The 42,955-nt window shown below is 66.1% G+C and carries 34 protein-coding genes (1 of these 34 cut by a window edge); 24 read left to right on the forward strand and 10 right to left on the reverse strand.

Annotated features, from left to right (window positions below; translation table 11 throughout):
* Window positions 1-593, reverse strand: the beginning of a protein-coding gene (locus QX108_RS19680) for an ActS/PrrB/RegB family redox-sensitive histidine kinase (protein WP_315787296.1). It extends 757 nt beyond the left edge of the window; 593 of the gene's 1,350 nt are visible here — the first part of the coding sequence; the start codon lies at window positions 591-593; the stop codon falls past the left edge of the window.
* Between the two features lie 97 nt (window positions 594-690).
* On the opposite strand from QX108_RS19680, the gene QX108_RS19685 reads away from it, so the two are divergent.
* From QX108_RS19685 to QX108_RS19705, 5 genes are all read left to right on the forward strand, one after another.
* The gene (locus tag QX108_RS19685) at window positions 691-1,482 is read left to right on the forward strand and encodes an ABC transporter ATP-binding protein (protein ID WP_315787298.1); all 792 of its coding nucleotides are present in this window, start codon (window positions 691-693) and stop codon (window positions 1,480-1,482) included.
* A complete protein-coding gene (locus QX108_RS19690) occupies window positions 1,479-2,291 on the forward strand; it encodes an ABC transporter permease (RefSeq protein WP_315787300.1) in 813 nt (270 codons plus the stop codon). Before QX108_RS19685 ends, QX108_RS19690 begins: the two co-directional genes overlap by 4 nt.
* A 124-nt stretch (window positions 2,292-2,415) precedes the next feature.
* Complete coding sequence (locus QX108_RS19695) at window positions 2,416-3,744, forward strand: polyhydroxyalkanoate depolymerase (RefSeq protein ID WP_172115142.1); 1,329 nt, start codon at window positions 2,416-2,418, stop codon at window positions 3,742-3,744.
* 208 nt (window positions 3,745-3,952) lie between these two features.
* Window positions 3,953-4,792 (forward strand): M48 family metallopeptidase, encoded by an 840-nt coding sequence (locus QX108_RS19700; protein WP_172134679.1) that lies wholly within the window; start codon window positions 3,953-3,955, stop codon window positions 4,790-4,792.
* Between the two features lie 301 nt (window positions 4,793-5,093).
* Entirely contained in the window at window positions 5,094-7,766 is a 2,673-nt protein-coding gene (locus QX108_RS19705; RefSeq protein WP_315723818.1) for an EAL domain-containing protein, read from the forward strand.
* 263 nt (window positions 7,767-8,029) lie between these two features.
* Here the strand turns inward: QX108_RS19705 and QX108_RS19710 are convergent, their stop codons facing one another.
* A complete protein-coding gene (locus QX108_RS19710) occupies window positions 8,030-10,252 on the reverse strand; it encodes a penicillin-binding protein 1A (protein ID WP_315787304.1) in 2,223 nt (740 codons plus the stop codon).
* 147 nt (window positions 10,253-10,399) lie between these two features.
* On the opposite strand from QX108_RS19710, the gene QX108_RS19715 reads away from it, so the two are divergent.
* The 4 genes from QX108_RS19715 to QX108_RS19730 all read left to right on the forward strand — a co-directional run bounded on the left by QX108_RS19715 (window position 10,400) and on the right by QX108_RS19730 (window position 12,387).
* Entirely contained in the window at window positions 10,400-10,825 is a 426-nt protein-coding gene (locus QX108_RS19715; RefSeq protein WP_315787306.1) for a DUF1330 domain-containing protein, read from the forward strand.
* A 236-nt stretch (window positions 10,826-11,061) separates the two neighbouring features.
* Window positions 11,062-11,376, forward strand: a complete 315-nt coding sequence (locus tag QX108_RS19720) for a metalloregulator ArsR/SmtB family transcription factor (protein ID WP_315787562.1) — start codon at window positions 11,062-11,064, stop codon at window positions 11,374-11,376.
* Entirely contained in the window at window positions 11,373-11,732 is a 360-nt protein-coding gene (locus QX108_RS19725; protein ID WP_315723824.1) for an SRPBCC domain-containing protein, read from the forward strand. Before QX108_RS19720 ends, QX108_RS19725 begins: the two co-directional genes overlap by 4 nt.
* Window positions 11,733-11,769: 37 nt before the next feature.
* Window positions 11,770-12,387: an ATP-dependent Clp protease proteolytic subunit gene (locus QX108_RS19730; RefSeq protein WP_315723826.1), complete on the forward strand. Its 618-nt coding sequence runs from the start codon at window positions 11,770-11,772 to the stop codon at window positions 12,385-12,387.
* A gap of 166 nt (window positions 12,388-12,553) precedes the next feature.
* On the opposite strand, the gene QX108_RS19735 is transcribed toward QX108_RS19730, so the two are convergent.
* The 4 genes from QX108_RS19735 to QX108_RS19750 all read right to left on the reverse strand — a co-directional run bounded on the left by QX108_RS19735 (window position 12,554) and on the right by QX108_RS19750 (window position 18,937).
* Window positions 12,554-13,801 (reverse strand): ABC transporter substrate-binding protein, encoded by a 1,248-nt coding sequence (locus tag QX108_RS19735; protein ID WP_315723828.1) that lies wholly within the window; start codon window positions 13,799-13,801, stop codon window positions 12,554-12,556.
* Window positions 13,802-14,081: 280 nt separating this feature from the next.
* Window positions 14,082-15,308, reverse strand: coding sequence for an ABC transporter substrate-binding protein (locus tag QX108_RS19740; protein ID WP_315723830.1), 1,227 nt, complete (start codon window positions 15,306-15,308; stop codon window positions 14,082-14,084).
* A gap of 380 nt (window positions 15,309-15,688) precedes the next feature.
* Entirely contained in the window at window positions 15,689-16,054 is a 366-nt protein-coding gene (locus tag QX108_RS19745; RefSeq protein WP_315787565.1) for a DUF1304 domain-containing protein, read from the reverse strand.
* Between the two features lie 87 nt (window positions 16,055-16,141).
* Complete coding sequence (locus QX108_RS19750) at window positions 16,142-18,937, reverse strand: [protein-PII] uridylyltransferase (RefSeq protein ID WP_315723832.1); 2,796 nt, start codon at window positions 18,935-18,937, stop codon at window positions 16,142-16,144.
* A gap of 195 nt (window positions 18,938-19,132) precedes the next feature.
* Between QX108_RS19750 and QX108_RS19755 the strand changes: the two genes are divergently transcribed.
* The 5 genes from QX108_RS19755 (at window position 19,133) to QX108_RS19775 (ending at window position 23,693) form a co-directional block, all read left to right on the forward strand.
* Window positions 19,133-20,107, forward strand: coding sequence for an aliphatic sulfonate ABC transporter substrate-binding protein (locus tag QX108_RS19755; RefSeq protein WP_315787568.1), 975 nt, complete (start codon window positions 19,133-19,135; stop codon window positions 20,105-20,107).
* 333 nt (window positions 20,108-20,440) lie between these two features.
* Window positions 20,441-21,289 carry an ABC transporter permease gene (locus QX108_RS19760; RefSeq protein ID WP_315787570.1) on the forward strand — a complete coding sequence of 283 codons (849 nt, stop codon included), beginning with the start codon at window positions 20,441-20,443 and terminating at the stop codon, window positions 21,287-21,289.
* Window positions 21,289-22,074, forward strand: coding sequence for an ABC transporter ATP-binding protein (locus QX108_RS19765; protein ID WP_315787572.1), 786 nt, complete (start codon window positions 21,289-21,291; stop codon window positions 22,072-22,074). The genes QX108_RS19760 and QX108_RS19765 overlap by 1 nt, the downstream gene beginning before the upstream one ends.
* A gap of 56 nt (window positions 22,075-22,130) precedes the next feature.
* The gene (locus QX108_RS19770) at window positions 22,131-22,646 is read left to right on the forward strand and encodes an OsmC family protein (protein ID WP_315787574.1); all 516 of its coding nucleotides are present in this window, start codon (window positions 22,131-22,133) and stop codon (window positions 22,644-22,646) included.
* A 246-nt stretch (window positions 22,647-22,892) separates the two neighbouring features.
* Entirely contained in the window at window positions 22,893-23,693 is an 801-nt protein-coding gene (locus tag QX108_RS19775) for a hypothetical protein (protein ID WP_315787575.1), read from the forward strand.
* A gap of 234 nt (window positions 23,694-23,927) precedes the next feature.
* On the opposite strand, the gene mutS is transcribed toward QX108_RS19775, so the two are convergent.
* Complete coding sequence (gene mutS / locus QX108_RS19780; protein WP_315787576.1) at window positions 23,928-26,672, reverse strand: DNA mismatch repair protein MutS; 2,745 nt, start codon at window positions 26,670-26,672, stop codon at window positions 23,928-23,930.
* A 628-nt stretch (window positions 26,673-27,300) separates the two neighbouring features.
* On the opposite strand from mutS, the gene pcaF reads away from it, so the two are divergent.
* The 6 genes from pcaF (at window position 27,301) to QX108_RS19810 (ending at window position 34,875) form a co-directional block, all read left to right on the forward strand.
* Window positions 27,301-28,509 carry a 3-oxoadipyl-CoA thiolase gene (gene pcaF / locus QX108_RS19785; RefSeq protein ID WP_315787577.1) on the forward strand — a complete coding sequence of 403 codons (1,209 nt, stop codon included), beginning with the start codon at window positions 27,301-27,303 and terminating at the stop codon, window positions 28,507-28,509.
* 342 nt (window positions 28,510-28,851) lie between these two features.
* The gene (locus QX108_RS19790) at window positions 28,852-29,745 is read left to right on the forward strand and encodes a dioxygenase (protein WP_315787578.1); all 894 of its coding nucleotides are present in this window, start codon (window positions 28,852-28,854) and stop codon (window positions 29,743-29,745) included.
* 59 nt (window positions 29,746-29,804) lie between these two features.
* A complete protein-coding gene (locus QX108_RS19795) occupies window positions 29,805-30,869 on the forward strand; it encodes a phosphotransferase (RefSeq protein WP_315787579.1) in 1,065 nt (354 codons plus the stop codon).
* Window positions 30,870-31,317: 448 nt separating this feature from the next.
* Window positions 31,318-32,487, forward strand: coding sequence for a PspA/IM30 family protein (locus QX108_RS19800; protein ID WP_315787581.1), 1,170 nt, complete (start codon window positions 31,318-31,320; stop codon window positions 32,485-32,487).
* A gap of 22 nt (window positions 32,488-32,509) precedes the next feature.
* Window positions 32,510-33,175 (forward strand): OB-fold-containig protein, encoded by a 666-nt coding sequence (locus tag QX108_RS19805; RefSeq protein ID WP_315723850.1) that lies wholly within the window; start codon window positions 32,510-32,512, stop codon window positions 33,173-33,175.
* 8 nt (window positions 33,176-33,183) lie between these two features.
* Window positions 33,184-34,875: a flotillin family protein gene (locus QX108_RS19810; protein WP_315787584.1), complete on the forward strand. Its 1,692-nt coding sequence runs from the start codon at window positions 33,184-33,186 to the stop codon at window positions 34,873-34,875.
* 260 nt (window positions 34,876-35,135) lie between these two features.
* On the opposite strand, the gene QX108_RS19815 is transcribed toward QX108_RS19810, so the two are convergent.
* From QX108_RS19815 to QX108_RS19825, 3 genes are read right to left on the reverse strand one after another with little or no spacing between them, the layout of a single operon-like run.
* Window positions 35,136-36,692, reverse strand: a complete 1,557-nt coding sequence (locus tag QX108_RS19815; protein WP_315787586.1) for a DHA2 family efflux MFS transporter permease subunit — start codon at window positions 36,690-36,692, stop codon at window positions 35,136-35,138.
* Window positions 36,693-36,698: 6 nt separating this feature from the next.
* A complete protein-coding gene (locus tag QX108_RS19820) occupies window positions 36,699-37,859 on the reverse strand; it encodes an HlyD family secretion protein (RefSeq protein WP_315787588.1) in 1,161 nt (386 codons plus the stop codon).
* On the reverse strand, window positions 37,852-38,331 hold the full coding sequence (locus QX108_RS19825) for a MarR family winged helix-turn-helix transcriptional regulator (protein WP_172114439.1): 480 nt from the start codon (window positions 38,329-38,331) through the stop codon (window positions 37,852-37,854). Before QX108_RS19825 ends, QX108_RS19820 begins: the two co-directional genes overlap by 8 nt.
* A 174-nt stretch (window positions 38,332-38,505) precedes the next feature.
* Between QX108_RS19825 and QX108_RS19830 the strand changes: the two genes are divergently transcribed.
* The 4 genes from QX108_RS19830 (at window position 38,506) to QX108_RS19845 (ending at window position 42,605) form a co-directional block, all read left to right on the forward strand.
* Window positions 38,506-38,997 carry a Fur family transcriptional regulator gene (locus tag QX108_RS19830; protein WP_172114440.1) on the forward strand — a complete coding sequence of 164 codons (492 nt, stop codon included), beginning with the start codon at window positions 38,506-38,508 and terminating at the stop codon, window positions 38,995-38,997.
* 320 nt (window positions 38,998-39,317) lie between these two features.
* The gene (locus tag QX108_RS19835) at window positions 39,318-40,271 is read left to right on the forward strand and encodes a DMT family transporter (RefSeq protein ID WP_315787593.1); all 954 of its coding nucleotides are present in this window, start codon (window positions 39,318-39,320) and stop codon (window positions 40,269-40,271) included.
* 13 nt (window positions 40,272-40,284) lie between these two features.
* Window positions 40,285-41,574 (forward strand): flavodoxin-dependent (E)-4-hydroxy-3-methylbut-2-enyl-diphosphate synthase, encoded by a 1,290-nt coding sequence (gene ispG, locus QX108_RS19840; protein ID WP_315787591.1) that lies wholly within the window; start codon window positions 40,285-40,287, stop codon window positions 41,572-41,574.
* Between the two features lie 518 nt (window positions 41,575-42,092).
* Window positions 42,093-42,605, forward strand: a complete 513-nt coding sequence (locus QX108_RS19845; protein ID WP_315723863.1) for a GNAT family protein — start codon at window positions 42,093-42,095, stop codon at window positions 42,603-42,605.
* Window positions 42,606-42,955: the final 350 nt, after the last annotated feature.

The raw sequence follows: 42,955 nt of genomic DNA on the forward strand, positions 1-42,955 counted from the left end.
GCGTCCGACAGCTTGCGCGCCTCCTCGGTGACCTGGAATGCATAGAGGCTGGTGACACCGATCGCGAGCGCGATCGAAAGCCAGACGCCGAACAGGTAGATCGGCGGGAAGATCAGCGGCTCCTCGCCCTCCCAGGGCAGCGGCAGATGCATGAAGAACAGCGCGGTGGCGCAGGCGACCGCGAGCAGTCCGAGCATGATCGTCATGCGCACGGGCAGGGCGGTCGCCGCGATCAGCACCGGCGCCAGGAACATGTAGGAGAACGGGTTCTCCAGCCCGCCGGTGAGATAAAGCAGCACGGTCAGCTCAACGATGTTGAGCGCGAGCAGGCCGCCGGCATGGTGCGGCTCGAGCAGCTGCATCGGGTTGAAGGCGATCTGCAGGCCGAGATTGAGCAGCGCGGAGATGCTGATCACGGCAAGGCAGGGCACGACCGGCAGATCGAACTCCAGTCCCTGCACGACGATGAAGATCGCGCTGAGCTGTCCGAGCGCCGCCAGCCAGCGCAGTCGCAGGATGGTGTCGAGCCGGACGCGCTGGCGCGGATGGCGATAGTCGGTGTCGGGCGTGTCGATGATCAGGGCGTCGGTCATGGCTCGGAACTTAATGCCGTCGGGGCGTGGCGACAAATCGGGCCGACCTTTGGTGGCCTGTTGCGGTTTGCGGCACAATGCCTCAATGACGTGACCCATGACGCATGATGACGCAGCGCCGATCGCCTCCCTCGACGCCGGTTCAGGCTCGGCTGCGATCGCCGTGGCGCGCTTGACCAAGATCTACAAGACGGCAACCGCCGTCGACGGCATCTCGTTCGCGATCCGACGTGGCAGCATCACCGGGCTGCTCGGCGGCAACGGCGCCGGCAAGACCACGACGATCGCGATGATCATGGGCCTGGTGGAGCCGACCTCGGGCACCGTCGAGGTGCTCGGCCACAAGATGCCGGACGAGGCCGCCGCCGTGCTCGGACGGATGAATTTCGAGAGCCCCTATGTCGACATGCCGATGCGGCTCACGGTGCGGCAGAACCTCACCATCTTCGGCCGGCTCTATGCGGTCGATCATCTCAAGGAGCGGATCGCCGAGCTCGCCGCGCAACTCGACCTGACCGATTTCATCGATCGCGCCAGCGGCAAGCTGTCAGCCGGCCAGAAGACGCGCGTGGCGCTGGCCAAGGCGCTGATCAACGATCCCGAGCTGCTGCTGCTGGACGAGCCGACGGCGTCGCTCGATCCCGACACCGCCGACTGGGTGCGCGGCCACCTCGAGCGCTATCGCCGGCGCCGCGGCGCCACCATCCTGCTCGCCTCGCACAACATGCTCGAGGTCGAGCGCCTGTGCGACCGGGTCATCATCATGAAGCGCGGCCGGATCGAGGACGACGACAGCCCCGCGCAGATCATGGCGCGCTACAACCGTGCGACCCTGGAGGAGGTGTTCCTCGATGTCGCCCGCGGCCGCGACCGGGAGGCGGCACAATGAACGACCTGTCTCTGCGCATCGCCCCGCATCGGATCGGCGCGATGGTCCTGCGCTACTGGTATCTCCTGCTCTCGTCCTGGCCGCGGCTGCTGGAGCTGATGTACTGGCCGACCTTGCAGATCATCACCTGGGGCTTCCTGCAGACCTACATCGCCTCCAATGCCGGGTTCTTCGCCCGCGCCGGCGGCACGCTGATCGGCGCCGTGATCCTGTGGGACATCCTGTTCCGCGGCCAGCTCGGCTTCTCGATCTCGTTCCTGGAGGAGATGTGGGCGCGCAACATCGGCAACCTGATGATGAGCCCGCTGACCCCGATCGAATTCCTGCTGGCGCTGATGACGATGAGCCTGGTCCGGCTCGCCATCGGCATCATCCCGATGACCCTGATCGCGGTGTGGTTCTTCGACTTCAACTTTTACAGCCTCGGCCTGCCGCTGATCGCGTTCTTCTGCAACCTGATCTTCACCTCCTGGGCGGTCGGCATCTTCGTGTCGGGGCTGGTGCTGCGCAACGGGCTGGGTGCCGAGAGCATCGTCTGGACCCTGATGTTCGCGCTGATGCCGCTGGCCTGCGTGTATTATCCGGTGCAGGTGCTGCCGCACTGGCTGCAGCTGATCGCCTGGTCGCTGCCGCCGACTTACGTGTTCGAGGGCATGCGCGCGCTCCTGAGCGATCACGTCTTTCGGACCGACCTGATGCTGACCGCGGTCGGGCTCAATGCCGCCCTGCTATTGGCGTCGTTTGCGGCATTCATTGCCCTGTTGCGCAGCGCGCGCCGTGCCGGCTCGCTGCTGTCATCGGGTGAATAATTGCGTTTTCCCGTGGATTTTCGGGCTCATTTCGTAGCTTTGAGGCACCAACTCGTAACACACCGCATTGACGCTTAATTGCGCATTCGGCAGTATGCTGCGTTGCAGAGAGGGTTGAACGAGAATGCCGATAGGTGAGTTTGGCGGTGCACCGCCCCTGGCGTCGGAAGGCAGTCCGGTCCTGACGACGCCGATGTACTGGATGTACGAAATGGCGCATGCCTCGCTCAATCCGGCGCGCGCTGTCACCGACGCCACCAAGATCCTGTTTCAGAACCCGCTCAATCCGTGGGCGCACACCGAGATGGGCAAGTCGATCGCGGCAGCCTGCGAGCTGTTCGAGCGCACCACGCGCCGCTACGGCAAGCCCGAATGGGGTCTCGACGAAACCGAGGTCAACGGCATCCGGACCCCGGTCGAGGTCCGCGCGATCTGGGAAAAGCCGTTCTGCCGCCTGCTGTATTTCGACCGCAAGCTGACCCGCCCGCTGCGTGCGCCGCAGCCGCGGCTGCTGATCGTGGCGCCGATGTCCGGCCATTACGCGACCTTGCTTCGCGGCACGGTCGAGGCGTTCCTGCCGACCCACGAGGTCTACATCACCGACTGGGCCGATGCCCGCATGGTGCCGCTGGCCGAGGGCCGCTTCGATCTGGATGATTATATCGACTACGTCATCGAGATGCTGCGCTTCCTCGGCACCAACATGCACGTGATGGCGGTGTGCCAGCCGGCGGTGCCGGTGCTGGCCGCAGTGTCGGTGATGGAGGCCGAGCGCGATCCGTTCGCACCGATTTCGATGACCCTGATGGGCGGTCCGATCGATACGCGGCGTAACCCGACCGGCGTGAACAACCTTGCCCAGGAGCGCGGCATCGATTGGTTCCGCAACCACGTCATCACCAAGGTGCCGTTCCCGCATCCCGGCGTCATGCGCGACGTCTATCCGGGCTTCCTGCAGCTGAACGGCTTCATCAGCATGAACCTGGACCGCCACGTCGACGCCCACAAGGCGCTGTTCGCAAACCTGGTGAAGGGCGACGGCGATCAGGTCGACAAGCATCGCGACTTCTACGACGAGTATCTCGCGGTCATGGATCTGGCTGCGGAATATTATTTGCAGACGGTCGAGACGGTGTTCATCCGTCACGCGCTGCCGAAGGGCGAGATGACCCATCGCGGCGTGCTGGTCGATCCGTCGAAGGTCACGCGCGTCGCGCTCATGACAGTCGAAGGCGAGAAGGACGACATCTCCGGTCTTGGCCAGACCGAAGCGACGCATGGTTTGTGCTCGTCGATCCCGGATCATCGCCGGGTTCACTACGTGCAACCGGGTGTCGGACATTACGGCGTGTTCAACGGCTCGCGATTCAAGTCGGAGATCGTGCCGCGCATCAACGACTTCATGTTGTCCGCGGCCGATCCGAAGTCGCTGCTCGCGATTGCTGCTGAATAGCGTCGAGGGAGGAATTTCGCGCAGTCGAATCCGACTGCGCGTTAACTCTTTGAAGAGACTTCGAAAACCTGAAATCCGGAGTGACTCAAGCAGTGAATGTGGCGTCGCTTCTTGAGCGACGCTTCTGAATCTGAATTCACTCTATGGGCGACCTCAGAGGCCCAATCTCTGGGGTGCGGAACCCGCCGAGCCCCTGTATGTTGGGCAAATGATTTGTTTTTGCGCCGAGCGCTTTCCCTGGCGGTGGATATGGCAAAATCCGGGCGAGTTCTTCCCTCCCGGACTGACAGAAATGGCCACTCGCGCGCTACTCTATCGGCGGCCCGCCGAACCCTCGCGTCTTCTCGTCAAGCACGGCTCGCAAATCTACTCGATTAGATTGCGGCGTCACCGTCGTGCGCGACGTTATACCCTGAGAATTCATCCGTCGGATCGCGAAGCGATCCTCACGATGCCTCCGCGCGGCACGATCATCGAGGCGAAGGACTTCGCGCAGCGTCACGGCGCGTGGATCGCGGCGCGTCTCGGCCGTCTGCCGAAGGCAGCACCTTTCCTGCCGGGCACCTTGGTGCCGCTGCGCGGGGTGCCGCACAAGATCGTGCACCGCGCCGGCGAGCGCGGCACGGTTTGGACCGAGACTCGAGACAGTGGCGAGAAGATCCTCTGCGTGGCCGGCGGGATCGAGCACACCGAGCGTCGCGTGCTCGACTTCCTCAAGCGCGAAGCGCGGCGCGACCTGCAGAAGGCGTCGGACGCCTATGCCGATCAGCTCGGCGTCAAGGTGAAGCGGCTGTCGATCCGCGACCAGTCGAGCCGCTGGGGCTCGTGCACCTCGGCTGGCTCGCTGTCGTTCTCGTGGCGCCTGATCCTGGCGCCGCCTTTCGTGCTCGACTATCTCGCGGCGCACGAGGTCGCGCATCTGATCGAGATGAACCACTCGCCGCGGTTCTGGAAGGTGTGCGGCAAGATCTGCTCCTCGGTCGAGCGCGCCAAGAAGTGGCTCGACACCTGCGGCAATGATCTGCATCGCTACGGCGTCGAGGACTGAGCTAACGGACGATCGGCGGTCGAAGACGACAATGGCCCGGCCTCCTGGTCCCGGGCCATTGTTTTGAGTTCCGCGATCGTCGCAGAAGCAGTCCGCCAGCTATCGATTTCTTAAGCCTCCTCGCTTGCAACCGGAGGATATCGCCCGATTCGGCAGCGCTTTAACGTGGCTGTAACGACGACGTCGCCAGATTCGACCTTGATCAACCCCCAAGGTGACGTCCCAGCAGCAGCCGGGTCGTTCGCTGCAACCCAGCGCTGATCGTTTCTCTCGAAACGTGCAGTGCGCCTTGAATCGAACGATGCTTGCAAGCGAGTTCCAACCGGCCGCGTCTGTGCCACTGCTCTCGGCCGCGCTCGATCGTGCCTCCGAAGCGATGCTCTTTCTCGACATGCACGGCCGTGTCCACCGCGCCAACAAGGCTGCCGCCGCGCTGCTGCGGCGCGACCTCGCCGGCCTGGTCGGTGCTGAGTTCACGAATCTCGGCTTGCCCGAGCAGGTCATGCCCGCACCGTCGCCGGACGACGCGACGGGCGATGCAGCGGCGGAGATCCAGGCCGCACACGACGAGCCCGATTTTGCCTGCGAGCTGACGATCCGCCATCCGGACGGCTCGCGCAGCCGCATCCAGCTGCACCGCTACGACCTCTCGTCCGATCTCGCGCCGGCGCGCGCGCTGCTGCTGATGCGTGATGTCACCACCGAGCTCCGATTGCGCGAACGCGACGCGCTGATGTCGTCGGTGGCCGACCGCAGCAACCGTGCCGTGGTCGTGGCCGACCACAACCTGAATATCCTCTACACCAACGCCGCCTTCGCCGGCATCTTCGGCTATTCCGCCGAGGAGGCGCTGGGGCAGGAGGTCGAAAAGCTCCTGGTCGGCCCTTGCACCGACCCCGCGATCGTCGAGCGCCTGAAACAGTGCATTCTCGACGACCAGGGCGTCGAGGAAGACCTACTGATCTACGACAAGGCCGGCCACGAGATCTGGACGACGGCCCATGTCAAGGCGCACCGGAACCGTCAGGGCAAGGTCAAATATCTGGTCGGCCTGCTCAGCGATATCCGGGAGACCAAGCAGCTCCGCTCGCTGCAGCAGCTGATCATGTCGTCGCTGGCGTCCGACGTGTCGATCACAACCATCGCCGACGAGCTGTGCCGCCAGGTCGAGAAGCTCGCCCCCGATGTGGTCTGCTCGATCCTGCATGTCGATTCCGACGGCCGCGTGCATCCGCTCGGCGGCCCCAGCCTGCCGCCGGCCTATTCCGCCAGTCTCGACGGCGTTGCGATCGGCCCCGAGGTCGGCTCCTGCGGCACCGCCGCCTATCTGTGTCAGCCGGTGCTGGCGCGTGACATCGACGCCGACCCGCGCTGGCAGCCCTACAAGGCCGGCCCGCTCGGTGCCGGCCTGCATGCGTGCTGGTCGACCCCGATCCAGGGCAAGGATGGCCGCGTCATCGGCACCTTCGCGTTCTATTTCCGCGAATGCCGCGGTCCGAGCCCATGGCACGAGCAGATCGTGCAGGCCTGCGTCCAGCTGGGCTCGCTCGCCATCGAGCGCCAGGAGGTCCGCTCGACGATCTCGCAGGTCGCCTATCACGACATGCTGACGGGCCTGCCCAACCGTGCCCGGATTCCCTCGATGATCGCCGAGGCGATCAAGGCCTGCCCGGAGGGCAGCCATCTCGCGGTCGCGTTCCTCGACGCCGACAATTTCAAGGACGTCAACGACACGCTGGGCCATGCCGCCGGCGACGAGTTCCTGGTGGGCTTTGCCAACCGGCTGCGGGCGCAGATCCGCCCCGGCGACATGCTGGGCCGCCTCGGCGGCGACGAGTTCGTCATCGTGCTCCAGAACCGCGATCCCCTCGAAGCATCGCTGGCGGCGGCGCGCATCACGGCCGCGCTGGCGATGCCACTCACGATCGGCAAGCGGCAGGTGCCGATGTCGGCGAGCATGGGGCTCAGCCTCTATCCTGACAATGCCAAGGACATCGAGACCCTGATCAAGCAGGCCGATCAGGCGATGTACAAGGCCAAGCGCGGCGGTCGCGCCACCTATCGCTTCTTCAGCGCCGATATCGACAAGCTTGCCGAAGAGCGGCTGATGCATTCGACCGCGCTGCGCGAGGCGATCGCCAGCGAAGCCCTGACCCTGCACTATCAGCCGCAGATCCGTACCCGCGATGGCGCGATCCACGGCGTGGAGGCGCTGGCGCGCTGGCACGATCCGGTGCTGGGCGAGGTCTCGCCCGCCAAGTTCATCCCGCTCGCCGAGGAATGCGGCCTGATCGAGCAGATCGGCGTGTGGTCGATCAAGACGGCCTGCCAGCAGATGGCGTCGTGGCGCCGCGCCGGTCTCGACATCCCCTGCATCTCGGTGAACCTGTCGCCGATCAACTTCCAGAACGTCAACCTGGCGGCGATGGTGGCGCAGATCCTGGCCGCCAACGATCTGCCGGCAAAGATGCTGATGCTGGAGATCACCGAGGGCGTCATCCTCAACGAGCGCGCCACCGTCATCGCCACCATGAACGAGCTGCGCAACATGGGCGTCGGGCTGTCGCTCGACGATTTCGGCACCGGCTATTCCAGCCTCAGCCGGCTGGCGCAGCTGCCGATCGACGAGCTCAAGATCGACCGCAGCTTCATGCGCGATTTCGAAAACGACAGCGGCACCCGGGCGATCGTGACCGCGGTGGTGCGGGTCGGCCAGAGCCTCGACGTCGCCGTCGTCGCCGAGGGCGTCGAAACCGAGCCGCAGCGCAAGCTGCTCGCCGAGCTCGGCTGCGACGCGATGCAGGGTTTCCTGTTCGCGCGCCCGATGGCCGCCAGCGCCTTCAGCCGCTGGCTTCTGGACTACAGCGCCCACCGGGCGAGCCTGATGTTGCGGCAGGTCGGACGGGCGCTTGCGCAGGCCGCGGGGACCGCTGCGGCTGAAACCGCGAAGCGGCCGGCTGCCGCGGCGGGCTGATCGGCCCGGTTTCATTCTGTCCGCGGGCGCGCAACCCGCGTTGCGTTCGAAGCGCCAGACATCCCGCCTCGACCGTCATTCCGGGGCAATCGGCAACGCGCGCGAGCGCGTTGGCGATTGAGTCCGGAATCCCGAGCTTGTTAAAAAAGAACGCCAGCCAATCTCGAGATTTCGGGTTCAAGGCCTGCGGCCTTGCCCCGGAATGACGGTGTGGCGCGGTCAGCTCCGCTCAACTCGCTCGGCTGAGCTCAAGTCCGATCAGCTCACCGCTGCCCGCCAAACAGGCGATCCACCAGCCAGCCGTCGAGCCCGGCGGCAGGCTCCGGGCGCACATTGCTGCGGGCCGGGCTCGGCGCCGCCGTTCGCGGTGCATAGGCGGCATTGGGGGCAGGGGCGGTCGGCGCCGTAATCTGCGAGGCGATCTGCGCCAGGGTCGGGACCAGGCCCGAGCCCTGTGCGTTCGGCAGCGACGCGACGGGCACGCCCTGGTGTGCTGCGCGCATGAACCGGGTCCAGACCTCGACCGGCAGGCCGCCGCCGGTGGCCTTCTTGGTCGGCGAGTTGTCGTCATTGCCGAGCCAGACGCCGGTGACGAGATGCGCCGTGTAGCCGATGAACCAGGCGTCGCGGAAATCCTGGCTGGTGCCGGTCTTGCCGGCGGCGACCCAGCCCGGGATCTCCGCCTTCTTGGCGGTGCCCGAGATCAGCGTCTCCTGCATCATCTGGTTCATCATCGCCGCGTTGCGCGGCTCGATCACCTGCGCCGGCTGCTCGGTCTGGCGCATGTAGAGCAGCTTGCCGTCGAGCGTCCTGATCCGCGTCACCACATGCGGCGACACGCTCAATCCGCCATTGGAGAAGGGGGCATAGGCGCCGACCAGCTCGATCATCGACACCTCGGAGGTGCCGAGCGCGATCGACGGGTTCGGATCGAGCTTGGATGCGATGCCCAGGCGATGCGCGGTGCGCACCACGTTTTTCGGCCCGACCTCGAGACCGACCCTGACAGCGACCGTGTTGAGCGACATCGCCAGCGCCTGGGTCAGGGTCACCGGGCCGAAATATTCGCGCGTGTAGTTCTCCGGCCGCCAGCCCTTGAGGTCGAGCGGCGCGTCCTGCCGGATCGTATCCGGAGTCAGGCCCTGCTCGATCCCAGTCAGATAGACGAACGGTTTGAACGCCGAGCCGGGCTGACGCCTCGCAGTCACGGCGCGGTTGAATTGGCTGTCTGAGTAGTTCCGCCCGCCGACCATGGCGCGCACCGCTCCGTCGGGCGTCATCGCCACCAGCGCGCCCTGGCTGACGTTGAACTTCACGCTCTTGGCCGCGAGCTCGTCGATGATGGCGGCCTCCGCCACGCTCTGCAGCTTCGGATCGATCGTGGTCTCCACCACGATCGACTCCTCGACCTGGCCGACGAGATCGTCGAGCACCTCGCCGATCCAGTCGGCGACGTAGTTGACGGTGCCGGCGCCAGCGGGCTTCACCGCAACGGAGGGATGTGCGATCTGGGCCTGCGCCTGGGCCTCCGTGATGAACCTGGCCTCGGCCATCGCCGCGAGCACCGTCTGGGCACGCTTGGCGGCCCCCTCCGGATTGCGGTTCGGCGCCAGCCGCGACGGCGACTTGACGAGGCCTGCCAACATCGCGGCCTCGCCGACCGTCACCTGTCGCGCCGACTTGCCGAAATAGCGCTGCGCCGCGGCTTCGACGCCATAGGCGCCGGACCCGAAATAGACCCGGTTGAGATACAGCTCCAGGATCTCGCGCTTGGAGTACTTGCGCTCGAGCCACAGCGCCAGCTCCGCCTCCTGCAGCTTGCGGGCGAGCGTGCGCTCCTGGGTCAGGAACAGGTTCTTGGCGAGCTGCTGCGTCAGGGTCGAGCCGCCCTGCGACACGCCGCGATGCAGGATGTTGGCAACGACCGCGCGGGCGATGCCGATCGGATCGATGCCGAAATGCTGGTAGAAGCGGCGGTCCTCGATGGCGATGAACGCCTTCGGCAGATAGGGCGGCAGGTCCTTCAGCGCGACATTGGCGCCGGCCATCTCGCCGCGCTGCGCCAGCATTGTGCCGTCATAGCCCACGATCTCGATGGTCGGCGGGCGCTTCGGAATCTCCAGCGACTGGATCGGCGGCAGATGCGCGCCCGCCCAGATCACGACGCCGATCAGCGCGATCACGCCCCACAAGCCGCAGACCACGCTCCAATACGCCAGACGTCCGATCGAGAAACCCCAGCGCGACTTGCCGCCGCTCGCCTTCGGCTTGGCCGGCGCAGCCTTGGCCGAGCGGGCCTTCGGCTCGCGCACCGGCTCGTCGTCATCCGGCTCGACCGGCTTCTTCTTCGCAGCGGATTTTTTCGGGGCGTCCGCGCTGGCTGGAATACGGTCCTTGGGGTCGAGGCGCAGATCGGCCATCGCCGCCGCAAGGCCGAATCGCGGCTCCTTGCGTCCGCCGCCGCCCTGTTTCCGTCCCCGCGCCATACGCAACCCGAGCCCTGTCGTCCGACCACGGTAATGTCCGGAGTTTAAGGGGCAGTTAGGAAGAGCTTAACGCGCGATTAGGAGTTCCCCGCCTTCAACGCCGCGTTATGGTTAACCCAAGGTAAACAACGAAAAGCGAGGAAGCTGATGGGCCATATCGATCCCACCAAGGAGGTGTTCGCGCAGTTTCGCGACAACGATCGGCCCGGGCCGATCCACATGCTGAATCTGGTGCGGCTGCGCAAGGAGGCGGCCTATCCGGACGGCCGCAAGGTCAGCGGCGCGGAAGCCTATGCCGCCTATGGCCGCGAAAGCGGCGCGGTGTTCGAGCGCCTCGGCGGCCGCATCGTCTGGCAGGGCCGCTTCGAGCTGATGCTGATCGGCCCGCAAACGGAGCGCTGGGACCACTGCTTCATCGCGGAATATCCGAGCGTGCAGGCCTTCGTCGAGATGATCCGCGATCCGGTCTACCGCGAGGCGGTGAAGCATAGGCAGGCGGCGGTGGAGGATTCGCGGCTGATCCGTCACGCGGTGCTGCCGATCGGGAAGAACTTTGGCGAGGTGCCGGTGTAGTTCGTTGTCGTCGTGTAGACCGCCGATGCTGGCCGCCCGAACGGTACGTTCCCTCCCCCCTTGTGGGGGAGGGCTAGGGAGGGGGGTAGCCACGAAGACGGTCGCCCGGAGCACCCCCCTCCCCGACCCTCCCCCACAAGGGGGGAGGGAGCACAGCGGCGGGTGGCGATCGTGAGTGCCTACCATCAACGCTTCCAGCGCTTGCGCATCACATAAGTCTATGCTTATGTCTCGCCATGATCGAGAGTGACATCTTCAAAGCTCTGGCCGATCCGACGCGCTACGTGATCTTCGAGAAGCTCGCGGCTGGCCGCATGAATGCGAGCGCGCTGCGCGAGGGCATGACGATCAGCCAGCCGGCGATGTCGCAGCATCTGGCTGTGCTTCGCAACGCCGGCCTGGTGCGCGAACAGCGCCAGGGCCGCTTCGTCAACTACGAGGTCGATCCCGACGGCCTGGCGCTGATCGCGCGCTGGCTGGCGAAGTATCGCGCCTACTGGCCGTCACGCGTCGATGCGCTGAAAACCTTGCTGAAGGACATGGACCAATGACCCAGACCAAGGCTGATCCGCAGGGCGACGAACTCGTTCTCGACTACGATCTCGACGCGCCGCCGGAGAAGGTCTGGCGCGCCATCAGCATCCCGGCGCTGCGCGATAGCTGGTTGCCGTCAGGCGACCTGGCCGACGCCGCGCCGATCTCCTCGACGCCGGGCGAAGAGGTCCGCTACCGCATGCGCGACGACGAGCCGCCCTTCCTGGAAAGCATCGTGACGTTCCAGGTCATGCCCAGGGACGACGGCGGCACGCGGCTCCGGATCATCCACGGGCTGCCCGCGACGATGCTGCTGCTGCGGATGCCTCCGGCGGCCAACAGCAATGCGCGCTGCCTGATGCGCGCGGCCTGACGCTTCACTCCACCACTCACCGAACGGGAGCTCGCGCATGCGCGACACGATGCAACTCGTCCCCATGGTCATCGAGCAGTCGAGCAGGGGAGAGCGATCCTTCGACATCTATTCGCGGCTGCTACGCGAGCGAATCGTGTTCCTCAACGGCGAGGTCAACGACACCGTGTCCGCGCTGGTCTGCGCGCAGCTCCTGTTTCTCGAAGCGGAGAACCCCAAGCGGCCGATCCATCTCTACATCAATTCGCCCGGTGGCGTGGTCACCAGCGGGCTCGCGATGTACGACACGATGCAGTTCGTCAGGGCGCCGGTGCACACGCTGTGCATGGGAACGGCGCGGTCGATGGGCTCGTTCCTGCTGATGGCCGGCGAGCCGGGCGAGCGCACGGCGCTGCCCAATGCCAGCCTTCACGTCCACCAGCCGCTCGGCGGCTTTCAGGGCCAGGCCTCCGACATCATGATCCACGCCAGGGAGATGGAGCAGACCAAGCGCCGTATGATCCGGCTCTATGCCGAGCATTGCGGACGCAGCTATGAGGATGTCGAGCGCACGCTCGACCGCGATCACTTCATGACGGCGGACGAGGGGCTGGACTGGGGGCTGATCGACCGGGTCGTGAAACAGCGAGATCTGACGAGCCTCGGCAGCGACTGATACGCCCGTGCGAGGCGATGGCGATTGCCATCGCAACAGGTGTCGTCACCCGCGAAGGCGGGTGACCCAGTATTCCAGAGGCGGTTGTGATCACCCGAGAGGCCGCGGCGTACTGGATGCCCCGCCTGCGCGGGGCATGACAGTGTGGATGCGGAAGCAGAGTGGCCTACCCAGCCGCCCCCGTATCCTCGATGATCGGGCCGAACAGCTCCCAGCGCTCGCCGTTGAAGCGCATCATCTGCATCTGCTTGTTGATGCGGAAGTCGGTCGGCGAGGTGTTGATCGACAGTCCGGGCAGAGCAAGGCTCGGGACGTAGCCCTTGATGCTGGCGGCCTGCCGCATCACGTTTTCCCGCGTGAGGTCGTCACCGCACTGGCGCAGGATCTGCACCAGCAGCTCCGCCGTCGAATAGCCGTAGGTGTTGACCGTGTTGAGCTTGTCGCCTTCCGGATAATACTTGTCCATGAACTCGAAATAGGCCTTCACGCCCGGGTCGTCCTTCCACTGCGGGTCGGCAGGGTCCTTGCCGTAATTGGTGCTGATGATGTCCTTGGAGATGTCGAGCCCAGCCGGCTTCAAGGTCGCCGACACCGGGCTCGCATTGATGTCGAGGATGTGCACCGGCTTCCAGGCGAGATCGGCCAGCTTCTTGATCGCCTGCGCCGCGAATTTCGGCGTCGAGGCGTTGTAGAGCAGGTCGGCGCCGGATGCCTTCAGCTTGACGATCTGCGAGTCCACGGTCGGGTCGGACAGCTCGTAGGACGCTTCCGAGACGATCATCGTGTCGGCCTTGGCGCCGAGACCGCTTCTGAGCCCGGCGATGTAGTCGCGGCCGAGGTCGTCGTTCTGGTAGAGGACGCCGATCTTGGCGTTGGGATGGTTGGCGAGAATGTACTTCGCGTAGATCCGCCCCTCCGACTGGTAGTTCGGATTGTAGGCGATGGTCCACGGGAAGTTCTGCGGATCGGTGAAGCGCGAGGCGCCGGTCGAGGCCAGCAGCTGCGGCACCTTCTTGGCGTTGAGATATTTCTGCACGGCCGCGTTCGACGGCGTGCCGATGATCTGGAAGGTGAACAGCACCTCGTCGCCTTCGACCAGCTTGCGCACCTGCTCGACCGCCTTGGGCGGCGAATAGGCGTCGTCATACTGGATGAGATTGAGCTTGCGGCCGTTGATGCCGCCCTTCTCGTTGATCATCCGGAGGTAGGCGGCCTGGGTCTTGCCGATGCCGGCATAGGCCGAGGCGGGACCGGAGAACGGCACGGTCTGGCCGATCTTGATCTCGGCGTCGGTGGCGCCGGTGTCGTATTTCTTCTGGGCGTAGGCCGCCGTGGGAAGCGCGATGGCAAGCGACGCAGTGAATGCGATGGCGCGCGCTTTGGCGCCGACGAGACCGAGCAGTGACGTTCTCATGAAGTCCTCCCTCCCGTGATGTCTGCGATGATCCTTGTTGGTTGTTATCTCGCCATCGCTGCACGCGAGTGTGAAGGAAGCAAGTCGACAAGGCAACGCCTGTTGGAGCGACCAACCGGCGCAAGCTGTGTCGCAACGCAAAAGGGCTGCGCGGTTGCGCAGCCCTTTACCGGTGATGTTGTTGCCGCGTCATTCCGGGGCGCTGCGCAGCAGCGAACCCGGAATCTCGAGGCTCCGGGTTCGTCGCTGGCGCGACGCCCCGGTGCGACGAGGAGTGGTGCTAACCCGCCGCGCCCTTGTCCTCCAGGATCGGGCCGAACAGCTCCCAGCGCTCGCCGTTGAACTTCATCATCTGCAGCTGCTTGTTGACGCGGTAGTCGGTCGGCGAGGTGTTGATCTTCATGCCCGGCAGCGACAGGTCGCCGACGACGTCCTTCAGCGACGTCGCCTGCTTCATGACGTTCTCGCGGGTGAGGTTGTCGCCGCACATCCGCAGGATGGTCACCAGCAGCTCCGCATTGCCGTAGCCATAGGTGTTGAAGTTCGAGTTCTTGTCGCCTTCAGGGTAATACTTGGCCATGAACTCGAAATAGCGCTTCATGCCCGGATCGTCCTTCCACTGCGGGTCGAGCGGATCCTTGCCGTAATTGACCGAGATCACGCCCTTGGACGCCTCCAGCCCGGCGGGCTGCAGCACCGCGCCTACCGACGTCGCGTTGATGTCGACGATGTGCACGGGGTGCCAGTCGAGCTCGTGCAGCTTCTTGATCGCCTGCGCCGCCTGCTTCGGCGTTGCGGCCGAGAACAGCAGGTCGGCGCCGGCCGCCTTCAGCTTGAGAAGCTGGGAGTCGATGGTGGGATCGGAGACTTCGTAGGAGGCTTCTGACACGATCATCGTCGAGGCCTTGTCGGCCAGGCCCGCCTTGATGCCGTTGAGATAGTCCTTGCCGAGATCGTCGTTCTGATAGAGCACGCCGATCTTGGCGTTGGGATGCTCCTTCAGAATGTACTGGCCGTAGATGCGCCCTTCCGTGAAGTAGTTGGGATTGTATCCCATGGTCCAGGGGAAGTTCTTCGGATCGGTAAACTTCGTCGCGCCGGTCGCCGCGAACAGCTGCGGCACCTTCTTGGCGTTGAGGTATTTCTGGACGGCGGCATTGGACGGCGTGCCGATGATCTGGAAGGTCAGCAGCACCTCGTCGTCCTCGACCAGCTTGCGCACCTGCTCGACGGCCTTGGGCGGCGAATAGGCGTCGTCATACTGGATGAGCTTGATCTTGCGGCCGTTGATGCCGCCCTGCTCGTTGATCATGTTGAAATAGGCGGCCTGCGTCTTGCCGATCGAGGCATAGGCCGAGGCGGGACCCGAGAACGGAACGGTCTGGCCGATCTTGATCTCGGAGTCGGAGGCGCCGGGATCGTATTTCTTCTGGGCCTGGGCTGACGTGACGGAGAGGGTGACGGCCAGAGCGGCCGCACCGGCAAAACGGAAAATTCCCTGTCGCATGGGGTCTATCGTTCCTCCTGATTGTTATGCGGCTGGTCTGCCCGAGGGGCGCCATCGCTGGGCGGGAGTGTGGAGGAACGGGATGGCCAGCGCAAGGCGAGGGGAGGGGGCAGGTGCGGCTGTTCCGCCGAGACGCGCTGTTGCGGGCCCAGCCGGCTGAACAACCCCGGTGTCGTCCCGGCCCAGCCCTGGCGTCGCGCAGCGACGGCTGGGCGCCGAGCCGGGATCCATAGCCACAGGCGGTCGTGAGGCGAGGACTCGGAGTGGCGATCGTGCCTCGAACGCTGACCGGGGTTATGGGTCCCGGATCGGCGCCGCGACGCGCGGATGCGCGTCACGGCTTGTCCGGGACGACACCGGTTATTGAGATGCGGCCCGCCTCAGCCTGCGAGCCAGACCAGGATGAGGCCGATCGTGGCAGGCACGCTCTGGATGAACAGGATCTTGCGGCTCGCGGTCGCCGCGCCATAGAGCCCCGCGACCAGCACGCAGAGCAGGAAGAACACCTTGATCTGGAAGCCGAACGCCGGTGTCGGGTGCGCCAGGCCCCAGAACAGGCCGGCGGCAAGGAAGCCGTTATACAGGCCCTGATTGGCGCCGAGCACCTTGGTCTGCTCCGCGCGCTCCGGCGTGTTGTTGAAGGCTCTCAAGCCCGCCGGCTTGGTCCAGAGAAACATCTCGAGCACGAGAATGTAGACGTGCAGCAGGCCGATCAGCCCGACGACAATGTTTGCAATCAGTCCCATGGTTCGGCTCCCCCAAGCCTGCAGGGACCAGCGGCGGTGCCGGTCCCTCGATCATCTCCGAGCGGCTGAATGCCGCTCGACATCCCCTCACGCCGCCGGCTGCGCCGCCGTGTCTTCGCCCGCCAACAAATGCAGCAGGGCGCTCTTGATCGCCGCCTGCCGGGTCGGCGCGTTGATCTGCGCGCCCAAGAGATCGGTGACGTAGAACACGTCGCGGGCGCGCTCGCCGAAGGTGGCGACATGGGCCGAGGCGATGTTCAGGTTCAGCTTCGAGATCGCCGTGGTCAACTCATAGAGCAGGCCGGGGCGGTCGAGGCCGGAGACCTCGATGACGGTGTAGAGCTCGGACCATTGATTGTTGATGGAGACCTCCGGCTCGACCGAGAACGCCTTGTGCTGCTTGCCCCTGGTCGTGCGCCGCGCCACGGCGTCCGGCAGCCGCAGCTTGCCCTCCAGCACCTGCTCGATGGTCTCGCCGATGCGGGTGGCGCGGCGGCCCTCGTCCTCGTCGCGCTCATATTCCCTTGATATCGCGATGGTGTCGAGCGCACGGCCATCGGTGGTGGTGTAGATCTGGGCGTCGACGATGTTGGCGCCGGCCGACGCACAGGCCCCGGCGATGATCGACAGCAGCCAGGGATGGTCCATGGCGAAGATGGTGAGCTCGGTGACGCCGCGCGCCGGATCGAAGCCGACATTGATTGCGAGCTTGTGGCCGGCATCCTCGCTCGATCGCACGAAGCGGGCATGGCGGATCTTGCGCGGCAGCTCGACCTTGAGCCAGTAGGCCGGATAGTGCCGGCCGATATAGGTATTGAGCTCGTCCTCGGGCCAGTCGGTGAAGGCGTTGCGGAATTCGGCCTGCGCCGCGGTGATGCGCTTGGCGCGGTTGACCTCGGAGAAGCCGCCGGTCAGCACCGGCTCGGTCTCGTAGTACAGCGTGCGCAGCAGCTGCGCCTTCCAGCCGTTCCAGACGCCCGGGCCGACGCCGCGGATGTCGGCGGTGGTCAGGATGGTCAGCAGCTTCATCTGCTCGACCGATTGCACCACGGCGGCGAAGTTCTCGATCGTCTTGCGATCCGACAGGTCGCGCGACTGCGCCACCGTCGACATCGTCAGATGCTCCTCGATCAGCCAGGCGATCAGCTCGGTGTCGGCATTGTTGAAGCCGAGCCGCGGGCATAGCCGGCGCGCGATCCTGGCGCCGGCGACCGAATGATCCTCGGGGCGGCCCTTGGCGACGTCGTGCAGCAGCACGGTGATGTAGATGACGGCGCGGTGCTCCGGCCTGATCTTGCGCATCAGGTCGGAGGCCAGCGTGAACTCGTCGATGCCGCCGCGCTCGATCTCCTGCAGGAAGCCGATGCAGCGGATCAGGTGCTCGTCGACCGTGTAGTGATGATACATGTTGAACTGCATCATGGAGACGATGCGGCCGAAGGCGCTGATGAAGTGGCCGAGCACGCCGGTCTCGTTCATCCGCCGCAGCACGGTCTCGGCGTCGTTGGAGGTCAGGATCTCCATGAACAGCCGGTTGGCCTCGGGATCGTCGCGCAGCTCGGTGTTGATCAGGTTCAGCGAGCGCGTCACCGCGCGCATCGCATCCGGGTGGAAGGCGAGGTTGTTCTTCTGCGCGAGGCGGAAGATGCGGATCAGGTTGACCGGATCGTGCTTGAAGACGTCGGGCGCGGCGAGGTTGATGCGGTTGTTGTCGACGATGAAGTCGTCGCTCTCCGGCACGCGCCGCCAGGTCGAGCCGGTGGTCAGGCGCGAGATCATCCGGCTCAGCACCGGCGCCGCCTTGGCCTGCTGGTCCTCCAGCTTGGCGCACAGGATCGCGGTCAGGTTGCCGACCTGCTTGGCGACCAGGAAGTAGTGCTTCATGAAGCGCTCGACGTCCTGCATGCCCGGATGGCTGGTGTAGCCGAGCCGGACCGCGATCTCGCGCTGCAGGTCGAACGACAGCCGCTCCTCGGGACGGCCGCTGACGAAATGCAGGTTGCAGCGCACCGACCACAGGAAGTCCGAGCAGCGCCGGAAGGTGCGGTACTCATGGGCGTCGAACACGCCGCGCTCGACCAGCTCGGCGGTCTCGCGCACGCGGTAGACGTATTTGGCGATCCAGAACAGGGTGTGCAGGTCGCGCAGGCCGCCCTTGCCGTCCTTGACGTTGGGCTCGACCAGATAGCGCGACTGGCCGCCGCGCCGATGCCGCTCCTCGCGCTCGGCGAGCTTGGCGGCGACGAATTCGGCCGCGGTGCCCTGGACAACCTCGCTATCGAAGCGCTGCACCAGCTCGTCATAGAGCGGCCGGTTGCCGGCGAGATAGCGCGTCTCCAGGATCGCGGTGCGAATGGTCATGTCGCCGCGCGCCTGGCGGATCGATTCATCCACCGAGCGGGTGGCGTGGCCGACCTTCAGGCCCATGTCCCACAGCGAATAGAGAATGGCTTCGGCGACCTGCTCGCCCCAGGCGGTCTGCTTGTAGGGCAGGATGAACAGCAGGTCGATGTCGGACTCCGGCGCCATCAGGCCGCGGCCATAACCGCCGGTCGCGACGACCGCCATGCGCTCGGCGCCGCTCGGCACGTCCGAGCGGTAAAGATGCTCGGTCGCCGCCGCATAGAGGATGCGGATGATCTCGTCCTGTACGAAGCACAGCCGCTCGGCGCAGCGTCGGCCGTGGCGGTCCTTCAATAATTCTGCCTGGGCTGCGGCGCGCGCCTTGACCAGCTCCGCTTTCAGGAACTGCACCACGGCGGCGCGGAACATGTCCTCGCGGCCGGAGTGCTGCTTGGCCAGCGCATCAACCGCGGCCGCGATGCCGGCGCTGTCGAAATCGTCTGACGTGAAGGCTTTGGAATCTGTGGCGACGCTGTCCATGGATGCAACCGGATATCGAACAAGGCCCGTGCTGTCACGAAACTTCCAATGCAGCAATCGATCCATGCTGTCACCGGTTCGGCGTGGATGATGATCGTGCTTCGGCGCGCCCTGCAAAGGAAAAACAATTCTCGTTGAGCCCTGGCATAACACCTTGAAACAACACCAATGTTTTTAGGCTTCAGGAGGTTGACGATGGGTGGATGGACGAGGCGGGGACTGGCCGGGCTCGCGGCCGTGTTTCTACTGGGATGCGGCGTTGCAGCAGCCGCGGAGCAGCCCAAGGAAATCCGCATCGACTGGGCGACCTACAATCCGGTGTCGCTGGTGCTGAAGCAGAAGGGCCTGCTGGAGAAGGAATTCGCCAGGGACGGCATCAGCATCACCTGGGTGCAATCGGCCGGCTCCAACAAGGCGCTCGAGTTCCTCAATGCCGGCTCGCTCGATTTCGGCTCGACCGCTGGCTCTGCCGCGCTGGTCGCCAAGATCAACGGCAATCCGATCAAGTCGATCTATGTCTATTCCCGCCCCGAATGGACGGCGCTGGTGACGGCCAAGGACTCCAAGATCGCCTCGGTCGCCGATCTCAAGGGCAAGCGCGTCGCGGTGACCCGCGGCACCGACCCGCACATCTTCCTGGTGCGCGCGCTGCTCGGTGCCGGCCTCACCGACAAGGACATCACCCCGGTGCTGCTGCAGCACGCCGACGGCAAGGCCGCGCTGCTCCGCGGCGACGTCGACGCCTGGGCCGGGCTCGACCCGATGATGGCGCAGGCCGAGGTCGAGGAGGGCGCCAAGCTATTCTACCGCAAGGCCGACGCCAATACCTGGGGCATCCTCAATGTCCGCGAGCAGTTCTTGAAGGACAATCCGGAGATCGTCCGCCGTGTGCTGGCAACCTATGAGGTCGCGCGCAAGGACGCGCTCGCCAATTACGACGACCTGAAGAAGACATTCATTGCGGTCACCAAGCTCCCGGAGACGGTCGTCGATAAGCAGCTCAAGGAGCGCACCGAGCTGACCCACAGCCGCATCGGCGCGCCGCAGCGGGAGTCGATTCTGGCGGCGGGATTGGCCTTGCAGCAGGCCGGCGTGGTGGATGCGAAGGTGGATGTGAAGGCGACGCTGGATGCGCTGATCGACGACCAGGTGCCGCTGCCGACGAACTAGGGCCTACCCAAGCTCGCTCTTGCCGCAAAGTGAGCGCGACAAAAGCCGGTGGCGCGACGAAAACCGGTGTCGTCCCGGACAAGCTCGACAACGCGACAGCGTTGTCGAGCGCCGATCCGGGACCCATACTCCGTGAAGGTGTTTGAGGCACGCTGGCGCGGCATCTCGCCTCCCCACGACGGCCGCGGAGTATGGGTCCCGGCGCAAGGCCGGGACGACACCGAAATTGGGGCGCCGCCGTTGGCTCACCCCTGAGAGGCGCGCGCTCACATCCGCAAGCGACAAGCGCCCCCCATCCCGCCTTGCATTCCCACCCGGGACGCTGTTCTCACTATGACCATGACCGTCGAACTGCAGGCCCCCGCCGCGGCGGCCCCACCGCAAACCGCCCGCCAGCCCTGGGCCGCGCGCTTGGCCCGGCCGCTGCTCGGGCTACTGTTGCCGCTGTCCCTCGCGCTCGCCTGGGAGCTCGCGGTCTGGGCCGGCTGGTCCAACGGCCGGCTGGTGCCGCCGCCCTCAAAAGTCTTCACCACCATCGCCGAGCTCGCGCGCTCCGGCGAGCTGACCCGCCACATCACGATGACCTTGACCCGCGTCGGCATCGGCTTCGGCCTCGGCGTCGCCGCCGGCACGCTGCTCGGCGGCATCTGCGGCTATTGGAGCCTCGCCCGCCGGCTGGCCGATCCGACCATCCAGGCGCTGCGCGCGATTCCGTCGATCGCCTGGGTGCCGCTGTTCATCCTGTGGCTCGGCATCTTCGAGACCTCGAAAGTCGCGCTGATCGCGGTCGGCGTGTTCTTCCCGGTCTATCTCGGCGTCACCGGCGCGATCCTGTCGGTCGACCGCAAGATCGTCGAGGTCGGCCGCGTCTTCCGCCTCTCCGGCCCGGCGATGATCCGCCGCATCCTCTTGCCGGCCGTGCTGCCGGCCTATGTCGTGGCGCTGCGCGTCGGATTGGGCCTTGGGTGGATGTTCGTCGTCGCCGCCGAGTTCATGGGCGCCTCCGAGGGCCTCGGCTACCTCCTGATCGACGGCCAGCAGCTCGGCAAGCCCGCGCAGATCGTCGCCGCCATCGTCATCTTCGCCATCATCGGCAAGGCGACCGATTGGCTCTTGGAGATCGCGACCGCGCCGCTGCTGCGCTGGCAGGACAGTTTTGCGCGCCAGGGCGGAGCCGCATGATGCTGCAGCTTGCCTCCGTCACCAAGGTCTATCCCAACGGCGTGCATGCGCTGGAGCGGTTCTCGTCCGAGATCCAGCTCGGCGAGATCATCGCCATCATCGGCGGCTCCGGCTGCGGCAAGTCGACGCTGCTGCGCGCCATCGCCGGCCTCGACCGCGCCAGCGCCGGCACCGTGACGCTCGACGGCGAGGCGATCACGGCGCCGCATGCCAAGGTCGGCATCATCTTCCAGGAGGCGCGGCTGCTGCCCTGGCTCAGCGTCGCCGACAATATCGGCTTCGGCCTGTCGGAGCTGCCGGCCGCCGAACGCCGTGAGCGTGTGGCGAAGGCGTTGGCGCGCGTCGGGCTGGCCGACAAGGCCAAGGTCTGGCCGCGCGAACTCTCCGGCGGCCAGGCGCAGCGCGTCGCGATCGCCCGCGCGCTGGTGGCGCAGCCGGAGGTGCTCTTGCTCGACGAGCCGTTCTCGGCGCTCGACGCCTTCACGCGAAAAGACCTGCAGGATCATCTGCTCGACCTCTGGGCCGACACCCGACCCACGCTCGTGCTGGTCACGCACGACGTCGAGGAGGCGGTGGTGCTGGCGGACCGCGTGCTGGTGATGCGGCCGCATCCCGGCCGGCTGTTCGAGGAGATCACCATCAATTTGTCGCGGCCGCGCGACCGCAACGCGCCGCTGTTCGAGCAGTTCAAGCGCCATGTTCTGACGGCGCTGGACCGCTCGCTCGACCGGACGGTGCCTGACACGCAGGGCAGGCGTGACGCTGGCGGCGGGCTGTGGTGGTGACAGCCGCGGCGCGGCCCGGTACATCTGTCCCGAAATGAATCCGGGAGAGAACGACAATGGATGCTGCCGAGCTGCGCGCCATGCAGGCGCCGATCAAGGAACGCTACAAGGCTGACCCCTCCGCCGCCGTGATCACGCTGAAGGCGAAGGGCGAGGTCGGCGGCGACGGCCTGACCTGCAAGCTCGAGACCGGGCGCGCCATGGCCGTGGCAGGTCTGCATCCGGGGACCGGCGGCTCCGGCCTCGAGCTGTGCTCCGGCGACATGCTGCTGGAGGCGCTGGTCGCCTGCGCCGGTGTCACGCTGAAATCGGTCGCGACCGCGGTCGAGGTCCCGCTCAGAAGCGGCCTCGTGCTGGCCGAAGGCGATCTCGATTTCCGCGGCACGCTCGGCGTCGACAAGGAGGCCCCGGTCGGCTTCCAGGAAATCCGTCTGCGCTTCGAGGTCGACACCGACGCCCCGCAGGACAAGCTCGACCTCCTGCTCAAGCTCACCGAGCGTTATTGCGTGGTCTATCAGACCATCAAGAACGGTCCGAAGGTGTCGGTGAGCCTGAAGCGGGTGGCGGCGTAGCCTCTCTCAGCGGGGGAGCGTCGCTGGCGCTATCGCGCCGAGTAACCCTGTTGGTAAGTTACTCCGTCATGCCCGGGCTCCGTCCCGGGCATCCACGTCGTTCTCAGTATTCCGGACGACGTGGATGGCCGGGACAAGCCCGGCCATGACGATGTGGCGACAGACGCGCGCAAAACTCCGATTTCCATACGCGATCGCTCTCCCCGCAGATTGGCGAGCAGATCATCGCCGCGGCCGCATGAGCTGATGTCCTTCGATCCGTCCTTCCTGCTCGTCCTCGGCCTGCGCATGGCGATCGCGGCGTCGTTCGTCGTATCGGCCTCGATGATCGCCGAGCGCACCGGCCCCGTAATCGGCGCGCTGGTCGCGACGCTTCCCATCTCGGCCGGGCCGACCTACGTGTTCCTGGCGCTCGATCATGATGCGTCGTTCATCGCCCAAGGAGCCCTGACCAGCCTGCCGATCAACGCCGCGACCATCTTCCTCAGCCTCGCTTATGCCGTGCTGGCGCAGCGCCACAGCGTGTGGGTGGCGAGCGCTACCGCAGTCGCCGTGTGGCTCGGGCTTGCATCGCTGATCAAGAGCGTGCAGTGGACGCTGCCAATGGGCATTGTCGTCAACATCATCACCTTCGCGATCTGCCTGCCGCTGTTGCAGCGTTATCGCTACGCCAGGATGCCGCTGATCACGCGGCGCTGGTACGACGTCCCCCTGCGTGCCTCCCTCGTCGCAACGCTGGTCGCCACCGTCACCTCGGTCTCCGGCTGGGCCGGCCCCAGCGTCTCCGGCATCCTCGCCTTGTTTCCGATCGTCTTCACCTCGATGATGCTGATCCTGCAGCCCCGCATCGGCGGCCCCGCAACCGCCGCGGTGATGGCCAACGGCGCCTGGGGCCTGATCGGCTTCTCGCTCGCGGTCATCGTGCTGCATCTCGGCAGCCTGCATCTGGGCGCGGTGGCGGGTCTTAGCGGCGCGCTGGCGACGTGCGTCGGGTGGAATCTCGGCCTGTGGTCGCTGGGACGAAGAAAAGCGGCCGTAGCCCGTTAGCTCTCTCCACGTCATTGCGAGCGCAGCGACGCAATCCAGGGGCTCGGGTGGGATTCTGGATTGCTTCGGCGCAAGGGCGCCTCGCAATGACGGCAAGTGTGGGCCGAGCTGCTTCCCCAACCCCGCTGTCATTCCGGGGCGCGCGAAGCGCGAGCCCGGAATCCATTGGGCAGCATGTGTCGACGAGAGATGGATTCCGGGCTCGCGCTGACGCGCGCCCCGGAATGACGCCGACTATTTGTTCGGCAGCTTGGCCTTCAGCCGATACAGCGCATCCAGCGCCTCGCGCGGCGTCATCTCATCGGGATGCAGCGCCGTCACCGCGGCGATCAGCTCCTCCGTCTCCTTCGACATCGTGGGCTCCACCGCCGCGCGCGAGGGCACCGCGAACAGCGGGAGATCGTCGACCAGCGCGCGGGCATTCTGACCGCGGTCGGCGGCCTCCAGTTTCGCCAGCACCGACTTGGCGCGGCTGATCACCGCCGGCGGGAGACCTGCAAGCTTCGCCACCTGGATGCCGTAGGAGCGGTCGGCGGAGCCGGGCAGCACCTCGTGCAGGAACACGACGTCGCCCTGCCATTCCTTGACGCGCACCGTGGCGTTGAACAGCCGCGGCAGCCTGGCGGCGAGCGCGGTGAGCTCGTGATAGTGCGTCGCGAACAGCGTGCGGCAGCGGTTGCTCTCGTGCAGATGCTCGATCGCGGCCCAGGCGATCGAGAGGCCGTCGAAGGTCGCGGTGCCGCGCCCAATTTCATCCAGGATCACCAGCGCGCGCTCGCCGGCCTGGTTCAGGATCGCCGCGGTCTCGACCATCTCGACCATGAAGGTCGAGCGCCCGCGCGCGAGATCGTCGGCGGCGCCGACGCGCGAGAACAGCCGGTCGACGATGCCGATGCGGGCGCGGCTCGCCGGCACGAACGAGCCGATCTGCGCCAATAAGGCAATCAGCGCGTTCTGCCGCAGGAAGGTCGACTTACCCGCCATGTTCGGACCGGTCAGCAGCCACAGCTGTCCGCTTTTGTGCCCCGGCGTCGGCGACAGATCGCAGGAATTGGCGATGAACGGTTGGCCCTCGCGCTTCAGCGATTGCTCCACCACCGGATGGCGGCCGCCCTCGATGGCGAAGCCGAGCGAGCCGTCGACCTCGGGTCGGACGTAGTTGTCGTCGACCGCGAGCTTGGCGAGCGCGGTCGCGACATCCAGCATCGCAAAGCCATGCGCCGCGGCGCGCAGGTCGTCGCCGATCGCGAGCGCCTGCGCGCAGAGACGGTCGAAGATCTCAAGCTCGAGATTGAGCGCGCGCTCGCCGGCATTGGCAATCTTGGCCTCGATCTCGCCGAGCTCGGAGGTGGTGAAACGCACCTGGCCCGCCAGCGTCTGGCGATGGATGAAGGTCGCATTCAACGGCGCCGACATCAGCTTGTCGCCGTGCTGCGCGGTGACCTCGACGAAATAGCCGAGCACGTTGTTGTGCCGGATCTTGAGCGCCTTGATTCCGGTCTGGTCGGCGTAGCGCGCCTGCATCGACGCGACGACGAGGCGGGAGGCGTCGCGCAGATTGCGCGTCTCGTCGAGCGTCGCGTCATAGCCGGAGCGCACGAAGCCGCCGTCGCGCTTGATCAGCGGCAGCTGCTCGTCGAGCGCGCGGGCGAATTCGTCGGCGAGCGCGCGCGCCGGCCGCGCCAGCGCAGACATGATTGCCGCGACCTCCTGCGGCGGCTGGTCGAGCACGGAGAGCCGCGCCAGCGCCTGGTCGGCGGCGAGGATGCCGTCGCGCAGGCTTGCCAGATCGCGCGGCCCGCCGCGCCCGACCGACAGCCGCGCCATCGCGCGGGTCATGTCCGGCGCGCCGCGCAGGATGAAGCGGATGTCCTCGCGTGCCGCGCTGTCGGCAACGAACACATTCACCGCATCGAGCCGCCGCCCGATCTGCGCCGGCTCGGTCAGCGGCGCGGCGAGACGCTGCGCGAGCAGCCGCGAGCCGGCCGAGGTCACCGTGCAGTCGATGGCGTCGAGCAGCGAGCCGCGCCGCTCGCCGGCGAGCGTGCGCGTCAGTTCGAGATTGGCGCGGGTCGCGGGATCGATCGCCATCGTGCTGCCGGTCGCCTCGCGCGCGGGCGGCGCCAGCGGCGGGCGCTGGCCGACCTGGGTGCGCTCGACATAGGTGACGCAGGCGGCGGCCGCGGTGGCCTCCAGCCGCGACAGCACCGCAAGCCCGTCCATGGTGGCGACCGCGAAATAATCGCACAGCCGGCGCTCGGCGGTGGCGCCATCGAACACGTCGCGCGTCAGCGGCGTCACCGCAGCGAGCTCGCGCAGCACCGGCTCGAACGCTTCGTCGGAATACAGCGCGTCGGAGACGATGACTTCGTTCGGATTGATGCGCGCGAGCGTCGCAGTGAGCTCGGCGAAGGCGCATTCGGTGACGATGAAATCCGAGGTCGAGATGTCGATCCAGGCAAGCCCGAGCCGGTCGCCGCTGGAGGAGCCGCGGCTGCGCGCGATCGACAGCAGATAGTTGTTGGCGCGCGCGTCGAGCAGATTGTCTTCGGTCAAGGTGCCCGGCGTCACCACGCGCACCACGCCGCGCTTGACCACGCTCTTGTTGCCGCGCGCCCGCGCCGCGGCCGGATCCTCCATCTGCTCGCAGACGGCGACGCGGATGCCCTGCGCGATCAGCCGGTGCAGATAGTCCTCGGAGCGCTCCACCGGCACGCCGCACATCGGGATGTCCTGACCCTGATGCTTGCCACGCTTGGTCAGCACGATGCCGAGCGCCTTCGAGGCGACCTCGGCGTCCTCGAAGAACAGTTCGTAGAAATCGCCCATCCGGTAGAACAGCATCAGCCCGGGATGCGCGGCCTTGATGTCGAGATACTGCTCCATCATCGGCGTGAGCTTGGCCGGCGCCTCCGCGGGCGCGGCCGAGGAGACCGACTCTTGCGGAACCGGGGCGGAGATGGGCTGCTGGATGGTCATGGCGCGGAAACTAGCCAATTTGCCCGGACGGTCCTACCGCTTTGCAGGCGATGTCCCGGTTTTCCACGATGGCAATTTTTGCCTCGCGCGAGCGCCAGAGCGAAAGCGCCGGAGAGGACCACCGGCGTCATTCCGGGGCGTGCGCAGCACGAACCCGGAATCCATCGTGCGGCCGGTCGTGCAGCCCGATGGATTCCGGGCTCGCCGCGCTGCGCGCGCCGCCCCGGAATGACGGCGAGGGTGGAGCGGCGGTGTGCGCCTTGCTTGCAGTTCTGGCGGCGGCGGTAGTGCAACCTCTCCCCGCTCTTGCGGGGAGAGGTCGGATTGCGCAGCAATCCGGGTGAGGGGCATGGCACATACGCGGCCCAGGCGAGGGTCTGTCGGACGGGCACGGCGATTCGAGGTGACATGATCACTGCAAACAAGCGGCACTTCCCGTGCGGCGGCCCCTCACCCCAACCCTCTCCCCGTGAAGGACGGGGAGAGGGAGCAGACCGCGCGTGCGGCTGCATCGTGCGCAAGCCAAGTCTCCACGCATGCCACCCCGCGTTCCCGTCATTTGACCTGCCCCCATCGCACTCCTAAAACCGCCGTCAATTCTGACCAGAAACACCCCCGGGAGAGAGCGATGCGAGACGTGTTCATTTGTGATGCGGTGCGGACCCCGATCGGGCGCTTCGGCGGCGCGCTGGCGAAGGTGCGGACCGACGATCTCGCGGCGACGCCGTTGAAGGCGCTGAAGGCCAAGCATCCCAATCTCGACTGGGCCGCGGTCGACGAGGTGTTCTTCGGCTGCGCCAACCAGGCCGGCGAGGACAATCGCAACGTCGCGCGCATGGCGCTGCTGCTCGCAGGGCTCCCCGACTCCATTCCCGGCCAGACGCTCAACCGTCTCTGCGCCTCCGGCCTCGACGCGGTCGGCGCCGCGGGCCGCGCGATCCGCGCGGGCGAGGTCGATCTCGCAATCGCCGGCGGCGTCGAATCCATGACCCGCGCGCCGTTCGTGCAGGGCAAGGCCACCGAGGCATTCTCGCGCTCGGCCGAGATCTTCGACACCACGATTGGCTGGCGCTTCATCAATCCGCTGATGAAGAGCCAGTATGGCGTCGATTCGATGCCGGAGACCGGCGAGAACGTCGCCGAAGAATTCCAGGTGTCGCGCGCCGACCAGGACGCCTTCGCGATCCGCTCCCAGCAGCGCGCCGGTCAGGCGATCGCCTCGGGCTATTTTGCCGCCGAGATCACGCCGGTATCCGTGCCCGGCGGCAAGGCCGGCCCCGTCACCGTCGACAAGGACGAGCATCCGCGCCCCGAGACCACGCTCGAAAACCTCGCCAAGCTGAAGCCGATCGTGCGCAATCCGGGCACGGTCACCGCCGGCAATGCCTCGGGCGTCAATGACGGCGCCGCCGCGATGATCCTGGCCTCGGAAGCCGCCGTGAAGAAGCACGGCCTGACGCCGCGCGCGCGCGTGCTCGGGCTGGCGTCGGCCGGCGTCCCGCCGCGCATCATGGGCATCGGCCCGGTACCGGCCGTGCGGAAGCTGCTGGAGCGGCTCGGCCTGAAGATCACGGATTTCGACCTGATCGAGCTCAACGAAGCGTTCGCGTCACAGGGCATCGCCTGCCTGCGCCAGCTCGGCGTCGCCGAGGATGCCGATTTCGTCAATCCGCACGGCGGCGCCATCGCGCTCGGCCATCCGCTCGGCATGAGCGGCGCGCGCATTGCGATGACCGCGGTGCACGGCCTCGAAGTCCGCGGCGGCAAGCGCGCGCTCGCCACGATGTGCGTCGGCGTCGGCCAGGGCGTCGCGCTGGCGGTCGAGACGATCAACTGACGAAGCGCAACGCGCTTTGTCATTCCGGGGCAGCCCGCAGGGCTGAACCCGGAATCTGGAGATGAGTCCGCCAACGTCGAGACTCCGGGTTCGACCCTGACGCGTCGCCCCGGAATGACGCAGGGCTACCGCACTTCACACTTGCAGATTTGCGCTCGCCTCTATCAACGTCGTCATGGCCGGGCTTGTCCCGGCCATCCACGTCGTCCGGCATGCTGAGAACGACGTGGATGCCCGGGACAAGCCCCGGGCATGACGGAGTAACTCACGGGCAGGGTCGTTCTCCGGGACAGCTCTGCATCTCCAAATGCAATGGCCCTGCGGAATGACGGAGAGCCCATCATGACCATCTCCCGCGAACAGGACGTCACCCCCGCCGTTTTGGCGGTGATGGAGCAAACCTCCAACCCGCGGCTGCGCGAGATCATGGTGTCGCTGATCAAGCATCTGCACGGCTTTGTCCGCGACGTCCGCCTCACCGAGGCCGAATTCCGCGAGGCCGCCGCGCTCATCGCCGAGCTCGGCCAGCGCACCAACGACACGCACAACGAAGTCGTGCTGATGGCCGGCTCGCTCGGCGTCTCGCCGTTGGTCTGCCTGCTCAACAATGGCGATGGCGGCAACACCGAGACGGCGCAGTCGCTGCTCGGCCCGTTCTGGCGGCTGAACTCGCCGCGAACCGAGAACGGCGGCTCGATCCTGCGCTCGCCAACGCCAGGCCCGGCGCTGTTCGTGCAGGGGCGGGTGGTCGATCCCCGGGGCGAGCCGGTCGCCGGCGCCGAGGTCGACGTCTGGCACGCCTCTCCGGTCGGCACCTACGAGAACCAGGATCCCGAGCAGGCCGACATGAACCTGCGCGGCAAGCTCACCACGGATGCCGACGGCCGCTTCTGGTTTCGCTCCGTCATGATGGTCGGCTATCCCATTCCGACCGACGGCGTCGTCGGCCGTCTCCTGAAGGCCCAGGGCCGTCACCCCTATCGCCCGGCGCATCTGCATGCGCTGATCGTGAAGCTAGGCTTCAAGGTCCTGATCTCGCAGGTCTACGACCCCAACGACCCGCACATCCACAGCGACGTCCAGTTCGGCGTCACCAAGGCGCTGCTCGGCAACTTCATCCGCCACGACGAACCGCATCCGACCGAGCTGGACGTCGCCGCGCCCTGGTACTCGCTCGATCACGTCTATCGCATGGAGATCGGCGACACCGTGCTGCCGCGCGCACCGATCAAGTAGCACTGTCTTGATTTTCTGCTAGGGTCGAAGGCGCTGTAACGGTCGAAGGACAGCTCCTGATGACGTCGCCGGCTCTGCCATCTGTCGTCGACCCTGCGCGTTTGACGGAGGCGCTTCGTGCATCCGGCGCGCTCCGTGCGAGCGCGGTGCGCGAGGTCACGGTGCTCAGTGCCCGCGACATCATCGTCTCGCGGATCATCAGGCTCGGTGTGAGCTATGACGGCCCGGCTCCCGATGCGCCACAGACGCTGATTCTGAAGGTGGCGCAGGAGAATTTCGCCAAGACATTGTGGCAGGGCGGGCAGAAGGAAGTTGCGTTCTACACCACCGTCGCGCCGCATCTGTCGGGGCAACTGGTGCCGCGCTGTTTCGGTGCGCATTGGGATGGCGACAGCCATGACGGGCATCTGCTGCTGGAGGATCTGACCGACAGCCATCAGATCGCGACGGAATGGCCGCTGCCGCCGACATTGGCCCAGGCCGGAGCCATCGTCGAGGCGATGGCGCGGCTGCACGCGGCGTGGTGGGACCATCCTGATCTCGGCCGGACCATCGGCCAGTTCATCGAGCCTGCGGCCATGGCGCAGGTGATGGCGCAACTCGCCGGCCATCTCGAACGTTTCACCGCGCTGCTCGGTGATCGCCTGAGCGCGGACCGACGCGATATCTACCGGCGCTTCATCGCGTCCACGCCAAGACTGCTGGCGCGCTATCATTCGCACCGTCACCTCACGATCGCGCATGGCGACGCGCATAGCTGGAATTTCCTGCTCGCCAAGCCAGGCGTGGCGGACCGCGCGCGCGTATTCGATTTCGACCAGTGGCGGATCAATGTCGGCGCCAACGATCTCGCCTATCTGATGGGCTTGCAGTGGTATCCCGAGCGCCGCCAGCAGGTGGAGCGTGATCTACTCGATTGCTATCACGAAGCCCTGCTCGGGCATGGCGTGACCGGCTACAGCCGCGCCGCGCTCGACGACGATTATCGCTACGGCGTGCTGTGGCAGATCACCAAGCCGGTGTGGCAATGGACCGCGAACATTCCACCGATCATCTGGTGGAACAATCTGGAGCGGATATTCCTCGCCGTCGATGATCTCGGCTGCCGCGATCTGTTGGATTGATCTCACTTAATCCTGAAGAGGCGGCGCAATCTTGCTGCGCCTGCCTCAGCCTCGTCATGGCCGGGCTTGTCCCGGCCATCCACGTCGTCCGGCATGCTGAGAACGACGTGGATGCCCGGGACGAGCCCGGGCATGACGGAGTAACTAACTGGTAGGATGTTTCGTCGCGACAGCCTTTCCTACAAGACCGAGAGGAAGTGCACCCTGCGGGTTGCAGAAGGGTGCGTCGCTGGCGAACTTGTGGAGGCGATCCGCGCGAGCGCGTCGCATTTGCTGTCAGGCAGCGGAGCGCCCTTTACGATCACCAGAGATTGTTCGCTCGGCATCAAACCCCCCGCCAGGGTCGGCGCGACATATTGATATGTGCATGGCGTTCGGTGTGGTCACGGACAGGTGCGGCGTCGTCGGACCGGTGCGCGGCTTGCCAAAGTACAATAATTGTGCTTTTATGTTCCCCATGGCCGAAAGCCCCTACGATCAGGCCGTTCGCTACCGTCTCCTGCTCTCGCCCGAGGCGCGGGACGCGATCGAGGCGACGTTCGCCGATTATGCCCGGATGATGGACATGCTCGACGAGATCGCGAGCGCGAAGGGCATCGGCGCCAATCTCGTTGCGTTGCATGGCCATGCCTATGACCCGATCCGCAAGGCCACCCGGCTGCCGTCGCGGCTCGTCACGCTCGGCCTGCGCGACCGTGCGGCGTTTCGGGCCGCATCGAACCCGCGGCTGCCGCTCGACGACCGATTGGTGAATGTCAGGGATGCCGGCACGCTGTCGCTCGGCACCGCGCTCGGCCGTGTCACGATTCCGTTCGAGGTGACCGGCTATGCCGCGGGCTGGACGCACGCGACGCCGGCCCAGCTCGTTCGCACTGATCACGGTGACTTCGAGATTCATTTCGGCGTCACCGCAGCTTCACAATCCCATCTCAGCCCACGAAAGGACCACGTCATGCTCGCCGAACACGCGCCGGCTCCCGACACGCTCCTGTCACGCGCCGGGCGCCTCATCGCCGGGATCGCCTATGGCGCGATCGAGAAGGCCGAGGACAACAACAAGGTCGCGCTGGTCAAGCAGGCGATCCGCGAGATCGAGCAGGCCGAGCGGGAGTCTCGCGAGAGCCTCGCCGCCGCGCGGGCCGAGGAATATCGGCTCAACGCCCGCCGCGCAGAGATCGAGCGCGAGACCGTCGCGCTGGCTGAACAGATCCGCGTCGCCATCGGGGAGAACCGCGACGATCTCGCCCGCGCCGGCATTGCCCGGCAGATGGACCTCGAAGCGCAGTTCGAGGTGCTGTCGAAGGCGATCGACGAGAATGCCGAGCGCGTCGATGCGGTGCTGACGAGCCTGCGCGCAATCCTCTCCAGCCTGCAGGATGCGCAGGCGCGCCTCGCCGAGCTCGAACGCAGCGAGGCGATGGCTCAGCAGCCGAAGGCCGCCGCGCGCAAGACCGAGGATGCCGGCCTTGCGAAGGCCACGCGCGCGTCACGTGCGATCGCCCGCGCCACCGGCGTGCCGGAGGGCATTCCGCCGTCGCCCGACATCGACGAATTGTCGAAGCTGAAGCGCGACAAGGACATTGCCGAGCGGCTGGCGCGTCTGAAGTCTCAGAATTGAGCGGGCAGGGGCGCACCGTCCCATGACCATCATCGACCATTTCATGCAGCCCGAGGTGCGGCCGTTCGCGGTCGCCGCCGTGATGATCGTGCTGGTCGGCGGCGTCGAGATCGGCTCGATGCTGATCGGCCTGTCGATCAGCGAGCTGCTCGGCCAGACCGTCGATCTCGGGCACGACGGCAACAGCACCAGCATCGGCCAGGTGCTGTCCTGGATCAATGTTGGTGGCGTGCCGCTGATGATCTGCATCCTGCTCGGGCTCGGCATCTTCTCGATCACCGGCTTCCTCATCCAGGATGTCGCCCGGCTGCTCGCGCTGCCGCTGCCGGCCTCGGCCGCAGGCGTGCTAGCCGCTGTTGCCACCGTGCCGATGCTGCGCAGCTCGACGCGTTACGCCTCCAGGCTGATCCCGCAGGATGAGAGCTACGCCGTCGGCCTGTCCGATCTCGTCGGCCGCACCGGCGAGGTCGCGGTCGGCCCGCTCGATGGCGGGCTGCCCGGCCGCGTCCGCGTCAAGGATGTCCACGGCAATTGGCACGCGGTGACGGCCTCGGCCGCGCCGGGCTCGCCGCCGCTGCCGGTGGGCGCATCGGTTCTTCTCGTCGACCGCAAGGACGGCCGCTTCATCGCGATCGCAGCCGTCGACGAACTCGTCCCGTCACAACCGGACTCCTCGTCCAGAAAGTGATCTCTGCCATGTTCGATCTGATTGTCCCCGCCTCGATCGGCGTCGTGCTGCTGGTCGTCCTCGGCACGGTGTTCGCCGTGCTCTATCACCGCTCCACCCGCGACGAGGCGTTCGTGCGCACCGGCCTCGGCGGCAAGAAGGTGGTGCTCGACGGTGGCGCCGTGGTGCTGCCGATCTTCCACTCGATCGCGCGCGTGAATCTCAAGACGCTGCGGCTGCGCGTGGAGCGTTCGAAGAAGGATTCGCTGATCACCAAGGACCGCATGCGGGTCGACATCGACGCCGAGTTCTATGTCCGCGTGAAGCCCGATGTGGATTCGATCGCGCTTGCCGCGCAGACGCTGGGTGCGGTGACCAACAATGCCGAATTGCTGCGTGACCAGGTCGAGGCGAAGTTCGTCGACGGCCTGCGCTCGGTCGCGGCGACGATGGAGCTGTTGGACCTGCAGGAGAAGCGCTCGGATTTCGTCAAGCACGTCCAGGCCGCGGTCGAGGCCGACGTGCAGTCGAACGGCCTGGAGCTGGAATCGGTGTCGCTGACCAAGCTCGACCAGACCGACATCTCGTTCTTCAATGCTGAGAACTTCTTCGACGCCGAGGGCCTGACGCGGCTGAAGACCGTCACCGAGACGCGGCGCCGCGACCGCAACGCCATCGTACGCGACAACGAGGTGGCGATCGCCCAGAAGGACCTCGAGGCGCGCCAGCTCACGCTGACGATCGAGCGGACGAAGAAGGAAGCCGAGCTCAGCCAGGAGCGCGACATCGCCAACAAGACCGCGAGCACGCGCGCCGAGGTGGCGAGCGCGACGCAGACGGCGTGGCAGACCGAGGAGAACGCCCGCATCGAGGCCCAGCAGAAGATCGCCCAGCGCGAAGCCGAAGCGTTGAAGGTGCGTGAGACCGCGACCATCGAATCCAACCTCGCGATCAACCGCCGCAAGACCGACGCCGACCGCGAGATCCAGATCGCGACCCAGGACAACGATATCCAGATCGCGACCAAGAGCAAGGAAACCTCGGAGGCGCGCGCGGTCGCCAAGGCGGCCGAGGCGCTCGCGGTGTCCGCGGAGGAAAAGGTGACGACGGCGCGCGCGATCGAGATCGCCGACCGCGAACGCCAGACCGCGGTCATGGCGGCGCGAAAGGAGGCCGAGCAACGCTCGACCGGCATCACGGTCGCGGCCGAGGCCGAGAAGCGCGCAGCGGTCGATCGCGGCGAGGCGGCCAAGACGCTCGCCGAAGCGGAGGCTGAGGCCAACAAGATCAAGGCCGTGGGCGTGCGCGAGATCGGCGAGGCCGAAGCCGCCGTGATCCTGATGAAGAACGAGGCTCAGAACAAGCTGGGCAGCAACGTGATCGATTTCGAGCTCGCCAAGCAGCGCATCGCGACGATGCCCGCCGCGCTCGGCGAGATGGTCAAGCCGATCGCCAACCTCAAGGATGTCCGCATCCTGCACACCGGCGGCGCCTTTGGCGGCAACGGCAACGGCGGTGGCAATGTCGGCTTCGGCGAAGGCCTTGCCGGCGAGCTGCTGCGCGTGCATGCGCTCAAGCCGCTGATCGACGAGATCCTGGTGCAGTCGGGCTTCAAGCCCGGCGACGATCCGGTGCAGGCGCTGGCGGGCGTCGTCATGCCGACGACCGAGGCCAGGACCTCTGCCGGGCCGGCGAAGATCGAGCCGCTGCAGAAGCCGTGAAACAAAATGTGAAAAGCAACCCCGGGGCTGGGGGCGGCGCTGGAGGAGCCACCGCCCCCGCCCGGCACATCACGAGTGGGGCGCTCATGAGGTGCAGTCCCTGCGCGCAACTCATACGCAGAGAACCGAGTGGGGTGATGAGAAGATAGCCGGAAACGCGCCGGATTGAAGTTACAAATCCATCACGTGGCGGTCACCTTTTTGCTATCCCGCTCACACTGCGTCCGAACAGCGCACGCAATTTCCGTCGCGGGGAACGTTCACTCCATCACGGCATGATCGGCCGGTGCGGACTGCTGACGCAGCGCCGTGCGAGTCGAGCCGATCATGATCGCGAGCGGGATCGACACCAGGATGAACGTCATCACCAGCTGATAGTCGTGCGAGAAGGCGAGGATCTGCGCCTGCACCATGACCATCGCATCGGCCATCGCGCGCCCGGCATCCGTGGACAGGTTCAGCATGCCGGCCACGTTGGGCATCTGCAAAGCGTGATTGAACGGGTTGATGTGCTCGACCAGGATGGCGTGATTGCGTCGTGTTCCCTCGGTGAGCTGCGCGATCGCGATGGAGATGCCGATCGAGCTTGCGACATTCCTCACCAAAGTCAGCATCGAGGTTCCATCGGTCCGCAGCTCGCCGGGCAGCGTCAAGAATGCCACCGTCGAGAGCGGCACGAACACGAGGCCGAAGCCGAAGCCCTGCATGATGCTGATGGTGATGATCTCCGGCACGCCGGTCTGGTCCGTCCACGCCGTCATCTGGAACAGCGACAGCGCCGTGAGCGCCAGCCCGACCACGATCAGGGTCCGCGCCTCGATATGGCGCAGCAGTCGCCCGACCAGCATCATCGCGACGAAGGTGCCACAGCCGCGGGTCGCCAGCAGCACGCCGGCGGTGATGATGGGGTAGCCGATGACGTTCTGCAGGTAGGGCGAGGACAGCGCCATGGTCGAGAACAGCACCAGGCCCATCACCGTCATGAACACGCAGCCGCCGACGAAATTGCGGTCCTTGAACAGCGCGAACTGGATGAACGGCCGCTTCGTCGTCAGCGAATGCGCCAGGAAGTAGTAGAAGCCGACGGCCGCGACAATGAACTCGATGATGATCTCGTTGCTCTCGAGCCAGCCTTGATCCTCGCCGCGGTCGAGCGCAATCTGCAGCGCGCCGATGCCGATGGCGAGCGCGGCGAAGCCGAACCAGTCGAAGGTCAGCTCCGCATTCGGCTTGGTCTCCTCCATGAAGGCGATCAGCCCGAGCACGGTCACCGCGCCGAACGGCAGATTGACGAAGAACACCCAGTGCCAGGAATAGGTTTCCGTCAGCCAGGCGCCGAGCGACGGTCCCATGATCGGGCCGAGCATCACGCCCATGCCCCAGATCGCCATCGCCTTGGCGCGCTCATGCAGCGCGTAGGAGTCGAGCATCACGGCCTGCGACACCGGCACCAGCGCGGCGCCGAACACGCCCTGCAAGAGGCGGAACAGCACCATCTGGGTGATGTCCTGGGCGAGGCCGCACATGACGGACGCAATGGTGAAGCCGGCCGAGCAGACGATGAAGGTGCGCTTGCGACCGAAGCGGTTGGCGATCCAGCCGACCGGCGCGGTCATGATCGCTGCCGCCACGATGTACGACGTCAGCACCCAATTGATCTGGTCCTGCGACGCCGACAGCGTGCCCTGCATGTAGGGCAGCGCGACGTTGGCGATCGTGGTGTCGAGCGCCTGCATGATCGTCGCCGTCATGGCGCAGATCGTCACCATGTTGCGGCGAAATCCTGGAACCGCGGATGAGGCTGCCGGCGCGTTCATCGCGCGCTACTCGTCCTTGTCGGCGGCATGCGCCGAGCCGAGCAGGCCCGCCAGCGTACGTTCATGTCCGGTATCGATCGACACGTTGACGCTCATGCCGGCCTTGAGCTTGCCGACGAACTTGTCGTTCTTGTCGAAATAGATCCGGACGGGCACGCGCTGCACCACCTTGACGAAATTGCCGGTCGCGTTCTGCGGCGGCAGGATCGCGAATTGCGCGCCGGTGCCGGGCGACAGCGAGCCGACCGTGCCCTTGAAGCGGTGGTTCGGGAACGCGTCGACGTCGAGCTCGACCGGCTGGCCCACGGCGACATAGGTGAAGTCGCTCTCCTTGGGATTGGCGTCGACCCAGGGATTGCCGATGTCGATCACCGAGAACACCGGCGTGCCCGCGGTGACGAAGCGGCCGAGCTGGATCTGATCCACCTGCGTGGCGATGCCCGGCATCGGCGCGCGCAACGTGGTATGGTCGAGATCGCGCTGCGCGTCGTCGAGCTTGGCCTTCGCCTGGACATAGGGCGGGAACTGCTCCAGCGGCAGCTCGGGATTGCCGAGCAGCTGCGTCTTCGCGTTCGACAGCTGCTGTTTGATGTACTGCGCCTGCGCGCCGGCCGTCACCAGGGCGTTCGCCGCGTTGTCGAGATCGAGCTGCGAGCCGAAATTGTTCTTGGCGAGCGTCTGCTTGCGCTCGACATCCTTCTGCTTGAGGTCGATGCCCTGCTGCGCGAGGTCGAGCATCTGGCCGTAGATCTTGATGTTGGCCGTGAGGTTGTCATAGGTGGTGCGTGCCTGTGCCAGCGCCGCCTTGGCCTGGTCGACCGCCAGACGATAGGGCACGGGATCGATCTCGAACAGCTCGTCGCCCTTCTGGACCTGCTGGCCTTCCTTGACGACGACCTTGATGATCTTGCCGGAGATATCCGGCGTGATCAGCACCTTCTGCGCGCCGACATAGGCGTCGTCGGTGGTCACGTAGCGGCCTCCGTTCAGATACAGCGCGAGGCCGCCGATGGCGGCGGCGATCGGCAGCACCACCAGCAGCAGCGTGCGGCGATAGCGGCGCAGGACCCCGGGACGCGCCGGCTTCGCCTCGGCAGCAGCGGCCGGCGGTGCGGCCTCCGGATGGGCCTTCTGTTCGGGGGCGATTTTGAGGGCGGGCTCAGCCATAACGCTGCTCCTTTCGCTGCTCGTCGCAGAGCGACTGCAGGGCGTTTCTCACGTTTTCTTTGATGGCTTCGAGCTGGGCCGTCAGTCGCTCGGCATCGGCGGGACTGATGCCGTCCAGCGCAGTCTCGGTGATCTCGCCGCGCAGCACCGCGAGCTTGGCGAGCAGCGGACGGGCGGCCTTCTTCAGATACAGCCGGTTGACCCGGCGGTCGGTGTCGTCGCCGCGGCGTTCGATCAGCCCGGCATCCGCGATCTTGTCGATCAGCCGGGTCAGCGTGATCGGCTGCATCTCCAGCTGCTCGGCGAGCTCGGACTGCTTCATGCCCTCGTTGCGCTCGACCTTGGCGAGCACGGCCCATTGTGCCCGGGTCATGCCGAACCGCGCGGCCTCCTTGTCGGCATAGGCGCGCATCAGGCGCTGCAGCTCGCCGAGCGTAAACAGGAAATTCACGTCCGCGGACGTGCGGGTCATGGCCGGTCTCGATTCTGGACGGAGGGAACTAAGCTTTGGCTCTAATGAGCCTGGAATATAATAAGCAAGCTTATGAATATGTCATGGCGTCGTCGAGCACATCCGTTCCCCTGAAGATGCATGGCTCCGCCGCGGCCTTTGGCGAGCGGGCTGTGAAATGCTAGATTGTCGGCAATGACCCTCGCAAAGCCCACCTTCCCGCCGCCCGACCACGACCATGGCCGCTGCGCGGCCGATGCCCTCGACCATGCCGAGCGCGTCTGCGCCCAGCGTGGCCAGAAGTTCACGCCGCAGCGCCGCCAGGTGCTGGAGGCGCTGCTGTCGAGCCACCGGCCGCTCGGCGCCTACGAGATCATCGAGGAACTGGCCAAGGTGGCCGCGCGACCGGCACCGATCACGGTGTATCGCGCCCTCGAGTTCCTGATGGCCAACGGCTTGGTGCACCGCATCGAAAGCCGCAATGCCTTCCTCGCCTGCGCGCACGATCATGAGCACACCGCGCTGGTGGCGTTCCTGATCTGTGAAAAATGCGGTGCCGTCGGTGAGGTTCCCGCCGCGCCGATCGCGGAGAGCCTGAAGAGCGCGGCCGCCGCGTCCGGCTTCCTGCCGAAGATGTCGGTGGTCGAGATCACCGGCCTCTGCGCGCACTGCCAGAAGGCCGCGTGAGATCCGTCACTGCGCCGCAAGGTGTACAGCGCTCACTGATCATCGTATTCGAGCTATTGCCACAGCGACGGTGCGCTCCCTCTCCCCGTTCTTCACGGAGAGAAGGCTGGGGTGAGGGGCAGCCACGAGCACCAGACGTGCGGAGAGCCCCCCTCACCCGGATTGCATCTGATGATGCAATCCGGCCTCTCCCCGCGCGCGGGGAGAGGCGTGGACCGCCGCTGCCGGCCGAGTTGTTCGTCCGATCCTCGCGCGCGAATCTGACCGCGTGTGCGCTGGGGGTCCAAGAAAACCAAACCCTTTCGGGAGCCCACGCCCTCGTGTCCGCAACGTCCCCTTCGTCCGCCGCGACCCGGCCGCTCGGCCCGGGCGCGATCGCCGTCACGCTCGTGCTCTGCCTGTCCTGGGCCTTCAACCAGATCGCCATCAAGCTGGCATTGCCGGAGGTGCCGCCGATGCTCCAGGCCACCTTCCGCTCGGCTGGCGCGCTGCCGGTGCTGCTGATCTTTGCTCACGTGCGCGGCGTGAAGATGTTCGAGCGCGACGGCACGTTGTGGCTCGGCATCGCGGCCGGCGCGCTTTTCGGCCTCGAATTCGTGCTCATCTACCAGGGTCTTCTGCTGACCTCGGCGTCGCGGGCCGTCGTCTTCCTGTACACAGCGCCGTTCTTCGTCGCGCTCGGCTCGTTCCGCTTCCTGGGTGAGCGTCTGGGACCGGCGCAATGGGGCGGGCTGGCGCTGAGCTTCACCGGCGTTGCGCTGGCGATCGGCATCCCCCAGGCCAATGTCGACGGCAAGGTTCTGCTCGGCGACCTTCTGGTGGTCGGCGGCGGGCTGCTGTGGGGCGTCACGACGGTCTTCATCAAGGGCAGCCGGCTGCGCTTCATCGCGCCGGAGCGCGCATTGGGATACCAGGTGGCCGTTTCCGTCCCCATCATGGCCGTGGCCGCCCTGATCGCCGGCGAGCGCCTCACCCAGGTTCCCAGCCCTTTCGTGCTCGGGCTGCTCGCCTATCAGGCGATCTGGGTGGTCGGCACCACCTTCACGATCTGGTTCGCCCTGATCAAAGCCTATTCGGCCAGCAAATTGTCGGCATTTACCTTCATCACCCCTTTATTCGGGGTGGTGGCGAGCTATTTCATCCTGCATGACGCCCTGACGCTCGCCTTTGGCCTGGCCGCCGTGCTTGTGATCATTGGGCTTTTTCTGGTCAATCGCCCGAACCGCGTGCTCCTGGCCGCGACTGATCCATTGCTGAATGTCACCAAAACCTGATATCCGAGGCCCCATGAACAAGCCCGAGATCCTGCCTCAAACCGATATCGCCGGCCCTGCTCCCCGGCACCAGACCACGCAAGTCATGGTCGGCAATGTCGCCGTCGGCGGCGGCGCGCCGATCGTGGTGCAGTCGATGACCAACACCGACACCGCCGACGTCGACTCGACGGTGGCCCAGGTCGCAGCGCTGGCGCGCGCCGGGTCCGAGATGGTCCGCATCACGGTCGACCGCGACGAGGCGGCCGCGGCCGTCCCGCACATCCGCGAGCAGCTCGACAAGCGCGGCATCACCACGCCCCTGATCGGCGACTTCCACTATATCGGTCACAAGCTCTTGACCGAGTACCCCGCTTGCGCCGAGGCGCTGGCGAAGTACCGCATCAATCCCGGCAATGTCGGCTTCAAGGACAAGCGCGACACCCAGTTCTCGACCATCATCGAGCTCGCCAACAAATACGGCAAGCCGGTGCGCATCGGCGCCAATTGGGGCTCGCTCGACCAGGAGCTGCTGTCGAAGCTGATGGACGAGAACGCGGCGTCCGCGAACCCGCGCGATGCGCGTGCTGTGATGCGCGAGGCCATGGTGCAGTCGGCGCTGCACTCGGCAGAGCGCGCCCAAGAGCTCGGCATGCCGAAGAACCGCATCATCCTGTCGGCCAAGGTCTCGGCCGTGCAGGACCTGATCGCGGTGTATCAGGATCTCGCCGCGCGCTCCGACTACGCCATTCATCTCGGCCTGACCGAGGCCGGCATGGGCTCCAAGGGCATCGTCGCCTCCTCGGCCGCGCTCGGCATTCTCTTGCAGCAGGGCATCGGCGACACCATCCGCATCTCGCTGACCCCCGAGCCCGGCGGCGATCGCACCCTCGAGGTGCAGGTCGCACAGGAGCTGCTGCAGACCATGGGCTTCCGCACCTTCGTGCCGCTGGTCGCGGCGTGCCCGGGCTGCGGCCGCACCACCTCGACCACCTTCCAGGAGCTGGCGCGCTCGATCCAGGATTTCATCCGCGACGAGATGCCGACCTGGAAGACGAGATATCCCGGCGTCGAGGCGCTCAACGTCGCCGTCATGGGCTGCATCGTCAACGGCCCCGGCGAATCCAAGCACGCCAATATCGGCATCTCGCTGCCCGGCACCGGCGAGGCCCCGGCCGCGCCGGTCTTCGTCGACGGCAAGAAGTTCCGCACCCTGCGCGGCCCGACCATTGCCGCCGACTTCAAGGCCCTGGTCATCGACTACATCGACCAGCGCTATGGCGCGGGCGCCAAGGCGCCGGAGAGCGTGACGGCCGCGGAGTAGGGCCGGCGCCCTGTTTGAGTGCGGCGCCTCACGCGCTGCATATGCTCCTACGACAATCTGAGATCGAGCCACCGCCACGACGACGGTGCGCTCCCTCTCCCCGTTCTTCACGGGGAGAGGGGTGGGGTGAGGGGCAGCCGCACGGGCGGTGCCGATTCCCTGCAACGAACTGTTTGAAGATATCTCTGGCATTCCAATCGGCGCCTGGCGGTCGTGCCCGTCCGATAGACCTTTGACCTGGCCGCACTCGTGCCATGCCCCCCCACCCGGATTGCTGCGCAATCCGACCTCTCAGCGCGAGCGAAGCTCGTCGCGCCCCCGCAAAGAGCGGGGAGAGGTAAGAGGGCCGCAACACCCGGTGCGACAACTCGCACCTGTTGCCGGGCGAGGCTGTCGCATCCTCACAACTCACAGCTGCTTGTCCCTCTCGCCTCATTCTGAAACTTTCCCGCAGGCCGCGCTGCCCCACTGCCGCCCGCATGATCAGCACCTTGATGCCAGCTGAAGAGGATGCTGCAATGAACCTCGACGTCAGGGAAATGGAGCTCGCCGAGACCTCGCTGGTCATCGACTACTTCTATTCATCGAGCATCGAGCAGCTCGACCTGATGGGCATCGACCCCACACGCATGCCGACCAGGCCGGTGTGGGCCGGCCTGTTCAAGACGCTCTACGAACTGCCGCTTCCTGAGCGCGCCGCGCTGCTGGTGATCTGGCGCCTCGACGGCCGCCCGATCGGCTTCTCCAGCTGCGACCGCATCGTGTTCGGCAGCCGCGCCCACATGCATCTCCACGTCACCGAGCCGGAGCTGCGCGGCCGTGGCCTCGGCACCGAATGTGTCCGCCGCAGCATCGACCTCTATTTCGAACGCCTGCGGCTCAAGCAGCTGTTCTGCGAGCCGCACGCCTACAACATCGCCCCCAACCGCGCGCTGCAGAAGGCGGGCTTTCGCTATTTGAAGACGTACAAGACGGTGCCCGGCCCGATGAACTATCACCAGGCCGTGACGCGCTGGATGATCGAGCGGTGAGAGCTGCGGATTGTTCTGCATCATCTCGCCACACTAACAGTGTCGTCCCGGCCTTGAGCCGGGACCCATAGCCACCGTCGTTAGTTGTTGAGCAGGCTGGAGCGGCTTTCTTTATCTCACGCCGGCCTGTGAATATCGGTCCCGGCTCAAGGCCGGGACGACGGCGGAGCAAGATCGGGCGGCCGGCCCTTCCTAACGCCAAACCGCCAGCCATCGCGAAAGTCCCCAAATCTTGCCCGTCGCGTTACCATGTCGCAGCCATCGGGCCTTGTGCCGTCGAGGCTGGGCAAGAATCTCGGGCGTTTTGCGTGGCGGGATGTACGATTCGGCCTATGACGAATCGCCCGTTC

This window comes from Bradyrhizobium sp. SZCCHNR1002 (genome assembly GCF_032381435.1).
In the GTDB taxonomy this organism is placed as follows: domain Bacteria; phylum Pseudomonadota; class Alphaproteobacteria; order Rhizobiales; family Xanthobacteraceae; genus Bradyrhizobium; species Bradyrhizobium aeschynomenes.

Coding starts and splice junctions, on each gene's coding strand:
- QX108_RS19685 (WP_315787298.1), top strand. CDS start 691: ATGACGCATGATGACGCAGCGCCGATCGCCTCCCTCGACGCCGGTTCA.
- QX108_RS19690 (WP_315787300.1), top strand. CDS start 1,479: ATGAACGACCTGTCTCTGCGCATCGCCCCGCATCGGATCGGCGCGATG.
- QX108_RS19695 (WP_172115142.1), top strand. CDS start 2,416: ATGCCGATAGGTGAGTTTGGCGGTGCACCGCCCCTGGCGTCGGAAGGC.
- QX108_RS19700 (WP_172134679.1), top strand. CDS start 3,953: ATGATTTGTTTTTGCGCCGAGCGCTTTCCCTGGCGGTGGATATGGCAA.
- QX108_RS19705 (WP_315723818.1), top strand. CDS start 5,094: ATGCTTGCAAGCGAGTTCCAACCGGCCGCGTCTGTGCCACTGCTCTCG.
- QX108_RS19710 (WP_315787304.1), bottom strand. CDS start 10,252: ATGGCGCGGGGACGGAAACAGGGCGGCGGCGGACGCAAGGAGCCGCGA.
- QX108_RS19715 (WP_315787306.1), top strand. CDS start 10,400: ATGGGCCATATCGATCCCACCAAGGAGGTGTTCGCGCAGTTTCGCGAC.
- QX108_RS19720 (WP_315787562.1), top strand. CDS start 11,062: ATGATCGAGAGTGACATCTTCAAAGCTCTGGCCGATCCGACGCGCTAC.
- QX108_RS19725 (WP_315723824.1), top strand. CDS start 11,373: ATGACCCAGACCAAGGCTGATCCGCAGGGCGACGAACTCGTTCTCGAC.
- QX108_RS19730 (WP_315723826.1), top strand. CDS start 11,770: ATGCGCGACACGATGCAACTCGTCCCCATGGTCATCGAGCAGTCGAGC.
- QX108_RS19735 (WP_315723828.1), bottom strand. CDS start 13,801: ATGAGAACGTCACTGCTCGGTCTCGTCGGCGCCAAAGCGCGCGCCATC.
- QX108_RS19740 (WP_315723830.1), bottom strand. CDS start 15,308: ATGCGACAGGGAATTTTCCGTTTTGCCGGTGCGGCCGCTCTGGCCGTC.
- QX108_RS19745 (WP_315787565.1), bottom strand. CDS start 16,054: ATGGGACTGATTGCAAACATTGTCGTCGGGCTGATCGGCCTGCTGCAC.
- QX108_RS19750 (WP_315723832.1), bottom strand. CDS start 18,937: ATGGACAGCGTCGCCACAGATTCCAAAGCCTTCACGTCAGACGATTTC.
- QX108_RS19755 (WP_315787568.1), top strand. CDS start 19,133: ATGGGTGGATGGACGAGGCGGGGACTGGCCGGGCTCGCGGCCGTGTTT.
- QX108_RS19760 (WP_315787570.1), top strand. CDS start 20,441: ATGACCATGACCGTCGAACTGCAGGCCCCCGCCGCGGCGGCCCCACCG.
- QX108_RS19765 (WP_315787572.1), top strand. CDS start 21,289: ATGCTGCAGCTTGCCTCCGTCACCAAGGTCTATCCCAACGGCGTGCAT.
- QX108_RS19770 (WP_315787574.1), top strand. CDS start 22,131: ATGGATGCTGCCGAGCTGCGCGCCATGCAGGCGCCGATCAAGGAACGC.
- QX108_RS19775 (WP_315787575.1), top strand. CDS start 22,893: ATGTCCTTCGATCCGTCCTTCCTGCTCGTCCTCGGCCTGCGCATGGCG.
- mutS (WP_315787576.1), bottom strand. CDS start 26,672: ATGACCATCCAGCAGCCCATCTCCGCCCCGGTTCCGCAAGAGTCGGTC.
- pcaF (WP_315787577.1), top strand. CDS start 27,301: ATGCGAGACGTGTTCATTTGTGATGCGGTGCGGACCCCGATCGGGCGC.
- QX108_RS19790 (WP_315787578.1), top strand. CDS start 28,852: ATGACCATCTCCCGCGAACAGGACGTCACCCCCGCCGTTTTGGCGGTG.
- QX108_RS19795 (WP_315787579.1), top strand. CDS start 29,805: ATGACGTCGCCGGCTCTGCCATCTGTCGTCGACCCTGCGCGTTTGACG.
- QX108_RS19800 (WP_315787581.1), top strand. CDS start 31,318: ATGTTCCCCATGGCCGAAAGCCCCTACGATCAGGCCGTTCGCTACCGT.
- QX108_RS19805 (WP_315723850.1), top strand. CDS start 32,510: ATGACCATCATCGACCATTTCATGCAGCCCGAGGTGCGGCCGTTCGCG.
- QX108_RS19810 (WP_315787584.1), top strand. CDS start 33,184: ATGTTCGATCTGATTGTCCCCGCCTCGATCGGCGTCGTGCTGCTGGTC.
- QX108_RS19815 (WP_315787586.1), bottom strand. CDS start 36,692: ATGAACGCGCCGGCAGCCTCATCCGCGGTTCCAGGATTTCGCCGCAAC.
- QX108_RS19820 (WP_315787588.1), bottom strand. CDS start 37,859: ATGGCTGAGCCCGCCCTCAAAATCGCCCCCGAACAGAAGGCCCATCCG.
- QX108_RS19825 (WP_172114439.1), bottom strand. CDS start 38,331: ATGACCCGCACGTCCGCGGACGTGAATTTCCTGTTTACGCTCGGCGAG.
- QX108_RS19830 (WP_172114440.1), top strand. CDS start 38,506: ATGACCCTCGCAAAGCCCACCTTCCCGCCGCCCGACCACGACCATGGC.
- ispG (WP_315787591.1), top strand. CDS start 40,285: ATGAACAAGCCCGAGATCCTGCCTCAAACCGATATCGCCGGCCCTGCT.
- QX108_RS19845 (WP_315723863.1), top strand. CDS start 42,093: ATGAACCTCGACGTCAGGGAAATGGAGCTCGCCGAGACCTCGCTGGTC.